At 62.0% G+C, this 57,671-nt stretch carries 35 protein-coding genes (1 of these 35 running past the window's edge); 15 read left to right on the top strand and 20 right to left on the bottom strand.

The window, feature by feature from the left end:
• The 3 genes in view from N8H71_RS00175 to N8H71_RS00165 are tightly spaced (each overlapping or abutting the next) and all read right to left on the bottom strand, a layout consistent with a single transcriptional unit that may run on beyond the window.
• Positions 1 to 8,414: the 5' portion of an amino acid adenylation domain-containing protein gene (locus N8H71_RS00175; RefSeq protein WP_431768294.1), read on the bottom strand. It extends 670 nt beyond the left edge of the window; the window shows 8,414 of its 9,084 coding nt (coding positions 1-8,414); its start codon is at positions 8,412 to 8,414; the stop codon falls past the left edge of the window.
• Positions 8,414 to 12,526, bottom strand: coding sequence for an amino acid adenylation domain-containing protein (locus N8H71_RS00170; protein ID WP_262192233.1), 4,113 nt, complete (start codon positions 12,524 to 12,526; stop codon positions 8,414 to 8,416). The genes N8H71_RS00175 and N8H71_RS00170 overlap by 1 nt, the downstream gene beginning before the upstream one ends.
• Positions 12,523 to 21,531: a non-ribosomal peptide synthetase gene (locus N8H71_RS00165; protein WP_262192232.1), complete on the bottom strand. Its 9,009-nt coding sequence runs from the start codon at positions 21,529 to 21,531 to the stop codon at positions 12,523 to 12,525. The genes N8H71_RS00170 and N8H71_RS00165 overlap by 4 nt, the downstream gene beginning before the upstream one ends.
• Positions 21,532 to 22,344: 813 nt before the next feature.
• Between N8H71_RS00165 and N8H71_RS00160 the strand changes: the two genes are divergently transcribed.
• The 3 genes from N8H71_RS00160 to N8H71_RS00150 all read left to right on the top strand — a co-directional run bounded on the left by N8H71_RS00160 (position 22,345) and on the right by N8H71_RS00150 (position 24,777).
• Positions 22,345 to 22,749, top strand: a complete 405-nt coding sequence (locus N8H71_RS00160) for a hypothetical protein (protein WP_262192231.1) — start codon at positions 22,345 to 22,347, stop codon at positions 22,747 to 22,749.
• 40 nt (positions 22,750 to 22,789) lie between these two features.
• Positions 22,790 to 23,206 (top strand): organic hydroperoxide resistance protein, encoded by a 417-nt coding sequence (locus N8H71_RS00155; RefSeq protein ID WP_262192230.1) that lies wholly within the window; start codon positions 22,790 to 22,792, stop codon positions 23,204 to 23,206.
• A gap of 137 nt (positions 23,207 to 23,343) precedes the next feature.
• On the top strand, positions 23,344 to 24,777 hold the full coding sequence (locus N8H71_RS00150) for a catalase (RefSeq protein WP_262192229.1): 1,434 nt from the start codon (positions 23,344 to 23,346) through the stop codon (positions 24,775 to 24,777).
• Between the two features lie 57 nt (positions 24,778 to 24,834).
• On the opposite strand, the gene N8H71_RS00145 is transcribed toward N8H71_RS00150, so the two are convergent.
• The 3 genes from N8H71_RS00145 to N8H71_RS00135 form a co-directional block, all read right to left on the bottom strand.
• Positions 24,835 to 26,253 (bottom strand): aldehyde dehydrogenase family protein, encoded by a 1,419-nt coding sequence (locus N8H71_RS00145; protein ID WP_262192228.1) that lies wholly within the window; start codon positions 26,251 to 26,253, stop codon positions 24,835 to 24,837.
• Between the two features lie 66 nt (positions 26,254 to 26,319).
• On the bottom strand, positions 26,320 to 27,069 hold the full coding sequence (locus N8H71_RS00140; RefSeq protein ID WP_011333687.1) for a creatininase family protein: 750 nt from the start codon (positions 27,067 to 27,069) through the stop codon (positions 26,320 to 26,322).
• A 134-nt stretch (positions 27,070 to 27,203) separates the two neighbouring features.
• The gene (locus tag N8H71_RS00135) at positions 27,204 to 28,019 is read right to left on the bottom strand and encodes an AraC family transcriptional regulator (RefSeq protein WP_262192227.1); all 816 of its coding nucleotides are present in this window, start codon (positions 28,017 to 28,019) and stop codon (positions 27,204 to 27,206) included.
• 134 nt (positions 28,020 to 28,153) lie between these two features.
• On the opposite strand from N8H71_RS00135, the gene N8H71_RS00130 reads away from it, so the two are divergent.
• Positions 28,154 to 29,368: an MFS transporter gene (locus tag N8H71_RS00130; protein WP_262192226.1), complete on the top strand. Its 1,215-nt coding sequence runs from the start codon at positions 28,154 to 28,156 to the stop codon at positions 29,366 to 29,368.
• A 46-nt stretch (positions 29,369 to 29,414) separates the two neighbouring features.
• On the opposite strand, the gene N8H71_RS00125 is transcribed toward N8H71_RS00130, so the two are convergent.
• From N8H71_RS00125 to N8H71_RS00110, 4 genes are all read right to left on the bottom strand, one after another.
• Positions 29,415 to 30,191: an alpha/beta fold hydrolase gene (locus tag N8H71_RS00125; protein WP_262192225.1), complete on the bottom strand. Its 777-nt coding sequence runs from the start codon at positions 30,189 to 30,191 to the stop codon at positions 29,415 to 29,417.
• Positions 30,192 to 30,215: 24 nt separating this feature from the next.
• Entirely contained in the window at positions 30,216 to 30,725 is a 510-nt protein-coding gene (locus tag N8H71_RS00120) for a cytochrome P460 family protein (RefSeq protein WP_262192224.1), read from the bottom strand.
• 24 nt (positions 30,726 to 30,749) lie between these two features.
• Entirely contained in the window at positions 30,750 to 31,742 is a 993-nt protein-coding gene (locus N8H71_RS00115; protein WP_431768297.1) for an alpha/beta fold hydrolase, read from the bottom strand.
• Between the two features lie 137 nt (positions 31,743 to 31,879).
• A complete protein-coding gene (locus tag N8H71_RS00110; RefSeq protein WP_262192222.1) occupies positions 31,880 to 33,223 on the bottom strand; it encodes an epoxide hydrolase family protein in 1,344 nt (447 codons plus the stop codon).
• Between the two features lie 215 nt (positions 33,224 to 33,438).
• On the opposite strand from N8H71_RS00110, the gene N8H71_RS00105 reads away from it, so the two are divergent.
• The gene (locus N8H71_RS00105) at positions 33,439 to 34,686 is read left to right on the top strand and encodes an MFS transporter (protein ID WP_262192221.1); all 1,248 of its coding nucleotides are present in this window, start codon (positions 33,439 to 33,441) and stop codon (positions 34,684 to 34,686) included.
• Here N8H71_RS00105 and N8H71_RS00100 read toward each other — a convergent pair.
• On the bottom strand, positions 34,673 to 35,638 hold the full coding sequence (locus N8H71_RS00100; protein WP_262192220.1) for a quinone oxidoreductase family protein: 966 nt from the start codon (positions 35,636 to 35,638) through the stop codon (positions 34,673 to 34,675). The genes N8H71_RS00105 and N8H71_RS00100 overlap by 14 nt on opposite strands.
• Before the next feature lie 331 nt (positions 35,639 to 35,969).
• Between N8H71_RS00100 and N8H71_RS00095 the strand changes: the two genes are divergently transcribed.
• From N8H71_RS00095 to N8H71_RS00085, 3 genes are all read left to right on the top strand, one after another.
• A complete protein-coding gene (locus N8H71_RS00095) occupies positions 35,970 to 37,574 on the top strand; it encodes a PAS domain-containing sensor histidine kinase (protein WP_262192219.1) in 1,605 nt (534 codons plus the stop codon).
• A complete protein-coding gene (locus N8H71_RS00090) occupies positions 37,574 to 37,945 on the top strand; it encodes a response regulator (protein WP_262192218.1) in 372 nt (123 codons plus the stop codon). Before N8H71_RS00095 ends, N8H71_RS00090 begins: the two co-directional genes overlap by 1 nt.
• A gap of 80 nt (positions 37,946 to 38,025) precedes the next feature.
• The gene (locus N8H71_RS00085; RefSeq protein ID WP_262192217.1) at positions 38,026 to 38,640 is read left to right on the top strand and encodes a response regulator transcription factor; all 615 of its coding nucleotides are present in this window, start codon (positions 38,026 to 38,028) and stop codon (positions 38,638 to 38,640) included.
• Here N8H71_RS00085 and N8H71_RS00080 read toward each other — a convergent pair.
• The 3 genes from N8H71_RS00080 to hchA form a co-directional block, all read right to left on the bottom strand.
• Positions 38,627 to 41,509 (bottom strand): ATP-binding protein, encoded by a 2,883-nt coding sequence (locus tag N8H71_RS00080; RefSeq protein ID WP_262192216.1) that lies wholly within the window; start codon positions 41,507 to 41,509, stop codon positions 38,627 to 38,629. The two genes, N8H71_RS00085 and N8H71_RS00080, sit on opposite strands and share 14 nt — an antisense overlap.
• A 121-nt stretch (positions 41,510 to 41,630) precedes the next feature.
• The gene (locus N8H71_RS00075; protein ID WP_262192215.1) at positions 41,631 to 42,323 is read right to left on the bottom strand and encodes a PA1136 family autoinducer-binding transcriptional regulator; all 693 of its coding nucleotides are present in this window, start codon (positions 42,321 to 42,323) and stop codon (positions 41,631 to 41,633) included.
• 23 nt (positions 42,324 to 42,346) lie between these two features.
• Positions 42,347 to 43,225: a glyoxalase III HchA gene (hchA, locus tag N8H71_RS00070; protein ID WP_085688122.1), complete on the bottom strand. Its 879-nt coding sequence runs from the start codon at positions 43,223 to 43,225 to the stop codon at positions 42,347 to 42,349.
• Positions 43,226 to 43,393: 168 nt separating this feature from the next.
• Here hchA and N8H71_RS00065 point away from each other — a divergent pair, with 168 nt between their 5' ends.
• Entirely contained in the window at positions 43,394 to 45,253 is a 1,860-nt protein-coding gene (locus N8H71_RS00065) for an ABC transporter ATP-binding protein (protein ID WP_262192214.1), read from the top strand.
• A 24-nt stretch (positions 45,254 to 45,277) separates the two neighbouring features.
• Here the strand turns inward: N8H71_RS00065 and N8H71_RS00060 are convergent, their stop codons facing one another.
• Entirely contained in the window at positions 45,278 to 46,279 is a 1,002-nt protein-coding gene (locus N8H71_RS00060) for an alpha/beta hydrolase (RefSeq protein WP_262192213.1), read from the bottom strand.
• 1 nt (position 46,280) lies between these two features.
• A complete protein-coding gene (gene tspO, locus N8H71_RS00055) occupies positions 46,281 to 46,721 on the bottom strand; it encodes a tryptophan-rich sensory protein TspO (RefSeq protein ID WP_262192212.1) in 441 nt (146 codons plus the stop codon).
• 173 nt (positions 46,722 to 46,894) lie between these two features.
• Here tspO and N8H71_RS00050 point away from each other — a divergent pair, with 173 nt between their 5' ends.
• Together N8H71_RS00050 and N8H71_RS00045 are read left to right on the top strand one after the other, a co-directional pair.
• The gene (locus tag N8H71_RS00050) at positions 46,895 to 47,728 is read left to right on the top strand and encodes an oxidoreductase (protein WP_262192211.1); all 834 of its coding nucleotides are present in this window, start codon (positions 46,895 to 46,897) and stop codon (positions 47,726 to 47,728) included.
• A gap of 20 nt (positions 47,729 to 47,748) precedes the next feature.
• On the top strand, positions 47,749 to 48,687 hold the full coding sequence (locus N8H71_RS00045; protein ID WP_262192210.1) for an AraC family transcriptional regulator: 939 nt from the start codon (positions 47,749 to 47,751) through the stop codon (positions 48,685 to 48,687).
• A 60-nt stretch (positions 48,688 to 48,747) separates the two neighbouring features.
• On the opposite strand, the gene N8H71_RS00040 is transcribed toward N8H71_RS00045, so the two are convergent.
• Positions 48,748 to 49,680 carry a helix-turn-helix transcriptional regulator gene (locus tag N8H71_RS00040; RefSeq protein ID WP_262192209.1) on the bottom strand — a complete coding sequence of 311 codons (933 nt, stop codon included), beginning with the start codon at positions 49,678 to 49,680 and terminating at the stop codon, positions 48,748 to 48,750.
• 577 nt (positions 49,681 to 50,257) lie between these two features.
• On the opposite strand from N8H71_RS00040, the gene N8H71_RS00035 reads away from it, so the two are divergent.
• The 4 genes from N8H71_RS00035 to N8H71_RS00020 all read left to right on the top strand — a co-directional run bounded on the left by N8H71_RS00035 (position 50,258) and on the right by N8H71_RS00020 (position 54,200).
• On the top strand, positions 50,258 to 51,607 hold the full coding sequence (locus tag N8H71_RS00035) for an MFS transporter (protein ID WP_262192208.1): 1,350 nt from the start codon (positions 50,258 to 50,260) through the stop codon (positions 51,605 to 51,607).
• A gap of 99 nt (positions 51,608 to 51,706) precedes the next feature.
• On the top strand, positions 51,707 to 52,399 hold the full coding sequence (locus tag N8H71_RS00030; RefSeq protein ID WP_262192207.1) for a fumarylacetoacetate hydrolase family protein: 693 nt from the start codon (positions 51,707 to 51,709) through the stop codon (positions 52,397 to 52,399).
• Positions 52,400 to 52,445: 46 nt separating this feature from the next.
• Positions 52,446 to 53,210 carry an SDR family oxidoreductase gene (locus N8H71_RS00025; RefSeq protein ID WP_085688109.1) on the top strand — a complete coding sequence of 255 codons (765 nt, stop codon included), beginning with the start codon at positions 52,446 to 52,448 and terminating at the stop codon, positions 53,208 to 53,210.
• A 30-nt stretch (positions 53,211 to 53,240) separates the two neighbouring features.
• Positions 53,241 to 54,200, top strand: a complete 960-nt coding sequence (locus N8H71_RS00020; protein ID WP_262192206.1) for a 2-hydroxyacid dehydrogenase — start codon at positions 53,241 to 53,243, stop codon at positions 54,198 to 54,200.
• Here N8H71_RS00020 and N8H71_RS00015 read toward each other — a convergent pair.
• The 3 genes from N8H71_RS00015 to N8H71_RS00005 all read right to left on the bottom strand — a co-directional run bounded on the left by N8H71_RS00015 (position 54,187) and on the right by N8H71_RS00005 (position 57,516).
• A complete protein-coding gene (locus tag N8H71_RS00015) occupies positions 54,187 to 55,368 on the bottom strand; it encodes a GGDEF domain-containing protein (protein WP_262192205.1) in 1,182 nt (393 codons plus the stop codon). The genes N8H71_RS00020 and N8H71_RS00015 overlap by 14 nt on opposite strands.
• 77 nt (positions 55,369 to 55,445) lie before the next feature.
• Complete coding sequence (locus N8H71_RS00010) at positions 55,446 to 56,996, bottom strand: class I SAM-dependent methyltransferase (protein WP_262192204.1); 1,551 nt, start codon at positions 56,994 to 56,996, stop codon at positions 55,446 to 55,448.
• A gap of 49 nt (positions 56,997 to 57,045) precedes the next feature.
• Positions 57,046 to 57,516: a VOC family protein gene (locus tag N8H71_RS00005; protein ID WP_262192203.1), complete on the bottom strand. Its 471-nt coding sequence runs from the start codon at positions 57,514 to 57,516 to the stop codon at positions 57,046 to 57,048.
• Positions 57,517 to 57,671: the final 155 nt, after the last annotated feature.

Below are 57,671 nucleotides of genomic sequence, written 5' to 3'. Positions count from 1 at the left end.
TCCCGATAGGCCTGAACATCACCACCCACCGGGTGGATCAGGTACAGCCAGTCGCGGCCGGCACCGGCATGCCATTGATCGATCCGCACTGCGTCGCGCCAACCCTGCGGCGCTTCTTCAACCGTGGAGATCGAGACCAGCCCCAGCACTTCGCTCAGGCTGACCTTGTGGCTGAATTGCGACAGCTGGAACACCTCGCCCGTGGCTGCTTGCAGTTCGTCGATCAGGTCGAGCAGCGTCAGCGAATCCGCGCCGAGGTCATAAAGCGAATCGTCGTCCTCCAGCTCCGCCACACCGAGCCACTTGCACAGGCACTCACGCAAACGCGCCGACAGATCCACGCCCTTCGGCGCCTCGACCGGCGCGGCCACGGCACCATGGCGAACCGGATAAAACCGTCGCGCCTTGTCGATGCCGGTGGTGGAGATCAGCAGTTGCGGCAGCTGCGTCGCCATCGCCAGATCGAACACTCGGCAACCCTCTTCCGCCGACAACCCTAACGTCAGATGCTCCAGATGCGCGGCGTCTCCGCCGTTGCTGGTGGTGGCCATGCCGATGTCGCGCCAGATGTCCCAGTTGATTCCGAGGCGCAGGCAAGTGTCGGCCGGGGTCGGGCGATAGTGGGTGAAGCCGTCGAGCACCCCGCTGGCCGCTGCGTAATCCACATGCCCCGCGCCGCCGAACAGTGCCGACATCGACGAGCAGTACAGGACAAAACACGGCGTCAGGTGCTCGATCAAGGCTTCGACCGCCAGCATGCCGCGAGTCTTGGCGGCCATCGCCTCGGCCATTTGCCGGGCATCGCGGTGGCGAATCAGGCTGCCCGCACCGACGCCCGCTGCATGAATCACCCCGCTCAGGCGACCGTAACGAACGGCCAGTTGATCGATTATTTGTGGCCAGCGCGGCAGGTCGGCGATGTCCGCTTTGATGCAGTCGATCCGCGATGCGTATGCCGCCAGCGACTCAGGCAATTGCCCTTGGCGCGAGATCAGCACCACACGGCGCGCGGGTGCCTGTAGCAGGTGCTCGCACAAGGTCCGGCCGATGCCGCCGCTGCCGCCCAGTACCAGAAACGTGCCGTCTTCCGGCAGAAGTCCTGATGTCGTTGTTGGGTCGGTCAATGGCTGAGGCATCAAGCGTGGCTGCCACAGGTAACCGTCGCGCACTGCCATTCGCCGAGGCAAAGAAACCGGATCGGCAAGCAACGCTGCCAACTCGTCGGCCTGCGCATCGAGGCACGACGATGGCAAATCCAGCCAGTGACAACGCACCGGATATTCCTGCGGCACCACTTCGGTGATGCCGGCCAGCGCTGCCAGCTCGGGCCGCTGAACCTCGCCGCACACCGGGCATGCCTGCCATGACATCAACCATAAGCGCAGACGGGTCGTGCGCGAGGTTTGCCCCCAGGCCTGCATCAGCGCACTGACTGTGTCCAGACAGGCCCACTGCGCCAGATCCAGACTTTGCTCGTTGACCGCACCCGACACCGCCAGCGGCAAGGCATGCAGCCAGTCGAGTTCGCCAAGGTCTGGTTCTGCAACCTCGGCGAGCAACCGGTTCAGGGCTTCCGTGTCCAGCGGATCCAGCTCGAAACGGTCCGGGCTCAAGCGTTTGAAGCCATTGCCGGTGCGCACTTGAATCACGCGGCGGTACACAGCGTTCAGACTCGCCAGCAATGTCGATTCCGGTGCCTGATGGCTGCACAGGATCAGCACTTCTCGGGATCCGGTCGTGGCTATCGCGCTCAGGCGTCGGGTGCGCACCCACTGTCGTTGGTGAAACCAGTCCGCCAGCGGTTGTCGCTCAAGGGCTGGCGCATCAGGTTGAGCAGCTACAGCAGTCTGGAAACGATACGGCTGAAGATCGAACGACGACGGCGGCAAATCCCAGGGCGGCGGTGCCGAGCGCTGCGACCATTGGATATTCGCGCCTTCGTACCAGGCGTCCAGCAGTTCCTGCGGCGATTGATCGACGATTTTAAGTTGCGCGCCCGAAGCGGTGACTTCCTTGATCCCTGTCGGCTGCGATGGAATGTCATCACCCGGCAGGCAGACCATCCCGAAGCGCCAGCGCAGTTGCCGACGACCCGACTGCAAGTACCGCAGCAACGCATTGTGCTGTTCCGGATTGTTTTGCAGGTATTCACGAATCGCCGCGATATCGCGCAGCAACTCCGCCCGGCTGAGAGCCGAAATCATCAGCAGCGGCAGCGCTTCCTCGACCTTTTCCTGCGAGATTGGCGCGGCACCAACGATGACATGCGCATTGGTCCCGCCAATCCCGAAACTGCTGACACCGGCCAGTCGCCGCCGCCCTTCCGGCCATGGCCGGGACGTGGTCGGTACATAGAACGGCGAATGCTCCAGATCGATCTGTGGATTGATCCGGCCAAAACCGAGGTTCGGCGGCAGCACGCCATGGAACACCGCGAGGCTGGCGCGAATCAGCCCGACCACCCCCGCCGCCGCGCCCAGATGACCGATCTGGCTTTTCACCGAAGCCAATGCGCACTGACCGGCCGGCGCATCGCCGAAAGCCTTGGTCAACGCCGCAACCTCGATGGGATCGCCCAGCAAGGTGCCGGTGCCGTGGGCCTCGATGTAGTCGATGTCGGCACCGGTCAACCCGGCGCGGCTCAAGGCATCGCGGATGACCGCGCTCTGCCCGGCCACCGACGGTGCGGTGTAACTCATCTTGGCCCGGCCATCGTTGTTCAACGCCGAGCCTTCGAGCAACGCATAGATCCGGTCGCCATCGGCCCGCGCCTTGGCCAGCGGTTTGAGCACCACGACGCCGTAACCACTGGCACCGAGGGTGCCGCTGGCGTCGTCGCTGAACGGACGACACAGACCATCGGCGGAGAAGATGTGCTGCGAGCGATGCCGATAGCCCTCGGTCAGGGTCGGGTCGATCAGCACCCCGGCCGCGAGCATCACGTCACTGTCGCCCTGGCGCAGCATCGAACTGGCCAGGTGCACGGCGATCAGCGAACTGCCGCAAGCGGCCTGCACGCTCAGGGCCGGGCCGTTGAGGTCCAGGTGATACGCGGCCTTGGTCGCCAGAAAATCCTTGTCGTGGTGCAGCGCCAGCTGGAAGCCGTCCGGCAGATCGTCGTCGGCGGTCTCGCGCAGCATCTGCTGGAAGTAGGTGGTTTCGCCGCAACTGGCGATCAGGCCGATGCGCGGGCCGTCCGCCGACGGAACGATGGCCGCGTGTTGCAGGGCCTGCACGCACGCCATCAGCAGATGCCGCTGTTGCGGGTCCATCAGGCGTGCTTCCTGGCGGCTGATGCCGAAGTACTCGGGATCGAAATCGAGCATGCCGGCCAGTTGGCTGCGGGCGCCGACCAGGCCTTCTTCGGCAGCAAAGTGCTCGATGCCCAGCTTATTGCCTTGCACCATCGCCCAGAACTCGGACAGGTTCTGCGCCCCGGCCACATTCACTGACATGCCGATAATCGCCATCGGTTGATGACCTGCATCGGTTTGCCTTACGCGCTCCGCCGCTGCCGTGGGAGCGGTCGACAGGTGCGCCGCCAGACGCCGCACCGTGGCGTGCTCGAACAGATCGGCCATCGTCACCTTGTGCGGCAGCTCTTCGGCGTAACGACCATGCAAACGCATCAGGCCGAGGCTGGTGGCGCCGGCCTCGAAGAAGGTCTGCTCCGGCTCGATGTCACGGCCGATCACTGCCTGGAACAACTCGCTCAGTTGCCGCTCCAGCGCACTTAATTCAACAACCGGTTGTGGCGTGCTGCGCCGCTCCAACGCCTCGCCCAGATTCGGCAAAGCCTTGCGGTCGATCTTGCCGCTGGGGGTGCGTGGCCAGCGGTCGATCCGTCGGTATTCATCGATCCGCACATGGGCTGGCAGCAACCGCGCCACCTGACGATCCAGCGCTTGCGACGTTGCAGGTTGGCCATCGAGTTGCAGCCAGGCGATCAGCCGTGGCGGATCGGCCTGAACCGCCACCACCGCGTTGACCACTTCCGGCACCTGCATCAGCGCCGCCTCGATCTGCCCCAGCTCCAGACGATGGCCGCTGAGTTTGATCTGCTGATCGTCACGTCCCAGGTAATGCAGGCAGCCTTGGGCATCGGCCCACGCCAGATCGCCGGTGCGGTAGTACAAACAGCCGTCTGCCAGCTCGACAAATCGCGCGGCGTTCAGTGCAGGATCAGCCAGATAACAGCGGGCAACCATCGGCCCGGCCACCAGCAGATAGCCGCGACTGCCGATCGGCATCGGGCGGTCATGCTCATCGACCAGCAGCAACCGCGCATTGCCGACGGCATGACCGATCGGCGCGCGCAACGGCCAGTCCCGCGCCACGGGCGGAAGGCGCAAGGCGCTGACCACGTGGGTTTCGGTCGGACCGTAGTGGTTGAACAGCGAGGCCTGCGGCATGCCGCCGAACCAGTTGCGCAGCGCCTCCGTGCAGAGCAATTGCTCGCCGGCCGTGATCACCTCACGCAACGCCGACGGGTAAATGCCCCGGGCCACGGCGGTTTGCGCCAGATGCTGCAAGGCCACGTATGGAAGGAACAGGCGCTCGATCCGCGCCTCGACCATGTAATCCAGCAACGCCTCGGCATCCTGACGCCAGCGCGGCATAATCAGGTGATAACAGCCGCCCCCGCACAGGGTGCTGAAAATCTCCTGGAACGACACATCGAACGACAGCATCGAAAACTGCAGGGTCACCGCTTTCGCCGGCAACTGCCCTTCGGTGCGCTGCCATTGCAGCAGGTTGCACAGCGTGCGCTCGGACACTTGCACACCTTTTGGCGTGCCGGTGGATCCTGAGGTGAACAGCGTGTACAGCGGCCGTTCACCGGCATGGCGCGGACGTTCTAACGCTTTGACATAGACGTGCAGATCGACCCGATGCGTGGCGAATCGTCCGGCGTTCAGGTCATTGAGTGCGGCCGCCGTTGTATCGCTGAACAGCACACAATGCGGTTGCGCCTGCTCCAGCACCTGACGCTGGATCGCCACCGGATAAGCAGGATCCAGCGGAACGGCGGTCAGGTTGAGTTTGGCCAGCGCCAGCAAGGCGACAATGTGTTCCACCGAGGCATCGAGAAACAGCACGACATGCAGCGGCGTGTTCCCGGTCGGCAAGGGATGATGCTTGATCAAGTCAGCGGCCAGAGCGTCGGCCAGCCTATTCAGTTCGTTGTAAGTGAGGCGGTGCGGCCCTTGAACCAGCGCGACCGCCTCAGGTGAGCAATGCACTTGATGCTCGAACCCGTCCGCCAACGTGTTGAACGGCAGCGCAATCTGCGAGCCTTCGCTGGCCGGTGGCAGGCTGCTTCGATACGGACCGAGCAAATCATCGAGCCTGGCCCCCGGGCGTTCCAGCAACAGGTCCAGCCCTCGGCGGAACAGTGCGTTCACCGCCCGCACCTGTTCGGCATCAAAATAGCTGCACTGATATTCCCACCAGCATTCCAGTTGCGAACCGCTCCCCACCATCAACAACGTCAGCGGGCACTTGGCGTGCAACTGCTCGTTGAATTCCAGCGTGGCGCACAGGCTGGAACCGGTCAGCGCCGCGTAATCGGTGTTTTCCAGCACGAACATGAAGTCGAACAACGAAGGGCTCGACGACAGCCGCAGGTCTTCCACCAGATCCGCCAGCGCCACATCCTGCAACGCCAGCACCTCGCGCACGGTGGCGGTCTGTTTGCGCAACTGCTCGCTCAGGGGCAATGCGTTTTCAACGGAGGTGGGGATCAGTACGGTGTTGGCAAACATGCCAACGGTGTCTTCGAACTCCGCCAGCGGCCGGTTGGACACCGGGCTGGCGATCCGAAGCCGCTCGCACCCGGTCAGGGCGTACAGGCTCCAGGCGAAAACACTGAACAGCACTTCGAAACGGGTCAGCCGTTGTTGGGTGCAAAAGCGTTCGAGGGCCGCGCTGCGCAGGGTGCCCAGGGGTTCCCGGTGCAAGCGGGCGTCCGGGCTGATTTCGCGCATTGGCATCAACGCGGGCGACGGTTCTTCCTGACGGCGATTCAACTCGGCGAGTGCCCGGCGCTGGTCGCGATAATGCGGATCGACGCTCCACTGTCGCTGCCACTGGCCAAACTCCAGCGTCGTCAATCGGGCGGCTGGTTGCGGGCTGTCGTCGCCTTGCAGGACATCGGTGTAAAGCTGTGCCAGGTCGTTGAACAGCAGATTCACCGACCAGCCATCGACGATGATGTGATGCAGATTCAGCAACAGCCGGCAACTGCCGTCGGCGAACGGCAACAGCCAGGCTTGAAATAGGTTCGGCGTGGTGAGGTCGAACGGCGCTGCGAACACCAGTTCTGCGAAGGCCTGCCAATTGTCCTCGGTGAAATGCCCGACCGCGAAGGTGCGACAGGTCGGCCCCTGCTCGGCGATAACCTGATCGAGTCCATCGGCACCGGGTGCAAAAGCCGTGCGCAATCCCGGATGGCGCAGCACCAGACGCCCAACGGCCTCCGCCAGCGCCGCGACATCAACGCCCGCCGCCAGATGCAAAATCAGCGGCACGCTGTAGGCCGTCGAGGTCAATGAGCGTTGTTGTAACAGCCACAGGCGGCGCTGTTCGGCGGTGGCCGGCAGGCGTTTGGCGCTACTGATCGGGGGCGCAGGCGGGTAGATCGAATCGCAGTTTCGCTCACCGGTCAGTTGCTCGGCCAATGACGAGAATGGCTCGTTGAGCAATGTATCGAGAGCGATCTCGCGCTGCCAGCGAACACGGATCGCCGAACGCAGGCGCATGGCCTTGAGCGAATCGCCACCGCTGCCCAGCCAGTCGTCCTGCGCATTCAGGGCCGATTGACCGAGCAGCGAGCGGGCGTATTTCAGCATCCAGTTCAAGGCAGGCGAAGCAGCGCCATCGTCAACGGCATCCATCACTGGATGCCACGGCTTCAACCCCTGCGCCAGCAACCCGTCGCGGTCGATCTTGCCATTGGCCGTCAGCGGCAGGCGCTCCAGCAGAAACAACTGATGCGGCCGCATATACGGCGCCAGTTGTGCCCGCAGATGCTTTTCAAATGCGTGATAGTCCAGATCCCCGCGAGGCACGATAAACGCCAGCAACTGGTGATCCTCCGCCGCCTGACGCCGCGTGCAGACGTACACCTGCGCCACGCCCGGGTACTCCAGCATCCGTTGCTCCACCTCCCCCGGTTCGATCCGGAAGCCGCGAATCTTCACCTGCCGGTCGACCCGCCCCAGGTACTCGATCAAGCCTTCGGCATTACGCCGCACCAGATCGCCAGTGCGGTAATGCACCTGCGCACCACCGTCGAGGTCGGGCAAACGCCAAAACTGACGTGCAGTTTCTTCGGGCCGGTTGCGATAGCCACGGGCGACGCCGCTGCCACTCAAATACAGCTCGCCCACCTCGCCCGCCGGCACGGGACGTTGCTGCTCATCCAGCACCAACACGCCGGTATCCGGCAACGGTCGGCCAATAGGCGCCGAGTCACCGGCAAAGTCACGACTGATCGGCCAGCACAAGGCAAACGTGGTGCATTCGGTCGGGCCATAGACGTTGAAAATCCGGCAACGGCTCTCAGGGTTGGCCCGATACCATCCGCGCACGGCGGCAGCGCTGATCTGCTCACCGCCGATCAGTACCTGACGCACGCTGGAGAAGCACGACGGCCACTCGGCAATCAACGTGTTGAACAGCGACACCGTCATGAACAGGTTGTCGACCTGCGTCCGCTCCAGCACGTCCGCCAGGCGACGTGCATCCAGCACGTCCTCGTCGGCGATCATCACGCAGCAACCACCGTTGAGCAGCGGCGCCCAGAGTTCGAAACTGCACGCATCGAACGCAGGGTTGGACAGGCAGGCAAACCGGTCTGTCGGGCGAATCTCGATATAGCCGTCGGTGTGCGCCAGCCGCAGCAAGCCGCGCTCGCCCACCTCGACCGCTTTCGGGGTGCCGGTGGTGCCCGAGGTGTAGAACAGGAACATCACCTCGGCAAAGTCTTCGGCCAACGCTTGCGGCGGAGCGTCCGGCTGATCGAGCAAGGCCTCGACGCTGGTTTGCCACAGTGAAGGCCACCACTGCGATTCTTCATCCAGGGTAATCAGGCCGACACACGCCGCATCCGCCAGCATCAACTCCCGGCGTTTACGCGGGCTGGCCCGATCCAGCGGCACCACCACCGCACCGACTTTCAGCGCGCCGAGTATCGCCGCCAACCATTGCCAGCAACGCGGCATGCACAACGCCAGCGACTGGCCGGGCTCGATGCCACGCGCCAGCAATCCTCGGGCAATACGTTCGCTGGCGCTGGCCAGTTCGGCGTAAGTCAGCGTGACCGACTGATCGATCACCGCCGGCGCTTGCGGATTACGCCGCACTTGCTCGGCAAAACGCGCGAGCAACGGCATGTCTTTGGACGCACTCATCATTTCGCCTCCTGCGCGTCGAAGCGTTGCAGCTCCTGACGGATGATTTGCGAGACCCGGTGGATCTCCGCGCTTTCGAGCATGTCCCAGTGCCCGCCGCTGACCAGTTTCGCCAGATAACCGCTGCCTGCGCGGCGACGCCAGAAACCGCGCAGTTCATACAATTGATGGCGGCTGAAATCTTCCCGCGCCTGAATCAGCACCACGCGACCGGCGGACGGCGCGCACTCATAGGCAGCCATGGCCAGCCGGTTGTGGTTGTAGATGTTGAAGTAGCGTTCGACCTGGGCGTCTTCGATGCCGGGGTACATGCCGTTGAAGCGCACCAGTTTGTCGCGGAACTCGGCCATGTCCACGGTGCCGATCTGCTCGCGGAAACCCGGATCGTCGCTGCCCTGGGTGTCGAGCAGCACCACGGTCACCTGCCGATGCCCCGCCGCCGTCAACCGCCGCGCCATTTCATAGGCCACCAGACCGCCAAACGACAGCCCGGTGAGGATCAGCGGTTGCTGTGTCAGCGGTTCGATCTGGCGCAAGTAAGCCTCGGCCATCGCTTCGACTGTCGGCTCGGTACTCTCCCCCGGATTCAGCCCCGGCGATTGCACCCCGTACACGCCGGTTTCATCCGGCAGCACCTTGGCCAGCGACAGGTAACAGAACGCCGTGCCGCCCGCCGGATGAATGCACACCACGTTGTGCTGGCCGCTGCCGCGCCGGAATTCGATCAAGTTGCTCTGGGCCAGCGCCGGATTGGCCCCAACCCGCAGCCAACCACCCAGCGCTTCGATGGTCGGGTAGCTGAGCACCACGCGCACCGGCACTTCAACTGCAAACTGCTGGCTGATTTCATGGGCCATTTTGATCGCGGCGATGGAGGTTCCGCCGACATTGAAGAAGTTGTCGCGAATGCCGATCTGCGGCGCCAGCAACAGGCTTTTCCAGATCTGGTACAGCGCCAGTTCGATATGATCGCGCGGGCTGCTCAGGTTGACCTGACGGTTGACCATCTCTTCGTCTGCCAACGCTGTCAGCGCGGCGCGATCAACCTTGCCGTTGGCGGTCAGCGGCAAGGCGTCGAGCCACAGATAGCTGCCGGGGATTACGGCTCTGGGCAGGGTTGTCGCCAGATGAGCGTGCACCGCTGCTTCGTCCACGGGCTCTGCCACCACGCAACAAGCTACCAGCCGCTGATCCTGCGCTGCTTCGCCGACCATCAGCACCACGGCGCTGCGGATGCCGGGAAACGCTTCGAGCCGGGCTTCGATCTCGCCCAGCTCCAGACGCACGCCGCGCAACTTGACCTGAAAGTCGTTGCGACCGAGAAATTCCAGCTGACCGTCCGGGCGATAGCGCGCCAGATCGCCGCTGCGATAGAGCCGGTCTCCCGCGACAAATGGATTATCGATAAAGCGCTCGGCACTGAGCTGCGCCAGCCCCAGATAACCCTGGGCCACGCCCACGCCGCCAATGTGCAGATGCCCGGTCACGCCCACCGGCACCGGCTCATCGCGGTCATCAAGCACGTAAAAACGGTTGTTGGAAATCGGCCGGCCGATCGGCAGTTGCCGGGCCGGCACCTCGGCGCCGGGCTCCAGCGTCCAGATGCTGTTAATCACCGTGGTTTCGGTCGGGCCGTAGACGTTGTGCAGCCGCGCATGGGGCAGGCGCTCCTGAAAACGTCGGGCCAGGGCTGGTGGCAGTTCACCGCCGCCGCTGAACACATCGGTCAGCGACGTACACTGGCTGACCTCGTCGACTTCCAGAAACAGCTGCAACATCGCCGGCACGAACACCAGCGCCGTGACCTGCTGCTCGCGCACCTCGCGGGCCAGATACGCCGGTTCGTAATGTCCGCCGGGCCGCGCGATCACCAGCCGTCCGCCGGTTGCCAGCGGCCAGAAGGTCTCCCAGGCCGAGGCGTCGAAACCGAACGGAATCTTGTGCAGCATCGCCCCCGCTTCGCCGCAGACCTGCAAACACCACAGCAGCAGGTTGCTCAAGCCACGGTGGGCGACCATCGCGCCCTTGGGCAAACCGGTGGTGCCGGAGGTGTAGATCACATAGGCGAGATGGTCAGGGGTGACGCCGACATTACGTGGATCGAGATTGTCGGCAGGCAACGACGCCCAGCTCGCGGCATCTTTTTCGAGGTCGAGAATCGGCGCTTCCCAATTCGAGCCTTGCAAGGCCTGGCGCAAGATTCCGTGCGCCGAACCGAGGGTCAACAGCACCGCCGGCGTGCTGTCGCCGAGCATATGGCTCAGGCGTCCCAGCGGGTAATCCGGATCCAGCGGCACGTAGGCGCCACCGGCCTTGAGCACCGCCAGCAGCGCCACCGGCAACTCCAGCGAACGCTCGATGCACACCGCCACGCGCACATCCGGGCCGACGCCCAACGTGCGCAAATGCCGCGCCAACCGGTTGGCTTGGGCATTGAGTTCGGCGTAGCTCAGTGACTCGCCCTCGAACACCACTGCGCAGGCCTGAGGGTTGCTCGCGGCCTGCGCTTCGACCAGTTGATGCACGCAGGGCGTTGCTTGCGTCAGCGGCGCGGCGCGATTGAAGTCGACCAGCACCTGCTGACGCTCCGCCTCGTTCATCAACGGCAAGGCATTGATCGGCTGCTTGGCATCAGCGGCGATCTGTTCGAGCAGATGACGATAGTGCCCGCTCAGGCGCTCGATGGTCGCGACGTCGTAGAGATCGGTGTTGTACTCCACCAGCAGGTCCAGCCGCCCTGCCCGCTCGACCCATTCGAATGCCAGATCGAACTTGGCCGTGGCGCTGCTGGTGCCGTACGGCGCCAGTTCCAGACCGGGCATCGGCACCGCGTTGCCCGGTGTGTTCTGCAACACCAGCATCACCTGGAACAACGGCGAATGACCGGGGTCGCGCGGCGGATTGACGGCCTCGACCACGCGGTCGAACGGCACGTCCTGATGGGCGTGGACATCAAGCATCTGGCCGCGCACTTCACGCAGCAGTTCGGCAAAGGTCTGCTGCGGATTCAGGCGCTGACGCAGCACCAGCGTGTTGACGAAATGGCCGATCAGCGGCTCGACTTCCGGGCGATTGCGGTTGGCGAACGGTGTGCCGATGCACAAATCCTGCTGACCGCTGTGGCGCCACAGCAACACCGCCAATGCGCCCAGCAGCACGTTGAACAGCGTGCCCTGAGTTTGCCGACCCAGCGCCGTGAGTTCGCGCAAGGTGCCGCCATCGACGGAGGAACTGAAAGTGGCGCCGACATAACGCTGCACCAGCGGTCGCGGCCGGTCGGCGGGCAAGGTCGATAACAGCGGCGCGTCGTCCAGGGTACGACGCCAGTATTCGAGCTGTGCGTCCAGCGCCGCACCGCCGACGCGTTGTTGCTGCCAGCAGGCGTAGTCGGCGTATTGCACCGGCAGCGGTGCAAGCGTCGGGGTTTCGCCACGCAGATAATCGCCGTACAACGTGGCGACTTCGTGCAGGATCACACCCATCGACCAGCCGTCGGCGATGATGTGGTGCACGCTGTACAGCCACAGAAACTCGTCGTCCGCCACACGCAACAAAGACGCACGCAGCAACGGTCCAGTGGCCAGATCGAACGGAGCCCTGGCGTCGTGCTCGACGGCGATTCGGACCTGTTCTTCACGCTCGCTAAATGACAATCCGCGCAGATCCACCACCGACAACGACAGCGGCATCGACGGGTGCACCACCTGACGCGGTTCACCGTCCACGCTGCAAAACGTCGTGCGCAAGACTTCGTGGCGGGCAACCAGTTCGTTCAGCGCTCGTTCCAGCTGCGCTACGTCCAGCCGGCCCTTAAGCTTCACCGCCGTGGGCACGTTGTAGAACGGGTTGCCGGGTTCCAGTTGATCGAGAAACCACAACTGCCGCTGCGAGAACGACAACGGCCAGGACGCGTGTTCGCCAGCGCAGCGGGGAATCACCGCGTCATCCTGCCCGCCGAGCAAGGCAATCAGTTCCTGTTTGTGACGCTTGAGCGCCTGGGTCAGTTCTTCGGTGAGAAACCCGCGCGGCGCCTTGCAGCGCAGCCTGTTACCGTCCACCTCAAGCACCACGCCATGGCGAGCGAACAACGCCAGCAATTGATCGGCATTCATACTTCGAACTCCTCCATGTCTTCGTCGTCCAGGCTTGCGGTCACCGGCTCGATGGCAAACGCCTCGACCGGCGCGCGGTGCTGTTCATCGGCCGTGCGCAGCCCGCCGATCATCGAGTAGATCAATTCATGGCTTGGCCCGAGGTCGAACAGCGTCGTCAGTTGTTGTTCCTCGACCGAGCCGATGCCGCACAGGCCCAGGCCGTGCTCGACGGCGGTCATGCTCAGCAACTGGGCCATGGCACCACTTTCGATGTGGCAGAAGTCGCGGCTGCGCTCGCCATACAACGGGCGGATCGCGGCCACGTCGGCGATGAAGAACAGCGAGAACGCGGCGTTCTCGTACACCGGACGGTTGACGAAATAGTCGTAGGTGTCCGGGTCGAGCAATCCGCTCTGGAGCGCCAGCAAGCGATGCTGGCGGGGATCGTAGTAATACGCGCCACCGGGCACGCCGAGCACGCGATCCGCCTTGATGTAGAGGTAGGCCTGAATCGGGTACAGCCCGCCCGCCGACGGGAACTGGTATTTCACTTCGCCGTCGAGTTGCCCCTGGGCCAGCGCCGCCAGTACGTGCGCGAAGGCCTGGGTGGTGATCGGTTGCAGATCGTATTGACGCACCGAACGGTAATCGCTCAAACGTCGGGCGAAGGCCGGGTCTTGCGGCAGATCCAGTGCCACTGCCGGCAAGGCTTGAGCGAAGTGGCGGCGCCCGCGCTGTTCAGCCTTGAACTGCGCCCGCTGCTGGGGATCTTCGATGATGTCCTGCACGGGCTCCGGGGTCTGCTGCACGTTGCCGAGCAGATCCTGACGCGCGCGGTTTTGACGGTACATGCCGAGCAAGTGCAGCAATGTCGGCTGGGCCAGCAGTTGCGCCACGTGCGGGCGGAACTGCAAAGCGCCGGACAACGCATTGCTGATTCTGACGATATCGATCGAGGTCGCGCCAAGGTTCAGCAGGTTGGCGTTGGCGGCGATGGATTCGCGCTTGAGCACGTCCTGCACGATTTCCACCAGCCGTTGTTCCTGCGGGCCGTCGACTTCAAGCGCCGGCCCCTGTTCCTCGATGTGCTCAGGCTCCGGCAGGCGTTTCTTGTCGACCTTGCCGTTGGACGACAACGGCCACGCTTCAACGAAGGTGAACGAGGCCGGAATCATATAAGCCGGCAGTTTGTCGCTCAGGTATTCGCTGAAATCACTGGCCTGCAACGCCGGGTCGGCCTTGAGCACGTAGCCCGCCAGACGCTTCTCGCCCAACGTGCTGCCCAAAATCCGCACCACCGCGCTTTGCACACCGGGATGGCGATTGAGCGCGGCTTCGATCTCGCCCAGCTCGATGCGATAGCCCTGGACCTTGACCTGATTGTCTTCGCGACCGAGGAATTCGATGTTGCCGTCCGGCAGCAAACGGCCGAGGTCGCCGGTGCGATACAGCCGCTCGCCGGTCAGTGGATGATCGAAGAAGCTGCCGGCGCTGAGTTTTTCATCGCGCCAGTAACCTTTCGCCAGACCGATGCCGCCGATGTACAGCTGCCCCGCGACCCAGGTAGGCCGCACTTGCAGCGCTTCATCCAGCACGTAGAAGCGCTGATGATCGAGGGCCTTGCCGTAGGGAATGCTGCGCCAGGCCGGATCGACGTGCTTCACCGGATAATAGATCGACCAGATCGACGCTTCGGTGGCGCCACCGAGGCTGATCAACTGCAACTCCGACTGCAAGGCCCAGGCCCGCTCGGGCAGGGTCAGAGGAATCCAGTCGCCGGACAGCATCGCCACCCGCAGGCTGGCCGGCAACGCGCCGCCCTCGCCCTCCACGTACTCGACCAGCATGCCGAGCAGCGCCGGCACCGAGTTCCACAGGCTGACGTGATGGCGTTCGATCAACGCCAGCCAGTGCGCCGGATCGAGGGTCAGTTGCGGGTCGAGGATGACCACCGTCGCACCCACCGCCAGCGTACCGAAGAAGTCATAGACCGACAGGTCGAAACTCAGCGACGAGATCGCCAACACCCGATCGTTCGGCCCGACGGCAAAACGACGATTGATGTCGAGCAAGGTGTTGACCGCACCGCGATGGTCGATCACCACGCCTTTCGGCTGGCCGGTAGAGCCAGAGGTGTAGATCACGTAAGCGAGGTCGCTTTCGTTCACCTGCACCGGTTGCAGTGACAGTCCATCGTTTGAAACTTCATCGGTCACGGCAATGGTCGTGACTTGCGCCGGCCATTCGATCTTGTCGAGCAGCGCCGGTTGGGTCAGGGCCAGACTCGCCTCGGCCCGCTCCAGAATATGCCGCAGCCGTTCCGCCGGTTGCGTCGGTTCGATCGGCAGGTAAGCGCCGCCCGCATACAGAATCGCCAGGGTCGCGACCACTTGCTCCCAACCGCGCTCCATCACCACCGCGACCAACCGGTTCGGCAGCACACCCTGCGCTTGCAGGCGGGCGCCGAGTCGGCGGGCCTCAGTGCGCAACTCGGCGTAAGTCAGCTGCCGCATGCCGATCACCGCCAGCGCATCCGGCGTAGCGAGGGCCTGACGTTCGAACAGCTCGTGCATCAATGGCAGCGTTTGCAGATTGTCGACCGGTGCCGGCAAGCGTGCCTGCGGCAGCAGTTGTGGCGTGTTTGCGCCCCAGGCCGCCGGCTCGCACAGGCTGTCGAGCAGGGTGTTATAGGCGACGAACATCTGCTCGATCATGCCTTGCGGGAACAGCTCGTCGATGCTGTCCCAGTTGAACAACAGCCGCCCTTCCAGCTCCAGCAACGTGTGGTCGAGCCACACTTGCGGGGTCTGGGTGATGCTGTGCATGTGTTTGGCGTTCAATGCGTCCGCGAGGTTGAACTCGGCCAGTTCCGGCGCCGCTTCCGACAGCGTGCTGTTGAACACGATCGGCATCGCCGTCTGCTGCACGCCCCGGGCCTGGGACAATTCGCGCAGCACCCGCACGCCGCTGACCACCGAATGGTCGATGTCGCGCCACAGCTGCGCCTGCACCGCGCGGGCTTTGTCGGTGAAGCTCTGCGAACCGTCGATACCGACTTCCAGCAATACCAGCGAGGTGAAGTCGCCGATGATTTCGTCGACATCGGTGTGCAACGGCATGCGGTTGAACAGCGGCAGGCTCAGGGTGAAGCGCGGCGTGCGGCTCCACAGCGCCAGCACTTCGCTGAACGCGGTCAGCAGCATCACCGACGGCGTCACCGCAAACTGTTTGGCCACGGCTTTGAGTTGCGCCCACTGCGCGGCCGACATGTCGCGGTCGCGGCGGGTGAAGTGCGGGTTGGCGATGCTTTCTGGCTGACGCACCAACGGCAGGTCCGGCGCCGGGGCCAGAGTGGTCACCCGTTCACGCCAGTAGCCCAGCGCCTGCTCGTAGCGGCGGCTGTTGCGCAGTTGCTGTTCGGCAAGGACGTAGTCGCGGAAGGTCAGGCCCGGTTCGGCCAGTTCCAGCGTAGGATCGACGTAGAACGCCATCAGTTCGCGGGCGAGAATCTGCGTGCTCGCGGCGTCGACGATCAGCGCGTCGAGGCTGATGTGCAGATGGGTGATGCCGTCATCGAGCAGCGACAGGCTGAACTCGAACAGCGGCCAGCGACTGGCGTCCAGCACCTGATGGGATTGGCGTTCGCGGGTCGCTTCCAGCGTGCGCTGCGCCACTTCGGCGGGCAAACCGCGCAGATCGCTGCGGGGCATGCGATAGGTCGGCACCTGCGCCAGCACCTGTTGCGTGCCGTCGCTGAGGAACACCACGCGCAGCATGTCGTGGCGCAGGATCATGCGATTCAGCGCCAGCTCGAAACGCTCGGCGTCGAAGTCGGGAATGCGCAGTTCTTCGTAACCGTGGGCACTGACGCCGCCGAGGCTGACCGTGGCTTCGCGACCAAACCAGTACGCTTGCTGGATATCAGTCAGAGGGAATGGCTCATGTCGATTAGCTCGATCCGGCTCGATCTGGATGAACGCCGGTTCAACGCTCTGCTCTTCACGCGAAACCTGCGCCGCCAGATCCATCAATACCGGCGTCTGGAACAGACTGCTCAGTGACAGTTGCGCGCCCATCCGCTGGTTGATCGCGTAGATCATCCGCGTCGCCAGCAGCGAGTGGCCGCCGAGGTCGAAGAAGTTGTCGTGGATGCCGACTCGCTCGCACTTGAGCACTTCGGCCCAGATCCCTGCCATTTGCCGTTCAACGTCGTTGCGCGGCGCCTCGTAGGTCGCCCCGGCGCTGCGTTCCGGTGCCGGCAGCGCCTGGCGGTCGAGCTTGCCGTTACGGGTCAGCGGCAATTGCGAGAGCCGGACCCAGGCACTCGGGATCATGTGTTCGGGCAACTGACGTTGTAGTTCGGCACGCAGAAATTCACTGGTCGCGGTACCGACCACGTAGGCCACCAGACGCTTGTCCCCGGCCACGTCTTCACGCAGCAACACGGCGGCTTCCTGCACGCCGCGTTGTTGCTGCAACAGGCTGTCGATCTCGCCGAGTTCGATGCGGAAACCGCGCAGTTTCACCTGTTGGTCGATGCGTCCCAGGTACTGCACGTTGCCGTCGGCCCGGAATTTCGCGAGGTCGCCGCTGCGGTACATCCGCGCGCCCGGCTCGGTGCTGAACGGGTCCGGCAGGAAGCGTTCGGCGGTCAGGTCCGGGCGGTTCAGATACCCTCGGGCCAGACAGTCGCCAGCGATGTACAACTCGCCCGCCACGCCGACCGGGACCGGATTCAAATGTTCGTCCAGCACATAGAGCCGCGCATTGGCGATGGGACGGCCAATGGGCGGCGCGTCCGGCCAGGATTCGGCCTGGTTGCAGTCGAGGCTGAACTGGCTGACCACATGGGTTTCGGTCGGCCCGTACTGGTTGTGCAGTTGCGCGCCACCGAGCCCACGGACAAAACCGCGCAGCTCGTCATTGATTTGCAAGGCTTCACCGGCGGTGATGATCTCGCAGCCGCCGGCCGGCATCGGGGCGTCGGCCTCGGTGAGGCCGGCGAGTTGCTGCAACACGGCAAATGGCAGGAACGCCCGCTGCACGCCTTCGGCCACCAGGGTCGGGCGCAGCGCGGCGAGGTCCTTGCGGCTGTCTTCGGTCATCAACAACAGGCTGCCGCCCTGGCAGAGCGTGCTGCAGATTTCCTGGAAAGAGACGTCGAAGTTCAGCGAGGCGAATTGCAGCACGCGCTGCGGTGCAGTCGCTTGATCGAGCTGCCAGGCGATCAGGTTGTCCAGCGCGCGACGGCTGTGGGCCACGCCTTTCGGGCGTCCGGTGGAGCCGGAGGTGTAGAGCACGTAGCCCAGGTGTTCCGGGCTCACATTGACGTGCGGATCATCCGTCGGGTGTTGCGCCCATTGCGCTGCGTCAGTGTCCAGGCAGCAGATTTTCGCCTCGTTGGCCGGCAGCCCGGCCATCAGCCTCGATTGCGTCAACAGCAAGGTCGGCGCGGCATCACTGAACATGAACGCCAGACGCTCGCTCGGGTAAGCCGGGTCGAACGGCACGTACGCCGCGCCGGCCTTGAGAATCGCCAGCAGGCCGATGACCATTTGCGGCGAGCGTTCCAGGCACAGGCCGACGCGATGCTCGGGGCCGACGCCTTGTTCGATCAGGTAATGCGCGAGTCGGTTGGCGGCGCGATTCAGTTCGCTGTAACTCAGTTGCTCCCGGTCGGCGAGCAGCGCCACGGCGTCGGGCGTTTGCCGGGCCAGGGCTTCGTAGCGCGCCACGCAACCGGGCAACGACGCGGTATCCCGCACGGTGCGGTTCCAGTCATGAACGATCTGCTGATGTTGCTCGGCGCTCAGCAGCTTGATTCTGGCCAGCGACTGCTGGCTGTCCTCGACCATCTGCGTCAGCACCCGACGCAGGTACTCGCCGAACTGCTCGACAGTGCTGCGCTCGAACAGGCCCGAGGCATATTCCAGACCACCGACGATCTGCCCATCGCGCTCACTGAGTGCCAGTTGCAGATCGAACTTGGCCACGTGATGACTGCTCTCGACCGGCGTAACGTCGAGCCCGGTCAGCAGCAGGTCGGAATCCTGATCCTGCTCCCAGGCAAACAGCACCTGGAACAACGGACTGTGGGCCAGACTGCGCGGCGGGTTGAGCAATTCCACCACTTGCTCGAACGGCAGGTCCTGATGCTCCTGAGCGTCCAGCGACACCCGCCGCGCCTGTTGCAGCCATTGCGTCACCGAAGGCGTTCCGGACTGAGTCATGCGCAGGGCCAACGTGTTGACGAAGAAACCGATCAGCCCTTCCAGTTCCTGCTGCGGACGGTTGGCCGATGGCACGCCGATCACCACATCGTTCTGTCCAGACAGGCGCGACAGCAACAGCGAAAAACCGGCCAGCAGATTCATGAACAGCGTGGTGCCTTGTTGCATGCCCAATGCTTTCAGGCGTGCGGTCAGGGCGGCGTCGAAGACCAGCGGGACAAAACCGCCGAGGTAATCCTGCACGGGCGGACGCTTGTGGTCGGTCGGCAGCTCCAGCAGCACCGGCGCGCCGGTGAGGATTTCGCGCCAGTAACGGCTTTGCTGCTCCAGCACGTCGCCGGACAGCCACTGCTTTTGCCACACCGCGTAATCCACGTACTGCACGGGCAAGGGCGGCAGCGGATCGTCGCGATCCAGCAACGCCGCCGAGTACAGCAGACCCAGCTCGCGGGTGAGCACGCCCATCGACCAGCCATCGGAGATGATGTGATGCTGGGTCAGCAACAGCACATGGTCATCCTCCGCCAGCCGCACCAGACTGATCCGCATCAGCGGGCCCCGGCTCAGGTCGAACGGTCGGGCGCCCTCTTCGTCGATCAACCGGGTGAGACGATCTTGAGCATCGGGACCTTGCAGATCGGTTGCCGTCAGTCGAATGCTGTGCGCGGTCGGCGAAACCAGTTGTCGCCCTTCCCCTTCAACGGCGATGAACGTCGTGCGCAGCGCAGCATGGCGCGCCACCAGCTGATTGAAGCTCCGTTCGAGCGCCGGCACGTCCAGCGAACCGCGCAAACGCAGGTTCAGCGGCATGTGATACGCCGCGTTGCCACCTTCCATTTGTGCCAGAAACCACAGGCGCTGCTGAGCAGACGACAACGTTTGCGCGCCCACGCGTTCAAGGGTTGCGATGGCTAGACGAGCCGCAGCCTGACTGGCTTGCAGCCGCTCAGCGAACTCCGCCAGAACCGGCGCGGCAAACAGCGTCGAAGGCGCGACTTCCAGACCCAGCGTGTGACGAACCTGCGCCAGCACGCGCATCACCAGCAGCGAGTGACCGCCGAGGGCGAAGAACTGATCCTGACGCCCCACCCGCTCGACGCCGAGCACGTCAGCCCAGATCTCGGCGAGCGCGATTTCCAGCGAGCCCTGGGGTGCCTGGTATTCCTGCTGATCGAACGCCTCGGCGTTCGGCGCCGGCAGATTTGGCCGGTCAACCTTGCCGTTGGCGGTCAGCGGCAACGCGTCGAGACGCACGAAGGCGGTCGGCACCATGTAGTCCGGCAGGCTGATGTGCAGCTGTTCACGCAGGGAACGCGGGCTCAGCGTGATGTCTGGTTTTTCGCAGTAATAGGCAACCAATCGCGGTTCACCGGGACTGTCCTGGCGCAGTAGCACCACGCTTTCCCGAATGCCCGGGATATCCGCCAGCCGGGTTTCGATTTCTCCCAGTTCCAGACGCAGGCCGCGCAACTTGGCCTGGGAATCGTTACGGCCGAGGAACTCCAGTTGGCTGTCGGCCCGGTAACGCGCCAGATCCCCGGTGCGGTAAAGGCGTTCGCCCACCTCGAACGGGTTGTCGATGAAACGCTCGGCGGTCAGTTGCGGCAGGTTCAGATAACCGCGCGCCACGCCGACGCCACCGATGTACAACTCGCCCGCAACACCCTCGGCAACGGGTGCGCCGTCAGCATCAAGCAGGTAAATCCGGGTATTGGGCAGTGCCCGGCCGATGGGCAGAACCGCGTCGATCCGGGTACCTTCGGTGAACTCGAAACAGGTGCTGTCGATGCTAGCCTCGGTCACCCCGTAGGCCTGGACAATCTGCACCCGCTCACCGCAAAGCCTGCGCAATTGCCGCGCGCTGTGGGCGGTCCAGATATCCGAGCCGCAGACTACGGTGCGCAGGAACGACAGGTCTTGGCCGGTCTCTTCCACCCACGCCAGCAGCGGATTGAGCAGCGCCGGCACGAAGTCGGCAAAACCGATCTGCGCCTCACGCATCAGGCGATACAGGGCCGGCGGGTCCATCAGGGTGTCCCGTGGGCACAGCACCAGCGTGCCGCCAAAACCCAGCGCACGGATCAGGTCGGCGCTGAACACGTCGAAGGAAAAACCGGCCATCTGCAGGTGATTCATCGGCTCGCCCAATCCGTAGAGCTGCGCCCAGTCGGCGCTTACGGCGATCAGTCCGCGATGCTCGACCATCACGCCTTTCGGGATGCCGGTGGAACCGGAGGTGTAGATCACGTACGCCAGATGTCGGGGTGTCAGGCCGATCGCCTGAGGATCAAGGTTGTCTGCCGAGCGCGAAGCCCAATCACTGGCGTCGGCCAGATCCAATATCGCGGGTGCAGTCGCCGAGTGTTCGAGCGCCGCTCGCAAGGCATCGCGTGCCTTGCCGTGAGTCAGCACCACCGACGGTGCGCTGTCGGCCAGCATGTGCGCCAGCCGCGCCTGCGGATAGGCCGGGTCCAGCGGCACATAGGCGCCACCGGCCTTGAGCACCGCCAGTATGCCGACCAGCATCTCCAGCGAACGCTCCAGACACAGCCCGACCCGCACGTCCGGCCCGACCCCGAGGTGGCGCAGGTAATGGGCCAGCCGGTTGGCGCGGGTGTTCAGTTCACGGTAACTGAGCGCCTCCTGCTGCCAGCGCGCGGCAATCGCCTCGGGGTTGCGCAGCACCTGCGCTTCAAACAGACCATGCACGCACAGGTCTGCATCGAACGGTTTCAGGGAGCAAACGTCGGGCTGCGCGGGATTCGTCCCACGCAAGGAAGTGTTGTCGAGCATCGGAGGCTACCGTCCATGACTACATTATTTTTGTGATCAGGCAGGGACAGCACGCGCCCTGCCAGTCAGGCCCCGGCATCAGGTGCCGGCACGGTCATTCGAATTCAGGAGGATGGCGCGGCGCGCGCGTGCAGACTCGCGTTGAACGCGGGCACACGCAGAAATCCGGGGGGAGAAAGGCTTGCGAAGAACAGCGCCGCGCGGTCGGCGCAGGCAGCGGGAAAGTAGGCTGAATCACTGGCGACATCCGTCGCACCGTTCATTGCATCGTCGATTGCAAACCGCGTGACCAATTGAAACCTCGACTTCCATTTGAGGGTCAACGACGAGGAACAACCTGCGCGGGGATGACAGCGCCAGGGTGGTCCCGATCGGCTGCGACTGCCGGGTCTGTAGACGCACGGCAATCTTCTGGCGCCGGGTTTGTGACCCGAAGCGCCGGCGGATGATAACCACGTTTTTTGCTGGTGAGGCAAACAAAATGTAGGAAATCTGCGAAATAAATATCAGACGTTTCCTACGCGATTGTGACGATGGCAAAGAGACAGGGATGTCAAAAATGCTCGTACACCGCCCCACCATTTCTTCCAGGCACAGGGCATGGAAAACCACCGCAGAGTCTTGAGCGGCCAGCGGAAAAATCACCACACCAAGCACTGCAACAGACGAACGCTAACAAGCGCTAACAACGCATAACTGGCAGTCATTGAGCGGTGAAGGCAGGCTTGAATCTCACCGCTGAATGCCAGGCCACCTGCGAATCTTTATGGTCGCCTCGCTCAGTCGAACGATGGTTTTGCGAGGGATTCGACCATGGCTGAAGGTTATCGCCACAATTGCCTGTGCGAGGCCGACCGGCTCGGCAACGACGAACTGTATGCCTTGGTCGCGGGCGCCGTCAGGCATGGCCGGGGTGAAGCGCAACAGCTATTCGCGACGGTGACGCCGTTGCTCATCGCCTTTTACGAGGGTCAGGTGCAGGCCGGCCGGATCCGACGCGAAGACACCGGCGGCCTCGTTCAGCAGGCCTTCAGGGCGCTCTATCAGGAACAGGCCGCCCATGACCCGAGCTTTCCATTTCGGGCCTGGCTGATCGAGATCGCACGCTCAACTCTGCTCAACAGCCTGGGCCATCGCAGCACTGACGCCGTGGCCACGGCCGACGCACTGGCGGGTGCGTCTGTACGTGAATGTCATGAACCCACACGGGCAACATGAACCGTCCTTTTCGCTGTGAAATGCTCTTCAGGGAATGCCCATGATCGATATCGAAAAAACCCTCTACTCCGCGCATACCTGCACCACAGGAGGCCGCGAGGGCATTGGACGCAGTCACGATGGCCGACTGGATCTCAAGCTTTCTCCACCGGGCGCGCCCGGCACCGGAACCAACCCCGAGCAATTGTTCGCCGTATGCTGGTCGGCCTGCTTCCTCGGCTCGCTGCGTCATGCCTGCAACGCGCGCAAGATCGGTTTTCCGGCAGCGGCCGGAGTCGATGCTCAAATTGACCTGGTCCACGCAGAGCACGGTTTTTTCCTGCAGGCGAGACTCGCGGTATCACTGCCGGAAATCGAGCCACAAGTGGCGCAACAACTGATCGACGCAGCACACCAGAACTGCCCCTATTCCAAGGCCACGCGCAACAACATCAAGGTCAGCATCACCCTCGCCTGATCCGTCTTTTGCCGACACCAAAACGCAATTCAATCCAACCACACCTTGGTGCTATCCGGCGACACCATGGTGCAATAGATAGCACCCGGGGCTTTTGATGTGATGACGGGATAACCGACAAAAGCCAGGAGTTGCGCATGAACAAGCTAACGACCGCCGCCGGCGCGCCAGTGGTTGATAACAACAACGTACAGACCGCCGGCCCGCGAGGCCCGATGCTGTTGCAGGACGTATGGTTGCTGGAAAAACTTGCGCACTTCGATCGGGAAGTCATCCCCGAGCGGCGCATGCACGCCAAGGGTTCGGGCGCGTTCGGCACCTTCACGGTCACCCACGACATCACCCGTTTCACCAAGGCCAGACTGTTTTCCAACGTGGGCAAGACCACTGATGTGTTCGTCCGGTTCTCGACCGTGGCTGGTGAGCGCGGCGCGGCGGACGCGGAGCGCGATATCCGTGGATTCGCCATCAAGTTCTACACCGAGCAAGGCAACTGGGACCTGGTGGGTAACAACACGCCAGTGTTCTTTCTGCGCGATCCGTTGAAATTCCCCGACCTCAACCATGCGGTCAAACGCGACCCGCGCACCAACATGCGCAGCGCCCGCAACAATTGGGATTTCTGGACCTTGCTGCCGGAGGCGCTGCACCAGGTCACGATTGTCATGAGCGATCGCGGACTGCCGCGCACCTACCGCCACATGCACGGTTTCGGCAGCCACACCTTCAGTTTCATCAGCCCGGCGAACGAACGTTTCTGGGTGAAGTTCACCTGGAAGACCCAGCAAGGCATTGAAAACCTCACCGACCAACAAGCCGCGACGCTGATCGGCGATGACCGCGAAAGTGCCCAGCGCGACCTGTACAGCGCCATCGAGGAAGGCCACTTCCCGCAATGGAAACTGTTTGTCCAGGTGATGCCGGAGCTGGATGCGCAGACCTACCCGATCAATCCGTTCGACCTGACCAAGGTCTGGCCACACGCCGATTACCCGCTGCATGAAGTTGGCGTGCTGGAGCTGAACCGCAACCCCGACAACTACTTCGCCGATGTTGAACAAGCGGCCTTCAACCCGGCCAACGTGGTGCCCGGCATCAGTTTTTCTCCGGACAAAATGCTCCAGGCGCGCCTGTTCTCCTACGGTGATGCGCAGCGCTATCGCGTCGGCGTCAATCATCATCAGATCCCGGTGAACGCCCCGCGCTGCCCGGTCAACAGTTATCACCGGGACGGCCAGATGCGCACCGATGCGAACGCGGGGAGCACCATCGGCTACGAGCCCAACAGCTACGGCCAGTGGGCCGAGCAACCGGATTTCAGCGAGCCACCGCTGGCCCTGAAAGGCAGCGCCGGACACTGGAATCACCGCGAGGACGACGATTACTTCTCGCAACCGGGAGCACTGTTTCGGGCCATGTCGCCCGCCCAGCAACAGGTTTTGTTCGAGAACACCGCGCGCTCGATCCATGGCGCCAGCGCCCAGACCCGACAGCGGCACATCGATAACTGCACCTGCGCCGATCCGGCGTACGGTGCAGGCGTTGCGCAGGCCATCGAAGCACTGGGCTGATCCGCAATGATGTACGCAGGGCAAGCAGGATTGATCCTGTTGGCCCTGCTGCCGTTGTCAGTCCTCTACGATGCTTTTCGCTTCTAGAAACGCTTCCAGCCCCGATACCCCGAACTCCCTGCCGATCCCCGACTGCTTGACCCCGCCAAACGGCGCAAGCAACTCCGGTGCGATCCGGTTGATCAACACCGAACCGGCCTCCAGGCGCGCAGCGATGTGCCGACCACGCTCCACCTCGCGGGTGAACACATAGGCCTGCAAGCCGTAGACGCTGGCATTGGCAATGCGGACCGCGTCCTCTTCATCGTCATAGGCAATGATCGACAGCACCGGGCCGAAAATCTCTTCCCGGGCGATGTCCATGTCGTTGCTGACGTCGGCAAACACCGTGGGCTTCACGAAATAGCCATGGCTCACCCCGGCAGGCCGGCTCTCCCCGCCGACGATCAATCGCGCGCCCTGCTCCTGCCCGCGCCGGATAAAGCCCTGAACGCGATCAAACTGCGCCTGGTTGACCAACGGGCCGATGGCGGTCGCCGGGTTCCGTGGATCACCGACCACTGTCGCGTCGACCAGGGCTTTTACCCGTTCGATCACCTGCGCCAAGAACGTGCGCGGCACCAACAGCCGCGTGCCGGCCACACAGGCCTGACCGTTGTTCATGAAGGCGGCATTCAGTGCCATGGGGATGGCCACTTCAAGATCCGCGTCATCGAGCACGATGGACGCCGACTTGCCGGTGAGCGACAGGCTCACCCGCTTCATGGTCTCGATGCCGGCGCGGGCGATGAGTTTTCCCGTTGCGGTGGAGCCGGTAAACGAGACCTTCGCGACGTGCGGGCTGGTGCTGATCTCGTCGCCGACATCGCTCCCTCGGCCCAGGACAATATTGATCACCCCGTTTGGCAGTTCCGCACGGTGCAAGGCGAGCGCGAGTACCTGGGTCTGCAACGGGCTGAGTTCACTCGGTTTGATGACCGTGGCACAACCGCCGGCAATCGCCGCCGCCAGTTTGCTGCATACCGTACCGGCGGTGCTGTTCCAGGGAGCGAACAACGCCGACACCCCGACCGGTTCCATGATCACCCTTGCACGGCCCACAGGCCGGACCAGTTCGTAGTTCTCCAGCACCTGCGCCGCATTGGCAAAGGACTGCGACGCGTACTGGCTGACCCATTGCGCACGGGCCAACGGTGCGCCGTATTCCTCGATGGCGGTGTCGCGAATTTCTTCGGTGCTCTCCAGCACCGCCGCCTGAAGGCGCTTGAGCATGTCGATGCGCTCGGCTTTCGAGGTACTGCCCATCGTGATTTGCGCACGTTTGGCGGCGGCGATGGCCTGCCTGGCATCGTCGCGATTGGCCAGGGTGACCGTACCGATGACGGACTCCGTCGCCGGGTTGATGCATTCGATCGTTTCGCGGCCCTGAACGGGCACGAACGCGCCATCGATGTAGCTGTGACGAATAGTCCACATGGCGATATTCCCAAGGTGTTGAAACAGCAACGCCCGGAAAATCCGGGCGTTGCTAAGGGTGACGGTTCAGTCGGGTAGTGATTCGCGGCTGAAGGCTTGCACCTCCTGCACCAGGCCGCGAGCGGCCATTTCCACCAGTTGCCGACCCTTTTCCGGCGAAGCCTGCGCCGGGTCCGAGCCCATGCGGCCATCCGGGTGACGGGCGCGGAAATCCGCTGCTTCGCGAATCGGTCCCCAGTTGGCGATCTGCGGCGAGTAGTCGGCGGACTTGATGGAATCGGGATATGCCCACTGGGTCACGGCGATTTCCGAAGGCGTGGCATGAATGCCGTGGCCAGTCGGGAACTGCTCACGCGCCAGCTCATTCACGCCTTCCAGATCCCACCAGTTGCACAACTTCAGGGCAAACCCGGCTTTGCGGCGGGCGAAACTCGCTTCGGCGTACAGCTCCGAAAACGCCGCTTCGATTGACGCGATATTGCCGCCGTGGCCATTGAGGAAAAAGATCTTTTCAAAGCCGTGGGCGGCCAGCGAACGGGTCCAGTCGGCGATGGCGGCGATGAAGGTCGAAGGCCTGAGCGAGATGGTGCCGGGGAACCCGAGGTGGTGTTGCGCCATGCCGATATTGAAGGTCGGGGCGATCAGGATGTCTGCACTTTTCTGCGCTTCATGGGCGATGATCTCCGGGCACATCCAGTCGGTGCCCAGCAGGCCGGTCGGGCCGTGCTGTTCGTTGGAACCGATCGGGATGACGATGGTGCGGCTGCGTTCGAGGAATTGGGCGATTTCGGACCAGGTCGATAGGTATAAAAGCATCAGGATTCTCACTCTTCGAAGGTTCCTCGCGGAACGAGGCTAAGTGTTCAATGCACCTGCAACAGCAGCGTCATTGATACCACCCGCCTCCCTTCGACGACAGAATACGAAGGTATCGGAATCGCCGGAACGCCCTAATCGCGGACGAGAAATTCACGGGGCGATTCGCCCATCACCCTTCTGAACATGGCGCTGAAAGCACTCTGACTGGCGTAGCCCAGATCCCGGGCAATCACCCCGACGGACTGCCCCTTGTCGAGCCGGTCGATGGCGGTCGCCAACCGCACCTGCTGCAGCCAGTGGCGGAAATTCAGGCCGGTTTCATTGACGAACAAGCGAATCAGCGTGCGCGAACTGGCGCCCACCCGGTCTGCCCAATAACCGATCGAATGGTCTTGTCCGGGGTCCTGCAGAATCGCCTCGCACACCGTGACCAGTCGCCTGTCGACGGGCCATGGCACTTCAATCGGCAACGTCCGCGCCGCCTGCAATTCACTGAGAATCAACGCCACGATGTGCGCGTTGCGGCCCTCCTGTTGGTATTCGATCGGCTGGTCGGCCAGAGCCAGAATCAACTCGCGTAAAAGTCCGGGGATCTCCAGCACTTTGCAGTGACTGCCCAGCGCTGCACAAACCTGCGGCTCGATGTAGATCGAGCGCATCTTGACTGCGCTCAGCATCAACTGGTCATGGATCATTCCGGGTGGAATCCACAGCCCCCGCTTCGGCGGCAGGATCCACAACCCGCGCTCGGTGGCCACCCGCATCACGCCGTTCGAGGCATACAGCAACTGCCCGTGCCGATGCACGTGCGGTTCGTTGTACTCGCCGGTGGCCTGATCGCGCACCAGCACAGTCATTACGCGCGGCACATCCTGATAGTCGGGATAACGTTCGCTGCGCGGCACGGACTCACGCTGGGCGATGACCTTACGCACCTCTCGTTTCATCGGCTGGAGTCTCCTGAAAACAGACCTTGATCGTGCTAACGCGGCGATTGTCACTCTGGCGACAAACCCTGGCATTTGCCATTGCCGGCCCATTGTTAGCCTTGCGCTCATTGTTCATCAATGAGGTTTTTCCCATGGCAATCACCCGCAATCTCTCCGGCCACCAGCAGAGCGTCACGGCGGTGATCGGCCTGCTGATCCTGTCCATCGCCCTGCGGCCGCCGATCATTTCGGTGGGGCCGATTCTGCTGTTGATCCAGCAGCACTTCCAGTTGAGCTACACCCAGGCAGCGCTGCTGACTTCGATCCCCGACGTGTGCATGGGCGTGTTCGCGCTGGTGGTTCCGAGCCTGGCCAGACGCTTCGGGATCGATCGCAGTGTGGTTGTCGCACTGACGTTGCTGGGCGCCTCGACCTTGCTGCGGGCGTTCTCGCCGAATGCATTCTTCCTGCTTGGCAGTACGTTCTTCGCCAGCATCGGCATTGCCGTCGCCGGCGCGATGACCGGTGCGTGGATCAAGACCCACTTTGCGCAACGACCGGCGCTGTTCATGGGCATCTATGCCGGCGGCCTGAGTCTGGGCGCAACTCTCGCGGCGGTGCTCAGCGCACCGATTGCCGAGCTGGCGCAGGACTGGCGGGTCAGCGCCGGAGTCTGGAGCGTGCTGAGCCTCACTGCCATCGCCAGTTGGGTGTGGATGGCGCGGCGTTTTGCGACACCGGTGCCTGTCGTGAAATCGCCGTCGAACCCGAGCAAACGCCTGCCCTGGGGCAATCTGAAGGCGTGGCTGATCGCGTTGAATTTCGGTGCCGGTCAATTCGTGGTCTACGCCCTCTTCGCCTGGATGGCTCCAGCATCGGTGGAAGCGGCCACGTCGAGCGTTTCCCCGGGCGTTCTGCTGGGCATTTTTACTGCAGTGTTCGCCGTGGCCAGCGTGGGTGCGGGACTGATTCCGGGCAAGGCCCACGACCGGCGTGGCCTGCTGGGGTTGTCGGCGTTGCTGGCCCTGCTGGGGGTAGGCGGCATGGCGTTCCTGCCGGCGTACTGGCCGATGCTGTATGTGGTGCTCGCGGCCATCGGGCTGGGCATGGGCTTCACCGTGGCCATGACCTTGCCGCTGGATCACGCCAGCACCAGCGAACAGGCCGGATTGTGGACGGTGTTCATGTTGTTCATCGGTTACCTGATCGCCGCGCTCGGGCCGCTGCTGTTCGGTGCCCTGCGCGAATACGCCGGACACTATGGCCCGGCGTACATCTTGCTGTTCGCGGTACTGCTGCTGATGCTCGGCATCACCCCGCTGCTCAGGCTGGCACCGGCAACATCGCCGCAGGTGTCCGCTGTCTGAGCCGGGGGTGACAGACCTGCGACGCGCCTCGGCACGTCGCAGGGCTTCAGTTGGCCGCAGCGGCTTTTTCAATCAATCGGGCCACCGGTGCCGGGTTCGACACCATCACCACGTGAGAGCCGCCCTTCACCACCTCGACTGCCTTGGCATCTGCACGCTTGGCCATGAACGCCATCGCCTGGGGCGGGATGTTCTTGTCCTTGTCGCCATAGATGTACCACGACGGAATGTGTTTCCAGGCAGGTGTTCCGGCCTGCTCGTTCAACGCCGCTTCGGTCACCGGGCGTTGGGTCGCGGCCATCAGGGCCGCTTGTGCAACCGGGACGTCGGCGGCGAACTGATCGTGGAACTTACTCTGCTGGATGTACAAGTCCTTGCCGCCATCGGCCAGCGCAACGGGTGGCGCCAGCGTCGGCCCGAGGGTGCTGCCGGGAAACTTGCCGGCCAGCCCGGCGACGGTTTCACCGGCCTCGGGGGCAAACGCGCTGACGTAGACCAGCGCTTTGACATTGGCATGATCGTTGGCCGCATCACTGATGACGTTGCCGCCATAGGAGTGACCGACCAGCACCACCGGCGACTGGATGCTGCTCAGCAACGCCGATACCGCTGCGCCATCGCTTTTGACGCTGCGCAACGGGTTGGCAGCGGCGATTACCGTGTAGCCATCCTTCTCGAGAATCTTCGCCACGCCGTTCCAGCTCGATGCGTCGGCAAACGCGCCGTGCACCAGCACGACCGTGGGTTTGGCGGTTTGGGCGAAGGCATTGGCGCCCAGGCACAGGCCTACAGCGATGCTCAGTGCAGTCAGTGTTTTTTTCATGTGGATGTTCCTCGTATGACAGATTCAGGGGGCGTATCGGGTGAAGACAAAATCGTGGTTCTGCACCCGCGCCTGATGGCAGGCAAAGCAGGTCTGGTGCTGGGCCTCATCGGCGGGTTTGCCGTTGATGAACCGGCCGAATCCCCAGCCACCGGTCGAGGCATATTTGCGCGAGTCCTTGACCATCACCTGAACGGTGGTGGCCGCCCCCGGAATCGAGGCCGGCTCGAATTCCGGCGACTGCACGTGTTTCCATGCCAGCTTCACCAGCACCGTGCCGTCGGGAAACGGCAGCGTCTTGCTCTGATAAGCCTTGATCGCCCGGTCATTGCCCAGCACCGCGCGCAGTTCATCCAGCGGCGCGGCTTCCTGGGCCGGGGCAATCAGCGCCCACTGGCGATAGTTTTTCGGCAGCTTCACGCCGTAGATCGGCGACGCTTCGCCGTCATCGGCCTGACCCAAAGCGACGCCGGTGGCCGCCAATGCCGCGAGCGCAATGGCCGCTGGCAACACGGCCCAATGGTTGAGTTTCATCGTCGGATCTCCTTCGGCCAGCGATCAGAGATGATCGGCATCGATCACCGCCTGAGCGAACGCCTGCGGCGCTTCCTGCGGCAGGTTGTGGCCGATGCCGCCGCTGATCAGCCGGTATTCGTATTTGCCGGTGAAGCGCTTGGCGTAGGCCTCGGCCGGCGGGTGCGGTGCGCCATTGGCGTCGCCTTCGAGGGTGATGGTCGGCACGCCGATAGAAGGGAATGCCGCCAGCTTTTTCTCCAGCGGATCGTATTGCGCCTCCCCTTTGACCAGTCCCAGACGCCAGCGGTAGTTGAAGATCGACACGGCGACGTGATCCGGATTCTGCAACGCGACGGCGCTGCGGTCGTAGGTCGCGTCGTCAAAGTTCCACTTCGGCGAAGCCAGCTGCCAGATCAGCTTGGCGAAGTCATGGGTGTTCTTTTCGTAGCCCAGGCGACCGCGCTCGGTCGCAAAGTAGAACTGATACCACCACTGCAACTCCGCCGCCGGCGGCAGCGGCGTTTTGCCGGCGTCCTGGCTGCCGATCAGGTAACCGCTCACCGCCACCAGCGCTTTCACCCGCTCGGGCCAGAGCGCTGCGACGATATCGGCGGTGCGCGCGCCCCAGTCGTAGCCGCCGAGCACGGCCTGCTTGATTTTCAGGGCGTCCATAAAGTCGATCAGATCCTTCGCCAGCGCCGCCGGCTGACCGTTGCGCACGGTTTTGGCAGACAGGAAACGTGTGTCGCCATAACCGCGTGCGTAAGGAATCAGCACCCGATAGCCCTTCTGCGCCAGTGCCGGCGCCACGTCGGTGTAGCTGTGAATGTCGTAGGGCCAGCCGTGCAGCAGGATGACCACCGGACCGTCGGCGGGACCGACTTCGGCGTAGGACACATCCAGCAATCCGGCCTTGACGTGTTTCAGCGCGCCGAACGAAACAGTGGTGCCGGCAGTAATGGCGTCGATCTTGCCGGCGGGCACTTCGGCGGCGCTGGCGTATGCCGACGCAAAGCCCAGCGCAAGCGCCAGCATCGAACCGGCGAGCACGCGCCGGGATGGGGTTACAGCGTTAGAGTCAGTCATGCCGAGTCTCCCTCGTGAACCGCCGGGCGGCGGTTCCGGGCTTGGGGTTAAAGGGCTGCGGGTTGAAGTGCTTGCGGATTGAAGGGTTAGCGCGCTGCCTGAGCAGCGGTTTTCTGCGCAGCCGCGCGCAGTGGCCGAAAGGCTTCGCGCAGTTCTTCGCTGAACAATTGCGGTTGCTCCCATGCCGCGAAGTGACCGCCCTTGCTGACTTCGCTGAAGTAGGCCAGCGACGGATAGGCACGTTGCGACCAGACTTTCGGCGCACGGTATATTTCGTGCGGGAACACGGTGATCGCCACCGGGACTTTGATGTCGGTGGTCTTCTGCGCGGCGGCGCTGAAGTTATTGTTGTTGTTCTCCCAATAGAAACGGGAGGACGACGCCCCGCTGTCGGTCAGCCAGTACAGGCTGATGTCGTCGAGCATTTCATCGCGGCTCAGGACTTTCTCGGGCTGACCGTCGCTGTCGGTCCATGCGGCGAATTTTTCGTACATCCACGCTGCCGTGCCGGCGGGCGAGTCGGCCAGCAGATAACCGATGGTCTGCGGCCGGGTCACCATCATTGCGCCGTAGGCGGCGTTGCGACCGAAGAACTGGCTGAGCGAATTGAAGGCCGTCACCTCCGGCGCAGTCAGCCCTGCCGGTGCCGGGTCGCCGCTGTTGATCGGCTTGACCAGTTCCGGCGGCACGGTGGCCGGCATGTTCAGGTGGATGCCCAGCAAACCGGGCGGCGCCAGGCGACCCAGTGCATCGGAAATCACCGAACCGTGATCGCCACCCTGGGACACATAATGGCTGTAGCCCAGACGCTTCATCAACACATCCCAGGCCTTCGCCACCCGGTCGGGGCCCCAGCCGAGTTCGGTCGGTTTGCCGGAAAAGCCATGGCCGGGAATCGACGGGATCACCACATCGAACGAGTCCTCGACCTTGCCGCCATACGCCACGGGATCGGTCAGCGGGCCGATGGTCTTGAGGAATTCGAACTGCGAACCTGGCCAGCCGTGGGTAAGGATCAGCGGCATGGCGTTGGGATTGCGCGAGCGCACATGGATGAACTGGATATCGACGCCGTCGATGGTGGTCACGAACTCCGGCAAGGCATTGAGCTTCGCTTCGGCCTTGCGCCAGTCATAGCCATTGCCCCAGTACTTGACCAAGGCCTCGACCTGCGCCAGTTGCACACCCTGGGACACGTCGCTGACCGTTTCCTTGTCCGGCCAGCGGGTGTCGGCGATGCGTTTGCGCAGGTCGTTCAACCTCGCTTCGTCCACATGAATCGTGTACGGGCGAATGGTTTGCGACGGATCCGCAGCCTGGGTCGCGGCCCAGACGCTGCTGCCAGCGAGTACGGCAAGGCCGAGTGCGCCTCCCCTGATGGATGACGCCAGACAATGGCGCCAGGTAAGACCGGACGAAACCGCAACCATGATTAATCTCCTTGTAGTCATTATTCGAAAGGCATCGCCAATCGGATCAGACCACCCGGCTGTCAGCACCGCGATTACACGATGGTGTCGGTCGATACTTTGGTATGACGTATTGGCCTGTCGCGCAAAATCACGCTCGAATTCAGTAGCGTTTAACGGGCAGAATGCGGCGGGGAACGGCCCATTCGAATGACAGACCGGAACAAGGATTGCGGATGCTTGGGGAAACAGCGCTCGAACGCCTGAGCAGTGCGGCATCGACCTCGTCTCAGTGGTCGGTGATCGGGCTGTGCATGCTGTTCAACGTAATCGATGGTCTGGATGTGATGGCGATGGCCTTCACCGCCAGCCGGGTATCGGCAGAGTGGGCGCTGAGCGGCGCTCAGTTGGGCGCGCTGCTGAGTGCAAGCCTAGTCGGCATGGCGTTTGGTTCGTTGGTTGCGGGGCCCCGGGCTGACCGTTTCGGACGTCGGCCACTGTTGCTCGCGGGGCTGTTGCTCAGCGGCGTTGGCATGTTGTTGTCCTTCTGGAGCCCGAGCCATGAGGTGCTGCTGCTCCTGCGACTGCTGACCGGCATTGGCACGGGCGCGGTGCTGGTAGGGGCGAATGTGCTGACCTACGAACATGCCAGCCAGCACCGGCGCAATCTGGCCATTGCCCTGCAATCGCTCGCCTTCGCCCTCGGTGCCAGTCTCGGCGGCGTACTGGCGCACGCTCTCAATGAGTCCGCTGGCTGGCGCTATGTGTTTCTCTCAGGCGGTGTCATTACGCTCGCAGCGGCACTGGTCGGGGCATTATGGCTGCGTGAATCGCCGTCATTCCTGGCGCTTGAGCAACCGGCGCCTGGCGAGTCAGCGCCGCGCAGCTACCCGGTCCGTGAGTTGTTTGCAGCGGATCAGTGGCAGCAGACCACCTCGCTGGCGCTGGCGCTCTTTCTACTGATGTTCTGCTTTTACTTCGTGATGAGCTGGACCCCGACCCTGCTGATCCACAACGGTTTTTCCGACCGGCAAGGCGCCAGAATCGGCGTTCTGCTGGCCATTGGCGGCGTGCTCGGCGCCCTGTTGCTGGGGCTGGCCGCCAATCGTTTCGGCTGCCGGCGACTGTTATCGGGTTTTCTGTTGCTCAATGCCGTGCTGTTGCCATTGATGATGCCGGCGACTCACGTTTCAGGTCTGAGTGCTCCTGTGGCCGCCACGCTTGGCCTGATGCTCAATGGTGCCGTCGCGGCCCTTTATGTGCTGACACCCCAGGCGTTCGGAACTGCCGTGCGCACGACCGGCGTCGGCCTGGTGCTGGGGACGGGGCGCCTGGGCGCGATTGTTTCGCCGGTTGTCGCCGGGTTCCTGCTCGATGCCAGATGGACCGCACAAGACCTGTTTACCTTTTTTGCCGGTAGCCAGGTGTTGGCGGCCCTGCTGATCTGGCACGGCACCTCGCAACGGTGCACTACGGAACAATGATCAGCTTGCCCGTGGTGTTGCGCGACTCGATATCGCGATGAGCCTGTCCGGCCTCTTCCAGTGAATAGCGCTTGCCGATGACGGTTTTCAGTTTGCCGGCGCCGACCCATGCGAACAATTGCCTGGATTTTTCCAGCAAGACTTCGCGCTCGCGCACGTAGTGCATGACTGAGGGGTACGTCAGCTTGATGCTACGCGGCACGCTGAAGATATCGATCGGCGGGATCGGGTTCATGAACGGCCCATACAGCGCCAGGGTGCCGAAGTAATCCAGCAAGCTCAAAGAGTCGGCAAAGCCCTCCGATCCCGTGCCGTCGTAGACCACATTCACGCGCTGGCCTTCGGTCAGGCGCAGGACCTGACCGGCGATGTTGTGCGCCCGTCCGATCACCACGTAATCAGCCCCCGCCGCGAGTACCACGTCGACCTTGTCGGCCTGCGACACCCGGCCGATGACCTTGCCGCCATGCAGCTTGATCATCTGGGTCAGCAACAGTCCCACGCCCCCGGCTGCAGCGTGGACGAAGGCCACGTCGCCCGGCTGGATCCGGTGAACCTTGTCCACCAGATTGCTGGCTGTCAGGCCTTGCATCATCAGGCTGGCGGCGGTGGCGAAGTCGATATCGTCAGGCAACGGCACCAGTTGGCTGACCGGTGCGATGACTTTCTCGCCATAGCTGCCGGGCACGTAGTGCCAGGCCACGCGGTCGCCGGCAACGAACTCCGTCACTTGCGGGCCGGTTGCCAGGACGATGCCGGCGCCTTCCACACCGAGTGTCATCGGCAGCTCCCAGGCTGCACCGAGCCCGCGTCGCACGCCCGTGTCCATGAAATTGACACCCGCTGCCTTCACCTTGACCAGCACCTGCCCGGGTCCCGGTTCTGGCAGTTGGATGTCTTGCACCGTCAAGACTTCGGGGCCGCCAAAGGCCTGCATGATCACCGCTTTCATAATGTTTTCGCCTGTTACATGGACGGTCCGTTCTGAGGCAGATCCGGATACGTCACGTTGCATTCATTCAATCGTCAAAGGACGTTGAAACCAGGGCCAATGGTGGGCAGGCGATGTATCCACGCGGTTTCGCGATCAACCCGGTTTGCATGCTGATGTGGCTGGGGAGGTCGTAGATACAGTGGCTTACAAAAGCGCCGGGCGCTCTGTGATGCGCATCGCAATGCGCGATGGCGGCTGATATTCGCAACAGGCGACACCAAAGTATGATGGGCGAGTGCCATCAGAAGGCGCATCTTTGTTCAACGGTGACTGCACAATGAGAATCGGTATGACGAACGAGCGCGAGCACGTCATCGAAGACGGTCCTGGCCACATCAATGACAAGGCCACGTCTACGCCGTCGGTCGACTCGATCATCGACAGTATCCCGGCCATGGTCGCCTTCATGACGCCGACCGGCGAACTGGAGCAGGTCAACCGGCAAATCATGGATTACATCGGCGCACCGCTCGATGAACTGAAGCGCTGGCAAGCCAGCGACACCGTGCACCCGGACGATCTGCCTTCGGTCATCGCGGCGTGGATGCATTCGGTCGGCACGGGCACGCCCTACGAGATCGAGCATCGCATCCGGCGCGCCGACGGTGTTTATCGCTGGTTTCATGTGCGTGGTCTGCCGATCCGGGACAACGAAGGCGCCATTAGCCGTTGGTGCGTACTTCAGGTCGATATCGACGAGCGCCGGCGGGACAAGGTATTGATCGCCAACGCCCTCGCTGAAGTCAGCGCCTCGGAGGAACGCCTGCGCGGGATCATTGATGCGGTTCCCGGATTCGTCTGGAGCGCTTCGCCTGAAGGCAGTGTCGGCTTCGTCAATCAACGCTGGTGCGATTACACCGGCATGTCCCTCGAACAGGCTTGCGGCAACGGCTGGACGGCGTCGATTCATCCGGACGATGCCCCGGGCCTCGCGGGTTATTGGCAAGGGATTCTGCAATCAGGTAACGCCGGTGAGTACGAGGCCCGACTGAAGCGCTTCGACGGTATTTACCGCTGGTTTCTGATCCGCGCCGTGCCCCAGCGCGATGACTTCGGGCGGGTCGTGCGCTGGTACGGTGAAAACACCGACATCGAAGACCGCAAGCGGGCGGAAGTCCTCTTGAGCAAGGCGCGCTCGGAACTGACGCACCTGGCCAGGGTCGCCAGCCTTGGCGCGGTCACGGCGTCGATTGCCCACGAAGTCAATCAACCGCTGGCCGGCATCATCACCAACGCCAGCACCTGCCTGCGCATGCTCGGTGCGGATCCGCCGAATGTCGACGGCGCCCTGGAAACCGCGCGCCGCACCATTCGTGACGGCAATCGCGCGGCCGATGTGATCAATCGACTGCGGGCGCTGTTCTCGAAAAAAAACATCACCATTGAAGACGTCAATCTGAATGACGCGGCACGAGAAGTCATTGCCATGCTGCTGGGCGAGCTGCAACGCAACGGCGTGGTGCTGCATCCGCAATTTGCCGAAGCCCTGCCGCTGGTCAGGGGCGACCGGGTCCAGCTTCAGCAGGTGATCCTCAACCTGATCATGAATGCCGCCGAGGCCATGAGCGCGATCCACGGCCGGACCCGGCAATTGATCGTCAGCACCGGGCTTGGGGCGGACGAGAGCGTTTACCTGGCGGTGAAGGACAGCGGCAACGGCGTCGATCCGCAGGACATCGAGCGAATCTTCAATGCCTTCTACACCACAAAAAGCTCGGGCATGGGTGTCGGTTTGTCCATCAGCCGTTCCATCGTCGAGCGCCACGATGGAAAACTCTGGGCTAGCGCCAACGACGGCCCGGGTGCGACGTTCACCTTTGCCATCCCGAATTCGACGGACTTGCCGCAAACCGCTAACCGCGACCTCACCGATCGCACCGTGGAGAATGATTGATGGGTACGCATTTGCTCGTATCGGTTGTCGATGATGACGAGTCGGTTCGTGAATCACTGCCTGACCTGATCAAGGAGTTCGGCTTTGCCGTCCAGGCGTTCGCCTCGGCGCAGGCGTTTCTGGCATCGCCCTTTCTCGACCTGACACATTGCCTGATTCTCGATGTGGCCATGCCGGGCATGTCGGGGCCTGATCTGCACAGGGAATTGCTGCGTCGCGGCTACCGAATTCCGGTCATTTTCATCACCGCTCACAGCGATGCCAGCGAACAGGCGAAGCTGCTGAGTCACGGTGCTGTCGAGTGCCTGTTCAAACCTTTCAGCGAAGCGCAACTGCTCAAGGCCCTGAGCGCCGCCCTGCCCCTGGATTGAGCGTGAAGCCGGACAAAAAAGGAATCGAAAACATGTTGAACTCGAGCGACGCATTGGCCCTTTCACACGGAGCATTACCGATGAGTGATGTCACGCCCGTCGTTTTCGTTGTAGACGACGACATTTCCGTGCGCGAGTCGCTGGAACTGATGATCCGCTTCGCTGGCTGGCAGCCACGGCTATTCGAGTCTGCGCAGGATTTTCTCGACACGCCCCGGGCGCTGGTGCCCAGTTGTCTGGTGCTGGACATCAACCTGCCCGACCTGAGCGGCCTGGACCTGCAAACATCTCTCGCGGATGAACGCTACAACATGCCGATCATCTTCATCACCGGCTACGGTGACATTCCGCGCACGGTTCGGGCCTTCAAGGCCGGCGCCGTGGAGTTTCTGACCAAACCCTTCAACGATGATGTGATCCTCACCGCCATGGCCGATGCGCTCGAAGGCAGCCGCGCCGCGCTGGAAGGCGAAAAGAACCTTCGTTCATTGCTCGCGGACTACAAGACCCTGACGCCCCGTGAACAGGAAATCATGGCCTCGGTAGTCAGCGGGCGTCTGAACAAACTGATTGCCGCCGATCTCAATATCAGCGAGATCACGGTCAAGGCCCATCGCGGCAAAGTCATGCGCAAGATGAAAGCGCGTTCGCTGGCGGACCTGGTGAAAATGGCAGCCCTGATTACCCGTGCGTGACGGGCAAGTTCTGCCAGAAGGTTTCCAGCCGTCGCAGATCAAGGGTGTCGAAACCCTCCGAAGCCTGATCGCGGCAGGCACCAAGCAACGTCCTGGCCTGACCCGGATGCCCCTGCTCAAGCCAGAGTCTGGCCAGATCCATCGATGACCTCAGCTCCCACGCCCATGCGCCCTGCTCCCGGCTCAGCGCGATGGACTCCTCAAGAATGATCTGGATTGCCTGAACATCGTCGCCATTGATGGCCTTGAGAGTGCCGGCCCTGATGCGCAACAGCTCCGGCAACGCAAAGGCATCACCGCTTTGCCGGCAATGGTGGATGGTGCCGTCCAGCAGGGCCAACGCCTTTGCGTGTTGCCCCTCCAGAATCAGGCCTTCGGCCAGCGAAATTTCAAAAGACGTCGTGAGCAATTCGTAGCGCATGCCTCGCAGCCGCGCCAGGCTTTGCTCCAGCATGAGGACGGCATCCCCCGGTTGCCCGGCACGAATGGCGATAGCTGCCCGCAACCCGTGAGAGGCCGCGATGTAAGGGTCGAGTGCGTTGGTTTCGGCAATGGCGCTGAAGCGTTCCAGACTGGCAGAGGCCTTCTCCAGATCACCGGTCCAGATATCAATGCACAGGATCCAGACCATCGCGATGCAGTAAGTGACCGGATGCTGCAACGCCGAAGCTTCGCTCTCTATCTGCCCGGTCCAGCGCCGGGCCTGGTCGGGATAGCCCTGCAGCCACAGTGCGCGCGCCAATCCCAGACCGGTGCGATTGCGGTGATCGAAGCCGTAGTAGATCGTGTTGCTGGGATGCGATGGCAAGCTGTTGCGCAGAGAACTTTCCAGCGCCTGACGGGCAAGACGCTGGTTGCCCAGCAAATGATGGGAGATGCCGGTCAGCGACGAAGCAATCGCGATGGCGGCCGGCTCGTTCAAAATGTTGCCGACTACGGCCGCCTGCTCCGCCCAGGCCAGCGATGAAGGGAAATCGCCGATACGTTCGTAGAAGATCTGCAACCGGCCGAGCAGCCTCAACTGCGAGCCGTAGTCGTTCAACGCAACGGCGATGTCCTGCGCCCGGAGCAAGGCCTTTTCGGCGGCTTCACTGTTGCCTCGGGTGAACATCAGCACCAGTCCGAGTGCGGCTTGCAATTCCATTTCGGTGGGCGTGCCGTAGTAACCGAGCTCAAGCAACTCCATCGCCCGGGAACACCAGGTCCGGCATTCGACCAGCAATGAAAAATGCAGGAACAACGGCGCGCTCGCTGCGGCCAGAGGCAACGCCAGACCCGGGTCACCCTGCGGCCCGAAGCTCCACTCCAGCGCACTGCGTACGTTGCCCAGTTGACTGGCAAGGCGCGCTGAATTGCGGAAGATCTCGTCGGGCGCAATGCCCAGATGCCCGAGAAGGTCCATGTAAAACGCCGCGTGCCTGAATGCCAGGGCATTGACCTCGGGATCTCCCCGCACCGCCAGTTTTTCCCTGGCGTAGGCACGGGTCATCTCCAGCAGACGATACGAATCCGTCGAATCGCTGTGATCGACCGCGACCAGTCCCTTGAACACCAGATCGTCGAGGATGGCTGCCGCCACAGCGCTGTCGAGCCGGGAATCGGCAATGATCTGAGATGCCGCCTCCTGAGAGAACGGCCCGACAAATACCGAGAACCGCTCCAGCGCCAGACGCTCCGGCGGCGACAGCAGGTCATAACTCCAGTCGAGCATGGCCCGCAGCGTCTGATGGCGCGGCACCGCCGTCCTGCGGCCCGACCAGCCCAGTGAAAAACGTTCGCCAAGCAACGCATGAGTGGCTTTCAAGCCGTGGCTGGCGACTCGCATCGCCGCCAGTTCGATCGGCAGTGCCATACCCTCAAGGCGCTGGCAAATGTCCGCGATCATTTGTCCTCCGCCTGCTTCCAGCAACAGCGCGGCGTTACTCGACGATGCCCGCTCGACAAACAGTTTGATCGCCGGGAATGCCAGCAACTCCTCCACGCAAAGGTGTCGGGGCTCTCTCGGAAACTCCAGCGGATTGAGCCAGTGAACATACTCGCCACGCACGCGCAGCGGCTCGCGGCTGGTCGCCAGAACACCGACATCGGGTGCCGCGTCACTGATCTGTTCAAGGAGGATCGACACCGCGTCGATCAGGTGTTCGCAGTTGTCGATCACCAGCATCAGTTTCAGCTCACGCAAATGCGCGAGCAGGACGAACATCGGATCTTCAGCCTGCACCGGGATTTCCAGCGACCTGGCCAGTGCCGACGGCACCAGCGCGCAGTCTTCCACTTGGGCCAGATCGACGAAGTACACTCGCTCGTAACCCTGGGCGGCGATGCGATGCGCCACTTCGATGGCCAGGCTGGTCTTGCCGACACCACCCGGGCCGACGATGGAGACCAGCCTGGGGTGTTGCATATGATCGATGACCAGTTGCAGATCAGTTTCACGGCCGATCAGTTTTGCCCGTGGCGGCAAACTGCATACGCCTTCGACGGCACGGGCCACGATAGGTGTCGGTTGAACAGCGGTCTGTTTTCTTTCCAGCGGCGCAACAAAGGCATACCCCACCCCGACCTGGGTCGCGATGTAACGCGCCTGCTCCTCGCCATCCCCGAGAATCCGCCGCAAACCGGTCATATGAAAACGCAGGCTGCCTTCGGCCACCACGCTGTCGGGCCACACCTTGTCGATCAGGTCGTACTTGGACAGCACGCGCCCCGGTTGCTCGAGCAAGGCGATCAACAGATCCAGTGCCCGCCCGCCGATGTCGACCGCCACCCCGTTGCGGGTCAGCAGCCTTTTGCCTGGAACGACGCAGAAAGGACCGAAAACGAATTGGGTCGTGAGTGATTCGTGCAATGCGTCCGGAAAAGACTCCACGAGGATCGATCTCTCTAAAAAACGTAGGGGGCGGCACCGGTTACAGTCAGCCAGCGCAGGCCCTTTGCATCATAGGAGTTTTGCACGCCCGTTCAAGCACGACACTGCCAGAGTGAGAACCTCACCCCTTAATTTCACCCTTGCGAATGGCAATCTTGATGGCCTGGGCGGTGGTTGCCACGCCCAGGTGCCGGCGGGCCGAACGCAGGTGATTCTCCACCGTGCGCCCGGACAAGCCGAGCGTGGCGGCGATGTCGGCCTGCCGCCGACCAGCAGCGACCCACGCCAGCACTTCGCGCTCGCGGGTCGAGAGTTTTCCGGCCGTCTCGTCCACCGGCGCTTCGAGCAATCGCCTTGCGGAGTAAAACGCCACCGTGGCGAGCATGCCCAACGCCAGGCGAATCCGCGCAGAAGTATCGATCTGCTCACCTCCCAGACTCATGGCACCTTCAAGCCCCTGCGGGCCGAAGACCGGGATCTGCAACCCATGCACGCCAGGCCCACTTGGGACGCGAACCACCCGATAGAGTTCGCCGCTCTCCTCCTGCACTTTGCTCCAGAAGAAGGATTCGCGACTGTCCAGCAGGTGGCGAGTCACGGGGCAGCGCTGAACGTAGGTCTGGGCGTCGACAGCGATGCCGTCGCCGAACCAGTCGCCTTCCACCCAGTAAATGCGCTCGACCACGTCCTCCGACGCCGAGGTGGCGGAGAACAGAACGAATCGATCGTAACCATAGGCCACGGTGAAACTGCGAACGGCCTTCTGGATCGCCACCAGCGTGGGCGCCGCCTCGATGTCGAGGGCGGCGCGCAAGAGTGTCTCGACAGGCCCGGGGCTCACTCCGGGGTGACCGCTTTCAGAAGCGCGGCCGCCGCCAGTTTGCCCAGCGCGTTGCCCGCCAGCGGACTGTCACCGGTCAGCAGTTTGCGATCCTGAAGTGTGGCCCCGGAAATGCCCTGGTTGGTAATTTCCACACCGAGTGCCTGCAACTGCTCACCGAACTTCCAGGTCAGGTGGCCGGGCATGTAGCCGATGTCGGGGGTGGTCGCGTCCAGCGCATCGGGAAACGCGCAGATCCGGTAGCCATTGAAGATGCACGAGTCTTTTGTTTCACCGAGGCCGGCCGCCAGCAACGCCGCCGGGCCGTGGCACAGAGTAATGACGAATTTGTCCTTGGCGACGGCCCATTGCAGGACCTTTTTCACATCCTCGCTTTCCGGCAGACCGATCAGCGCACCGTGGCCGCCGGGGATGAACACGCCGATATAGTCGGAGTCCTCGCCCAGCGCTTCTTCGATCACCTGCGACAACTTGAGTGGACGCTTGAACTGGTCGCGATATTGCTCGTAGAAGCCCTTCACTTCGGCATCTTCGGAGGGCATGGCCCAGAATTCGAACTTGACCGGATTGCCCGACAGCGTCGCGACATCGAAGCCGAAACCGGCCTTGTCCAGGTGATACATCGGCAGCAAGGTTTCAACCGGATGATTTCCCGTGGAGAACATCGTGCCGTTGTCGGTCAACAGATAGCGCTCGTCCGCTCCGATCATCAGGATCTTCCAGCGCCCGCCCTTGTAGCGGTTGGGGTACTCGGCATCACTGAGATCGGATTTGGGCGAAGTGAACTGGCTGAGGGAATACGGCGAAGGGAAAAACGCGTTGTCCTCGGCCGGATCGGGGGTTGGGCGTTTGTCGTCAGTCTGCGTGGTAGCCATGGTGCTCTCCATCGAATGGGTCGATTGCCGAGACTCATGCTAGTAACGCGACGGAGTGCCGGCAATGAGGGTTTTCCCTCAACGAGGGCATTCCCGGGAACCTGCAAACCCTCAAGGCCGTCGTTAAATGGCAGAATCCCCTCAACCTGACGATTTCGGAGACCCACAATGCTTCGCGTGTTTGAACGAAGACTCGACCCCTTCCCTCCCGACGAATTACCGCCACCACCGGTCGGCCTGGGGCGATTCCTGTGGGCCTGCACGCGTGGCGCCCGCGGCTATGTGCTCGCGCTGGCGCTGCTGAGCGCCAGTGTGTCGATCTACGAAGCCTGGCTTTTTTCCTTTCTGGGACAAGTCGTGGACCTGCTCTCGACCTGGCAAGCCGGCGGCGATACGAACGGCCAGGAGAGTCGCGTCCTGTGGGGGATCGGCATCGTGTTGCTCACCAGCATCGGGCTGGTGGCGTTGCGCACCATGGTTCAGCACCAGGTATTGGCGATCAATCTGCCGCTGCGCCTGCGCTGGGATTTCCATCGGCTGATGCTGCGGCAAAGTCTTTCATTCTTCTCCGATGAGTTCTCCGGTCGGGTCACGACCAAGGTGATGCAGACGGCACTGGCCGTACGTGAAGTGCTGTTCACCGTCATCGAGATTGCCCCCGGCATTGGCGTTTATTTCATTGCGATCATCGCCCTGGCCGGCGGCTTCGATTTGAAACTGATGCTGCCGTTCATTGCCTGGGTCGTGCTGTTCGGGCTGGCCATGGTGTATTTCGTGCCACGTCTGGGGCAAGTCGGGCAGGAACAAGCCCATGCGCGGTCGTCGATGACCGGGCGAATTTCAGACGCCTACACCAACATCACCACCGTGAAACTGTTCTCGCATTCCAAGCGCGAAGCGCACTTTGCGCGTGCCGCAATGGAGGATTTCAAGCAGACCGGCTTCCGCCAGATGCGTCTGGTCAGCCAGTTCGAGATCGTCAATCAGGCCTTGGTGGTCGGGCTGATCATGGGCGCAGGCGGCTATGCACTGTGGCTGTGGCATCAGGGCGAAGTCGGCACCGGTGCCGTGGCGGCGATCACGGCCATGGCACTGCGGATCAACGGCATGTCGCACTGGATCATGTGGCAGATGACTTCACTGTTCGAAAACATCGGCACCGTGCAGGACGGCATGGACACCCTCACCCGCGGCCCCAAGGTGCAGGACGCCCCGGATGCCGCCGCGCTGGTGCCTTCCGGCGGCGCGGTGACCTTCGACAATGTCGGGTTCAACTACAACGGTGAACGCCAGGTCATCGATGGATTGAGTCTGAATATCCGTCCGGGAGAAAAAATCGGGCTGGTGGGCCGCTCCGGTGCCGGCAAATCCACGCTGATCAATCTGTTGCTGCGGTTCTATGACGTGGACAGCGGGGAGATTCGCATCGACGGGCAGAACATCGCTAACGTGACACAAGACAGCCTGCGCAGCGTCATCGGCATGGTCACGCAGGACACGTCGCTGCTACACCGCTCGATCCGCGACAACATCGCCTACGGCCGCCCGGACGCCACCGATGCGCAGATCCAGCGGGCCGCCGCCAACGCCCAGGCCGACGGGTTCGTCAACCAGTTGAGCGACAAGCAAGGCCATACCGGCTACGACACGCTGGTGGGCGAGCGCGGCATCAAGCTGTCGGGCGGCCAGCGCCAACGCATTGCCATCGCCCGGGTGATGCTCAAGAACGCGCCGATCCTGTTGCTGGATGAAGCCACCAGCGCCCTGGATTCCGAAGTCGAAGTGGCCATTCAGGAAAGCCTCGATGAAATGATGCAGGGCAAGACCGTCATCGCCATCGCCCATCGACTGTCGACGATCGCGGCCATGGATCGTCTGATTGTCATGGATGAAGGACGGATCATCGAGCAAGGCACGCACACTGAGCTGCTGGCAAGAAACGGCACTTATGCGCGGTTGTGGCAGCACCAGAGTGGCGGTTTTTTGGGGGAGGATCAGGGTGTGATTGAGGTGATGGATCAGGCGTGAGCGAGTCTCGTGATGTTTTCCGGATCAAGCCTGTGCCGGCACTGCCGGGGCAAGTTTGATCCGGCCCGAAATCCACGCATGACTATGTGCAAGCACGCTATCAGCCATTGCAGTCGGAAAATGAATCACCCCGTGTGCACACTCCGGCAGAAGCCGGACTTCAACCTCGGCTGACCGGCCCCAGCGCACAGCCATCTCAAGCGTGTCATCCCTGAGCGGATCCAGTTCACCGGCAAACATCAGTGCCGACGGGAAGTCCGAAAAGTCCCCATACAGCGGCGACAGTGGAGACTGGCGCCGTTCCTCGTCAGTCATTCCCGGCGTGAGCATACGAAACGCCTCGACCATTCCAGGCCCGTCCAGAAGCAGCGTTTGGGGGCCCGCCTGGCGGACGCTTGCGGTCCCCGTCAAGTCGTAGACGCCGTAATACAACACCGCCCCGTTCACCCTGTTCAGGAGTTCGGGCCATTGCTTGAGTCGCAGCAAGGTGGCTGCCGCAAGGTGCCCGCCGGCCGACTCCCCCACGACAATCACCGGCAACCCCGCAAACTCGCGACAATCTGACCCCAGCAGCCAGCGAGCGGCACAGACGCAGTCTTGCATCATGCCTTCGATCGGAGTCGACAGCGCCAGCCGGTAATCAACCGAAACGACCGCCACATCACAGGCATTTACCATGGCGATGTTGAGGGCGTCATTCATCTGCGCATTGCCGATGACCCAACCACCGCCATGGAAATCCTGCACCACCCCTTTGATCTTTCCCAAGGGCCGGATGATCCGCACAGGCACCGAAAGCGCATCCACACTCACCACCGTCCGCTCGGCTACCAGTCCGTGTTTGCGCAGTTTTAGCCCCCCCGCGATTTGCCCGACGCGCAGCAGCGCCTGAATCACTCGGGGTATGACGCGATTACGAATACGAAAGCGCGGCAACCGGGCGAGCTTGCGATTGAAGTCACGCATCTGGTCCAGTGCCTGTTCGTCCACCGACCACGTTGCGAGTTTGTTTTCTTGAGGTTTCATCTCACCGATTACTGCGCAGGATCGAAAAATTCAACGCGGCCGCCACACACAGCCATGCAAGGTAGGGAAACAGAATCAACCCGGTGATCAGGTCCAGTCGCAAGGCCAGAACCACCATTGCCGCAACGACCAGCCATAGCAAAGTGATGATGACCATCCCCGCGAAAATACGCCGCGCACCAAAGAATACCGGCGTCCAGAGCGTATTCAGAGCGATCTGCGCAGCCCACAACGCCAGTACGCTTTCGCTATCGTTCAGCAGGGTCAGACGATAGCCAGCCCAAGCGAGCAGCAGATAGATGATCGTCCAGGCAATCGGGAACGCCCATTTGGGTGGGGTGAATGCGGGTTTGACCAGCGACTCGTACCATTCGCCCGGTTTGAAAAAAAGCCCGGCGCTTGCCGCAGCCCCGCAGGCTACAAGGAATATCAGGAATGTCATCGTCGCTCCCTGTCTGATGTCAGCTGTCTGCTCTGTATCTGCTTGGATGCGCAAAGCTGCACTAAAAGTTCACCGCAATTGATAGGAATAGGCAACGCTGCAAGACAAACCGACATAGGTGCGCGTTTTGCAGATCAATACCATGACGCCACACCTGAATTGCGGAGCTTGTCATGAACAATACAAAAACCCTCTTCATCACCGGCGCCAGCAGCGGTTTCGGCAATGCGCTGGCCAAAGAAGCCCTTGCGGCCGGTCATCGCGTCATCGGCACCGTGCGCAACGAAGCCGACTTGCAAGCCTTTCAGGCGCTGTCCATCGACAACGCGCATGGCGTGGTGCTGGACGTCACCGACTTCGCCCGGATCGACAGCGTCGTGGCGACGGTCGAGGCAACCCACGGCCCGGTCGATGTGTTGGTCAACAACGCAGGCTACGGTCACGAAGGCATCTTCGAGGAGTCGCCGCTTGAAGAGATGCGCCGGCAGTTCGATGTGAATGTGTTCGGCGCGGTCGCCGTGACCAAGGCATTTCTGCCGTTCTTTCGCCAGCGGCGAGCGGGTCATATTCTCAATATCACGTCGATGGGCGGCACAATCACTATGCCTGGCATCGCGTACTACTGCGCCAGCAAATTTGCGCTCGAAGGCATCTCCGATACCCTGAGTAAAGAACTGGCGCCTTTCAATATTTTTGTGACCGCTGTCGCACCGGGCTCGTTCCGGACAGACTGGGCCGGTCGCTCGATGCATCGCACGCCACGCAGCATCGCCGACTATGACGCCAGCTTCGACCCGGTACGCAAGGCACGAGAGGAAAAGAGTGGCAAGCAGCTCGGTGATCCGCAAAAGGCCGCGCAAGCGATGTTGCAGATCATCGCCAGCGCCCATCCGCCTGCCCATTTGCTCCTGGGCAGTGACGCTTTGAGTCTGGTTCGGGAAAAACTGCAACGCTCCCTCAGCGAGATGGACGCGTGGGAAGCCCTGACCCGCTCCACCGATCATTGAGCAGTCAACGGGTAAACACGATGAGTCAGCAAGCTCCGGACACCGCGCGCATGGTGCGTCTCATGGAAGCCCTCGCGCCTGTCGAGGGCTACAACCTCAGCGCGCTGGAAGGCGTGCGGTTCCTGCGCTCGAATCGGCCACTGGCCCGCACGCCTGTGTTGTACGACCCCGGGATCGTGATTCTCTGCCAGGGCCGGAAGCGCGGTTACCTGGGCGACGAGATCTACGTTTACGACGCCCAACACTACCTGGTTGTGTCCGTTCCGGTGCCTTTCACCATGGAAACCGACGCCAGTGAAGCCGAGCCTATGCTCGCGGTCTACCTGCAACTGGATTTTCAGCTGGCCAGTGAATTGATGCTGCAAGTCGACGAAGTCCACGGCCCGAGCCAGTCGCAGCCCAGGCACATGTACGCCTCACCGATGGACGATGCGTTGCGCGCTTCGACGTTGCGATTTCTGGAAGCGATGAGCAAGCCGGGCGAGGCGCAGATACTGGGACCGTCACTGCTGCGGGAAATCTACTACCGCATCCTGACCGGCGCGCAAGGTGGCGCCATGCGCGCCGCGCTCAATCGCCAGGGACATTTCGGCAAGGTGACGCGGGCGATCCGCAAGATCCACAGCAGCTATCAAGAGCGCCTGGACGTCGAGCAACTCGCCCGAGAAGCGAGCATGAGCGTGCCCAACTTCCATCTGCACTTTCGCAGCGTGACGGACTCCTCGCCGATGCAATACCTGAAGTCGACGCGCCTGCATCAGGCGCGATTGCTGATGTTGCGAAACGACATGTCCGCGTCGACCGCAGCGTTCAGCGTCGGCTACGAAAGCGCCTCGCAATTCAGCCGTGAGTTCAAACGTTTCTTCGGCAGGACGCCGCAGGCAGAGATCGAATGGATGAAGGCCACCTACGCATTGCCCGCCCCCACCAGCGCCTCGATCTATGTTTCGTCGCACTAGGGGCTTCTGCACCCGGTCACCGCGCGGAGAACCGGCACATTGCTCCTTTGCAGACCAATCTTACGGGTCTATCGGCGATTGCGGGGTGTCCGGGTCCAGCTGCCTGCGACGAAACTGCCCAGGCGGCTGGCCGTGGATCTGACGAAAACGCCGGGAAAAGTAGGCCTCATCTGCAAAGCCGCACAGCCTCGCCACCTCGCCCACCGACCGAGTGCCATTGAGCAGGTAATTGCGCGCCGCATGCATTCTGCGTTCGAGCACCAGTTCGGTGAAGGTTTTGCCGATTTCCTTGCGCAACCAGTGCGTGAGGTAGGTCGGTGACAGGTAGGTCGCCGCCGCCACCTTGATCAGATTGAGATCGGGGTCGGCAATGTTCTTGCGCAGGTATTCGAACATTCTGCTCAGTGCATCACGCCGACTGGCCTGCGCCGCATTTTCCTCGGCAAGGCGCTTGAGGGGCTCGGCATACAGCAGACAAACACGCCCCACCAGTTGCAACAACAAACCCTTAAGCATTTCGCGGGTTCCAAACTGGCGGTTCTCGTCGAAGGTGCGCATCTGCTCAATCAGGTCGCAGACCTTGCTGAAGTCCTCGTCTCCCAGAATGAAGTCCAGATGTTCCTGAAAGCGGAACGGCGACAGTTCGGGGGCCAAGAGAATCGATACCTCTTCCAGGTCCATCGGGTCGCACTGCAAATGCGGCAACAGAAAGGTCTGGGAAAAATTGATCACCATGAAATTGCTGTCCGCCGGATGCGGAATCACGTGCACGCGATGCGGCAGGATGAAGGCCAGTGCATTGCGCGGGAACGGGCGCACAGCGCTGCCGATGTGCTGCACGGTATCGCCACCGAGGTTGATCTGAATCTGGAAATACTCGTGTCGATGCGGACTGGTTTCGGCGCGGCGACCCTTTTTGTCGCGAATGTAGAAATCCATCATTTCGCTGCGTTGCTGCATGACGTAGGTGGGAATACGGCATTGAGACGACATGTGTAGAGGAACCTCGACAGGTACGTGGGCAGGTTGTCCTGGCGTTGCCGGGCTGACGGCGAGGTTCATCTTGAGGGTTCATCGCCGCGTCATCAAGCAGTCATACGATGACATAGATCTATAACGTTTTTTTATATCCTCAACGAAGGGGACGTCTGTCCAAAAAGGAAAAATTCAAAATTTCGAATATTTTCGATAAAAAACAAATAGATACATTTATAAAGCGAGAAAAATAGCCCCATCCATCAGTTGGAATTTTTTGGACAGGTTTCTCTCATTGCCGTCTCAGCGGAAAAAACGATCTAACCAGCGGATTGATTAAAACAAGTTGTACGACCACTGTATTTCTCATGCAGCCCCATCTTCTATCACAAAAACAAAGGTGCGCACGTCATGAATCCGCTTCGTCCTCTCCCCGCCCCACCCGACCTTCCCTCGATGATGTCTGCGCAAAGACGTACCTGAACGTCTGACGCCGGCCCGTTTCAGTCTCGACAGCTTTGCCCCGGACACTGCGGGCAATGACTTCGGCTGTCCGCAATCTACTCGACACTTCTAACAATAATGAGGTCCACTCATGTCGAATTCTCACACCTCGCAAACGACCGCCCCGCCCTTGATCGCCCCGGAGCGAGAAGCTGCAATCCCCCAGCGACTACCATCACGGCGGCGTTGGTTCATGCTGTCCCTGCTGCTGATTGCCACGATCATCAACTACATCGACCGGGTGAACATCTCGATTGCCGCGCCGTTCATGGCCAAGGACCTGGGCCTGGACAAGATCGAAATGGGCCTGATCTTTTCCGCCTTCGCCTGGACTTACGCACTCGCTCTGGTGCCGGCCGGGTTCATCGCCGACCGTTTCGGTTCTCGCTTCACTTACGGCGTATCACTGATCAGTTGGTCGACCGTCACGGTGTTTCAAGGGTTCGCTTCGGGATTCGCTTCACTGTTCGGCCTGCGGCTGGCCGTCGGCGCCATGGAAGCGCCGGCATTCCCCGCCAATAGCCGGGCGGTGACGGTGTGGTTCCCGGCGCGGGAGCGCGGACTGGCCAGCAGCATTTATGTTTGCGGGCAGTATCTGGGAACCGCATTGTTTACTGGCGCACTGCTGTGGCTGGCCACGACTTTCGACTGGCGCCATGTCTTCTACAGCACCGGCGCACTGGGCATCGTGTTTGGTATAGCGTGGCTGTACCTGTATCGCGATCCATTGAACTGCAAGCAAGTCAGCAAGGAAGAATTGCAGTACATCGAGGCCGGCGGCGGACTGGTCAAAAGCAGCCAGGAGCGCACCCGGTTCAACTGGCGGCAGATCGCCGAGCTGTTCAGCTATCGTCAGGTCTGGGCGATTTGCATCGGCAAGTTCGCCAGTACTTCGGCGCTGTATTTCTTTCTCACCTGGTTTCCCACCTACCTGATCGAAGAGCGGCAACTGACCACGATCAAGGCCGGGATCTTCGCCGTGATGCCTTTCGTGGGCGCGACGGTCGGCATCCTGCTCGCCGGTATCGTTTCAGACTTGCTGATTCGTCGCGGTTATTCGATGTCCTTCGCCCGCAAGTTGCCGCTGGTGGTCGGATCGATGCTGGGCATGTCCATCGTTCTGGTGAATTTCACCGATTCGAACATGATCTGCATCGCCGTGCTGACGGTTGCCTTCTTCGCTCAAGGCATCGCGTCGTCGTCCTGGGCTGCGGTGTCGGAAGTCGCCCCCAAGGAACTGATCGGACTGACAGGCGGGATCACCAGCCTGGCCGCGAACATTGGCGGCATCGTCACCCCGATCATGATTGGCGCGATTGTCCACGCGACGGGTTCGTTCGCCTGGGCCTTCTGGTTCATTGGCGGCGTGGCGTTGATCGGCACCCTCTCCTACTCGTTGCTGCTCGGCCGCTTGTATCGCATCGAACTGAAAACGCGCTGAGATCAAAACCACCGTTTTCTCCAATTCGAGGCGGCTTTCGTCCAACTTCGTCAGCGAATGCCGCCTTACCCTGACCTTACCAACAGGACTTGCAGCAGGATGAACATGACCGAATACGTCTTTACCCCGGATCTGCCCGTGACCTTGCCCGTGGTCGGCAGTGAGCAACGCTTTCCCGTCGGCCGGGTGTTTTGCGTCGGCCGAAATTACCCGTGGCCAGACACCCAGGGCCAGCCGCGCCAGCCGCCGGTGTTCTTCATGAAACCGGCGAACAACGTGGTGGACGCTGTCGGTGAAGTGGCCTTCCCGCCAATGTCCGAGGAGTTCGCTCATGAAATCGAACTGGTCGTGGCCATCGGCGAAGGGGGCGCGAATATCCCGGAAAGCGAAGCACTGGCTTATGTCTGGGGTTATGCCGCCGGTCTCGACCTGACACGTCGCGACGTGCAACGGCAGGCCAAACTCAACGGCTTGCCTTGGGAAGGTGCCAAGGTGTTCGACGGCGCCGCACCGATGACTGCCATTGTCCCGGTGACCCGGGCCGGTCGCCTCGACGGCGAACTGTGGCTGAACGTCAACGGCGAGGAACGCCAGCGTGACAGCCTCGACAGTCAGATCTGGTCCATCAGTGAAGTCATCAGCCGGATTTCCCGGTCAGTCACGCTCAAGGCCGGTGATCTGATCATGACCGGCAGCCCCGCAGGCGTCGATGTATTGCAGCCCGGTGACCTCATCAGTGCCGGAGTCGACGGCATTGGCCAACTCGAAATGCGCGTCGGCTCACGGCCTTGAGCGTGGGTCGCGCTTTTAAGTGATTCGAAGACAGGAGAACAACAAGATGTCGAGCACTCAACCTTTGAAAGTCGCGCTGGTCACCGGCGCCGGCAGCGGAATCGGTCGTTCCGTGGCCCTTGGCCTGATGGCCGACGGTTACACCCTGGTCCTGGCCGGACGCCGGCCCGAACCGTTGCAGGCCCTGGTCGAACTGGCCGCCAGCGAAGGCCACGAAGCACTGGCGGTTCCCACGGATGTACGCGACCCGGCCAGCGTCGATGTGCTGTTTTCAACGATTGCCGAAGTCTACGGACGCCTCGATGTCGTGTTCAACAATGCCGGGGTCAATGCACCCGCCGTACCGCTGGATGAACTGACGTTCGAGCAATGGCGTAACGTGATCGACACCAACCTCAATGGGGTCTTTCTCTGCGCCCGTGGCGCGTTCGGACTGATGCGCCGTCAGCAACCACAAGGGGGGCGAATCATCAACAACGGTTCGATCTCCGCCCACACTCCGCGCCCGTTCAGTAGCGCCTACACCGCCAGCAAACATGCAGTGCTGGGGTTGACCAAATCACTGGCGCTGGACGGTCGTGAATTCAACATCGCCTGCAGCCAGATCGACATCGGCAATGCCCTGACCGAAATGTCGGTGCGCATGACCAAAGGTGTGCGCCAGGCCAACGGCACCATCGCCGTGGAACCGATGGTCGACGTCAAGCATGTCGCCGACGCCGTGCGCTACATCGCCGGGCTGCCACTGGCGGCCAACGTCCTGAACATGACGGTCATGGCAACGAACATGCCGTTTGCCGGCCGTGGTTGAGCGGTTCCTTTTTGCACAAGTGAGGTTTACATGAAACCAGAAGTCTTGCAGCTCAGCCCGATCCTGATTCCCGAGATCAACGCGCGCCTCGATGAACTGTTCACGGTTCGGCGCTACTTCCAGCAGGCCGACAAACAAGCGTATATGCAGGCGCACGGTGCCAACATTCGCGGCGTGATCACGGGTGGACATACCGGCATCAGCCAGGCACTGATGGCGCAGATGCCCAACCTGGAAGTGGTGGCCGTCAACGGCGTGGGCACCGATGCGGTGGATCTGGCTTATGCCAGGGATCGCGGAATCCGTGTGACCGCAACCATCGGCGCGCTGACCGAAGATGTCGCCGACCTGGCCATCGGTTTGCTGATCGCCGTATGCCGGGGTCTGTGCACCAGTGACCGCTATGTGCGTTCGGGGCAGTGGCCGCAAAGTCCGGCGCCATTGGCCCCCCTGCCCCTGGCACGTCAGGTGTCGGGCATGCGTATCGGTATCGTCGGTATGGGCCGGGTCGGTCGCGCGGTCGCAACCCGCGCCGCCGCGTTTGGTTGCCCGATCAGTTACACCGATCTGCAACCGATGAGCGATGTCAGCCACACGTTCGTTGCCGACCTTACGCAATTGGCCCGCGACAGCGATGCCCTGATTCTTGCGGCGGCTGCCGACAAGGCAGAGGCGATCATCGACGCCTCAGTGCTGCAGGCGCTGGGCAAAGAGGGTTATCTGATCAATGTGGCGCGGGGCAAACTGGTCAACGAAACCGATCTGGTAGCGGCATTGACCGCCGGCCAGATTGCGGGAGCAGCGCTGGACGTATTTGTCGACGAGCCCAACGTGCCCGAAACCCTGTTTGCCAGCGAACAGGTGGTATTGCAACCTCACCGTGCCAGCGCAACCCTTCAGACACGCACACGAATGGGTGAAATGGTGGTGGCGAGCCTGGTCGACAGCTTTGCCGGAAAGACACCGCAAGGATGCGTTACCGGCCAGTGACAGCGGGCGTGTTGTTGCCTTCAGAAGAGAACGGCCAGGCTGGCTCGGCCACCGAAATCTGATTACGCCCAAGCGCCTTGGCGCGGTACAGGGCCTTGTCAGCATTGTTCATCAAACTGTGCAAGTCTGCGTCGTCGCCACTCATAGAGGCGACGCCCAGACTCGCCGTGATGCGATGCACCGGCCCGGTCATGGCTTGGGGCATGGCGACAAGCAGGTTCTCCAGCAGCTTCACCGCAACCTCGATCGACGTATCCGGCAGCAGGATGGCGAATTCTTCGCCGCCCAATCGCCCATGCACATCGGTGTTGCGAAAACAGGTGCAAATAATGCCGCCCATTTGCTGTAGAACGCGATCCCCGACCTGATGGCCGTAGGTGTCGTTGATGTGTTTGAAATGATCCATGTCGAGCATGACAGCGCACAGGCTCAGTTGTTTTTTGCGGCATTCGTCATACAGTTGCTGAGCCCGTTCAAAAAACGCCCGCCGGTTTCTCAGCCCAGTCAGCTCATCGGTTTGTGCGGCAAGCCTTGAAATATTGTGCGCCCGCTCCATTTCACGGGTCAGGCGAAAAGCCGCCTCAAGCGCATCGGACATCTTGCGCGTGGCACGGACCACGAACGAAGCAAAAACCAGAACGACCAACGCCATACCTGCCTGCATGGCCGAAGGTTGAAACAGCAGCCAGAGCGTACACGGCAACAACACCAGGCCCATCGAGATCATCGTCATGTAGCGATAGGCCGAGTAACACGACACCGCGCTCACCGACATCCCGACCGTGAACAGCATTACGAGCGCCTGCGCCAACAGATCGTTGGCCGGCATGATCAGCAATGCCCCCGCGCCCCAGATGCCGGCAGAGAGCACCAGGGTCGTCCAGTATTTGCGCTCCCAGCGCCGGGGGGTGCGCTCGCTTTCGTCACAACGAAACCAGGCTACGAACATCGAGATACGCAACATCGTGGACCCCGTCAGCAGCGCGAGCCACCAGAAAACCGTGGTTTGCTCAAAGCGGTCCCAGCACAACCCGCACAGCATGAGCGCTGCCAGATAGCTGCCAATGACTGCTGAAACAGACTGGCGGAACAACTGATGCAATCGATCAGTGTTGACCTGCTCGTCTATGGAGACGTCCTTTTCGTGCTGAAGATCAGATAATTCCATTCGATCCACCCAGATACAACCAGAAACCGGGAGGGCGCCGCCCGAGGCGGCGCCGTCAAACGTGGAAACGTCCTCAGTCACGCCTGCACGATTTTCAACGCCTTGAGTATCACCAGTGACGACTCGGCAAACACCTCGGCCTGCGCGGTCAGTTCGGCGAGGTTCTCTTCGGCAGTAGTCAGCACCTTGCCATCCTTGAGCAACCCTTCTCCCTGCCCGCCGATAATGCCCCATGCCAGCTGCGCCCATTCGCTCGGGTGCTTTTTGCCCTGCTTGATGGAGATCAGGAACAACTGCTGGAAACGACTGACCGTTACGCCGCCACCGGTAACCGGGCTGACCAGCACTTGGACTTTCGGGCCGTACAGCGAACGCTTGCACAGTTGCAGGTTGAGCGTATTGCAGCGTGCCTGCACCAGTTTCTCTGCCGCTTCGCTTTGGCAAGGAGCCACGGCGCTCATGCCGATCAATACGTTGAGGGCTTGCTCGACATCTGCGTAGCTCAACTCCGGCAGCAGATCCAGTAAATGACGCAGGCTCTTCGGCACATAGGCTTCGTGAGCCAGTGCCGCAAGCACCGGGCCGTAGATCTCGGCCTGCAACGTGGCCGCGCCTGCCGGACCGGTGACACTCCCCGGCACGCTGTCGGCAGCTTGCAACAGCACGAAGCGCGTGCTGAGCATGCGCTCGCGGTGCTCGGTAGGGGACAGCCTGTTGGCGCCACGGACATACAGATCCCGGCGGAAATTCTGGTTCACGAAATAGTCGCGTGCTTGCTCGCGCATGACCGGATGCTCAATCCCCTCCAGAAAGTCCATGCCTTCAGCGGTCAGGTTCAGCGGATCTACCGAGTCCAGCGGTACGGCTGTTGTCGCATAGTCGAGCTTGGCCGGTGCCAGGGCATCGACCACGTCGGTGAAATACATGCAATTCCAGTCGCGATTGAAGTATTCATGAGCAACGTATTGAAGATTCTGGTCTTTGATGCTGAGCAGCTTGGCCTCCAGTCCTGGCGCTGAATGGGCATATTTGGGATTGGCTGCCAGCAGCGCTGCGGAAAACTGGAGTGCCCCATCGATGCGCTCATCTGGGCGCGCAGAGGCCTGGGTGGCGAACCGGTCGTGCAGACTGAACAATTGGCGCAGCGGGGCCATCGGCGACCAGCCCGGGAAGCAGTTGTAGCTGATGTACAGCAGGCCACCGGGCTTAAGATGCCGGCGTACGAATTCCACGATCAGCTTGTGGTTATCACGGCTGACCCAGGTCCAGATGCCATGCAGGCTGATGCTGTCGAATTGTGGCAGGTCAGTGCGGGCCAGCAATTGCTCGAAACTGTCGTCATACAGTCGCGCATCGCTGCCCCAGTCACTCGCCAGCCCAATGGCATGGGACGCCTGTCCAGGGTGAAAGTCGGTGCCGACATAAGATCCCGGATTACCCGCCGCGTGAATATTGATCGAGACGCCCTGACCAAAACCCAGTTCGCAGTGATAACCGTCGGTGCTTTCGAGCGTGGAAAAACCGCGCAGCAGCAAACAATAACGCTGGAAAACCGGATTGATTTCCCGGCTATACCCGTAGGTGTAGCCTTCATCCGTGAAATATCCCTCGTTCCAAGCATTGCTCATTCGTGCACCCTTATCTTTCGCAAGTGAAAGTCGTTCTTATAAGGGGTAGTCAGTACGAATCACAAGCAGAAAAACTGTCGGCGATGAACGCCTCCAGTGAATGCTCCTCGAGAATCTCGATCGAGAAGTGTCCGAAACGCTTGGGCAGCCAGATGATGCGCGTCCCGGACGGTGATTGCAGGTGTTCGCGAGTCAGCGGTTTGCCATTCTCGTCTTCTGGCTGCACGCCCTTGGCCCGCAGTTCGTCATAGGCCTTTTCGATATCCGGTGTGGAATAACAGTGCCGGTAAATCATGCCTTCACCTGCACTGTCCAAAAGCTCTCGCAGATTTCCGGCCAACGGTTGCACCAGCATGAATCGCTCCTGACCGATCAACGCAACCGCGTACCGCACATGCAAGCCGCCCCGCTCCCAGATGTGTGTCCGGGAAATCCTGGCTTGGAGAATCTGCGCGTAGTAAGCGCAGGCTTCTTCGAGATTGTTGACCAGTACATCTACGTGACTGAACTTGAGCTCCATTGTCGGCCTCCTGCTGAACGGACGCTCATGGTAACCATCAATGCATTCGTTGAGACGAGCAAAAACTTTTCTGCGGACAAAACAAAACCCCAACTGCTTTCGCAATTGGGGTTTCGGAATTTAATCTTGACGATGACCTACTCTCACATGGGGAA

The sequence above is a fragment of the Pseudomonas koreensis genome (assembly GCF_025447595.1).
GTDB classification, from domain to species: Bacteria; Pseudomonadota; Gammaproteobacteria; order Pseudomonadales; family Pseudomonadaceae; genus Aquipseudomonas; species Aquipseudomonas koreensis_H.
This window is presented reverse-complemented; position numbering and strand designations above follow the sequence as displayed.

What these genes read in the sequence shown, in the direction of transcription:
- N8H71_RS00170 (WP_262192233.1), bottom strand. Translation starts at nt 12,526, where the DNA reads ATGAATGCCGATCAATTGCTGGCGTTGTTCGCTCGCCATGGCGTGGTG.
- N8H71_RS00165 (WP_262192232.1), bottom strand. Translation starts at nt 21,531, where the DNA reads ATGCTCGACAACACTTCCTTGCGTGGGACGAATCCCGCGCAGCCCGAC.
- N8H71_RS00160 (WP_262192231.1), top strand. Translation starts at nt 22,345, where the DNA reads ATGGCTGAAGGTTATCGCCACAATTGCCTGTGCGAGGCCGACCGGCTC.
- N8H71_RS00155 (WP_262192230.1), top strand. Translation starts at nt 22,790, where the DNA reads ATGATCGATATCGAAAAAACCCTCTACTCCGCGCATACCTGCACCACA.
- N8H71_RS00150 (WP_262192229.1), top strand. Translation starts at nt 23,344, where the DNA reads ATGAACAAGCTAACGACCGCCGCCGGCGCGCCAGTGGTTGATAACAAC.
- N8H71_RS00145 (WP_262192228.1), bottom strand. Translation starts at nt 26,253, where the DNA reads ATGTGGACTATTCGTCACAGCTACATCGATGGCGCGTTCGTGCCCGTT.
- N8H71_RS00140 (WP_011333687.1), bottom strand. Translation starts at nt 27,069, where the DNA reads ATGCTTTTATACCTATCGACCTGGTCCGAAATCGCCCAATTCCTCGAA.
- N8H71_RS00135 (WP_262192227.1), bottom strand. Translation starts at nt 28,019, where the DNA reads ATGAAACGAGAGGTGCGTAAGGTCATCGCCCAGCGTGAGTCCGTGCCG.
- N8H71_RS00130 (WP_262192226.1), top strand. Translation starts at nt 28,154, where the DNA reads ATGGCAATCACCCGCAATCTCTCCGGCCACCAGCAGAGCGTCACGGCG.
- N8H71_RS00125 (WP_262192225.1), bottom strand. Translation starts at nt 30,191, where the DNA reads ATGAAAAAAACACTGACTGCACTGAGCATCGCTGTAGGCCTGTGCCTG.
- N8H71_RS00120 (WP_262192224.1), bottom strand. Translation starts at nt 30,725, where the DNA reads ATGAAACTCAACCATTGGGCCGTGTTGCCAGCGGCCATTGCGCTCGCG.
- N8H71_RS00115 (WP_431768297.1), bottom strand. Translation starts at nt 31,742, where the DNA reads ATGCTGGCGCTTGCGCTGGGCTTTGCGTCGGCATACGCCAGCGCCGCC.
- N8H71_RS00110 (WP_262192222.1), bottom strand. Translation starts at nt 33,223, where the DNA reads ATGGTTGCGGTTTCGTCCGGTCTTACCTGGCGCCATTGTCTGGCGTCA.
- N8H71_RS00105 (WP_262192221.1), top strand. Translation starts at nt 33,439, where the DNA reads ATGCTTGGGGAAACAGCGCTCGAACGCCTGAGCAGTGCGGCATCGACC.
- N8H71_RS00100 (WP_262192220.1), bottom strand. Translation starts at nt 35,638, where the DNA reads ATGAAAGCGGTGATCATGCAGGCCTTTGGCGGCCCCGAAGTCTTGACG.
- N8H71_RS00095 (WP_262192219.1), top strand. Translation starts at nt 35,970, where the DNA reads ATGACGAACGAGCGCGAGCACGTCATCGAAGACGGTCCTGGCCACATC.
- N8H71_RS00090 (WP_262192218.1), top strand. Translation starts at nt 37,574, where the DNA reads ATGGGTACGCATTTGCTCGTATCGGTTGTCGATGATGACGAGTCGGTT.
- N8H71_RS00085 (WP_262192217.1), top strand. Translation starts at nt 38,026, where the DNA reads ATGAGTGATGTCACGCCCGTCGTTTTCGTTGTAGACGACGACATTTCC.
- hchA (WP_085688122.1), bottom strand. Translation starts at nt 43,225, where the DNA reads ATGGCTACCACGCAGACTGACGACAAACGCCCAACCCCCGATCCGGCC.
- N8H71_RS00065 (WP_262192214.1), top strand. Translation starts at nt 43,394, where the DNA reads ATGCTTCGCGTGTTTGAACGAAGACTCGACCCCTTCCCTCCCGACGAA.
- N8H71_RS00060 (WP_262192213.1), bottom strand. Translation starts at nt 46,279, where the DNA reads ATGAAACCTCAAGAAAACAAACTCGCAACGTGGTCGGTGGACGAACAG.
- tspO (WP_262192212.1), bottom strand. Translation starts at nt 46,721, where the DNA reads ATGACATTCCTGATATTCCTTGTAGCCTGCGGGGCTGCGGCAAGCGCC.
- N8H71_RS00050 (WP_262192211.1), top strand. Translation starts at nt 46,895, where the DNA reads ATGAACAATACAAAAACCCTCTTCATCACCGGCGCCAGCAGCGGTTTC.
- N8H71_RS00045 (WP_262192210.1), top strand. Translation starts at nt 47,749, where the DNA reads ATGAGTCAGCAAGCTCCGGACACCGCGCGCATGGTGCGTCTCATGGAA.
- N8H71_RS00040 (WP_262192209.1), bottom strand. Translation starts at nt 49,680, where the DNA reads ATGTCGTCTCAATGCCGTATTCCCACCTACGTCATGCAGCAACGCAGC.
- N8H71_RS00035 (WP_262192208.1), top strand. Translation starts at nt 50,258, where the DNA reads ATGTCGAATTCTCACACCTCGCAAACGACCGCCCCGCCCTTGATCGCC.
- N8H71_RS00030 (WP_262192207.1), top strand. Translation starts at nt 51,707, where the DNA reads ATGAACATGACCGAATACGTCTTTACCCCGGATCTGCCCGTGACCTTG.
- N8H71_RS00025 (WP_085688109.1), top strand. Translation starts at nt 52,446, where the DNA reads ATGTCGAGCACTCAACCTTTGAAAGTCGCGCTGGTCACCGGCGCCGGC.
- N8H71_RS00020 (WP_262192206.1), top strand. Translation starts at nt 53,241, where the DNA reads ATGAAACCAGAAGTCTTGCAGCTCAGCCCGATCCTGATTCCCGAGATC.
- N8H71_RS00015 (WP_262192205.1), bottom strand. Translation starts at nt 55,368, where the DNA reads ATGGAATTATCTGATCTTCAGCACGAAAAGGACGTCTCCATAGACGAG.
- N8H71_RS00010 (WP_262192204.1), bottom strand. Translation starts at nt 56,996, where the DNA reads ATGAGCAATGCTTGGAACGAGGGATATTTCACGGATGAAGGCTACACC.
- N8H71_RS00005 (WP_262192203.1), bottom strand. Translation starts at nt 57,516, where the DNA reads ATGGAGCTCAAGTTCAGTCACGTAGATGTACTGGTCAACAATCTCGAA.